This window comes from Arcanobacterium sp. S3PF19, from assembly GCF_000758825.1.
Lineage (GTDB): Bacteria > Actinomycetota > Actinomycetes > Actinomycetales > Actinomycetaceae > Arcanobacterium_A.
The window spans coordinates 285,789-343,459 of the sequence record NZ_JRMX01000013.1; the positions used below are offsets into that span (position 1 = coordinate 285,789).

Annotated in this window: 48 protein-coding genes (2 of these 48 cut by a window edge); 32 read left to right on the forward strand and 16 right to left on the reverse strand. The window is 56.7% G+C overall.

Annotated features, from left to right (window positions below):
- A protein-coding gene (pta, locus tag HMPREF1631_RS03960) for a phosphate acetyltransferase (RefSeq protein ID WP_034232847.1) crosses the window boundary here: on the reverse strand, positions 1-756 show its 5' end (the start). The gene continues 873 nt to the left of window position 1, outside the view; the window shows 756 of its 1,629 coding nt (coding positions 1-756); the start codon lies at positions 754-756; the stop codon falls past the left edge of the window.
- A 195-nt stretch (positions 757-951) separates the two neighbouring features.
- Here pta and HMPREF1631_RS03965 point away from each other — a divergent pair, with 195 nt between their 5' ends.
- On the forward strand, positions 952-1,923 hold the full coding sequence (locus HMPREF1631_RS03965; RefSeq protein WP_156956220.1) for a pseudouridine synthase: 972 nt from the start codon (positions 952-954) through the stop codon (positions 1,921-1,923).
- Between the two features lie 126 nt (positions 1,924-2,049).
- Positions 2,050-3,606: a glutamine-hydrolyzing GMP synthase gene (gene guaA / locus HMPREF1631_RS03970; protein WP_232215427.1), complete on the forward strand. Its 1,557-nt coding sequence runs from the start codon at positions 2,050-2,052 to the stop codon at positions 3,604-3,606.
- Between the two features lie 184 nt (positions 3,607-3,790).
- Here guaA and HMPREF1631_RS03975 read toward each other — a convergent pair whose 3' ends face one another.
- From HMPREF1631_RS03975 to HMPREF1631_RS04000, 4 genes are all read right to left on the reverse strand, one after another.
- Entirely contained in the window at positions 3,791-5,116 is a 1,326-nt protein-coding gene (locus HMPREF1631_RS03975) for an amidohydrolase (RefSeq protein WP_052047051.1), read from the reverse strand.
- Positions 5,117-5,194: 78 nt separating this feature from the next.
- Positions 5,195-6,658 (reverse strand): C4-dicarboxylate transporter DcuC, encoded by a 1,464-nt coding sequence (dcuC, locus tag HMPREF1631_RS03980; RefSeq protein WP_034232616.1) that lies wholly within the window; start codon positions 6,656-6,658, stop codon positions 5,195-5,197.
- 573 nt (positions 6,659-7,231) lie between these two features.
- Positions 7,232-8,341, reverse strand: a complete 1,110-nt coding sequence (locus HMPREF1631_RS03990; protein ID WP_034232854.1) for a zinc-binding dehydrogenase — start codon at positions 8,339-8,341, stop codon at positions 7,232-7,234.
- 490 nt (positions 8,342-8,831) lie between these two features.
- On the reverse strand, positions 8,832-9,098 hold the full coding sequence (locus tag HMPREF1631_RS04000) for a hypothetical protein (protein WP_034232622.1): 267 nt from the start codon (positions 9,096-9,098) through the stop codon (positions 8,832-8,834).
- A 319-nt stretch (positions 9,099-9,417) separates the two neighbouring features.
- Between HMPREF1631_RS04000 and HMPREF1631_RS04005 the strand changes: the two genes are divergently transcribed.
- The 5 genes from HMPREF1631_RS04005 to HMPREF1631_RS04025 all read left to right on the forward strand — a co-directional run bounded on the left by HMPREF1631_RS04005 (position 9,418) and on the right by HMPREF1631_RS04025 (position 15,280).
- The gene (locus tag HMPREF1631_RS04005) at positions 9,418-10,611 is read left to right on the forward strand and encodes a Gfo/Idh/MocA family protein (RefSeq protein WP_156956221.1); all 1,194 of its coding nucleotides are present in this window, start codon (positions 9,418-9,420) and stop codon (positions 10,609-10,611) included.
- Positions 10,612-10,624: 13 nt separating this feature from the next.
- Positions 10,625-12,244, forward strand: a complete 1,620-nt coding sequence (locus HMPREF1631_RS04010) for an MFS transporter (RefSeq protein ID WP_034232625.1) — start codon at positions 10,625-10,627, stop codon at positions 12,242-12,244.
- A 310-nt stretch (positions 12,245-12,554) separates the two neighbouring features.
- A complete protein-coding gene (gene iolG, locus HMPREF1631_RS04015; RefSeq protein ID WP_034232627.1) occupies positions 12,555-13,541 on the forward strand; it encodes an inositol 2-dehydrogenase in 987 nt (328 codons plus the stop codon).
- A gap of 31 nt (positions 13,542-13,572) precedes the next feature.
- Entirely contained in the window at positions 13,573-14,436 is an 864-nt protein-coding gene (locus HMPREF1631_RS04020; RefSeq protein WP_034232629.1) for a sugar phosphate isomerase/epimerase, read from the forward strand.
- 70 nt (positions 14,437-14,506) lie between these two features.
- Positions 14,507-15,280, forward strand: a complete 774-nt coding sequence (locus HMPREF1631_RS04025) for a sulfite exporter TauE/SafE family protein (RefSeq protein ID WP_034232631.1) — start codon at positions 14,507-14,509, stop codon at positions 15,278-15,280.
- Between the two features lie 126 nt (positions 15,281-15,406).
- Here HMPREF1631_RS04025 and HMPREF1631_RS04030 read toward each other — a convergent pair whose 3' ends face one another.
- Positions 15,407-16,192, reverse strand: coding sequence for a GntR family transcriptional regulator (locus tag HMPREF1631_RS04030; RefSeq protein WP_034232633.1), 786 nt, complete (start codon positions 16,190-16,192; stop codon positions 15,407-15,409).
- 444 nt (positions 16,193-16,636) lie between these two features.
- On the opposite strand from HMPREF1631_RS04030, the gene iolC reads away from it, so the two are divergent.
- The 10 genes from iolC (at position 16,637) to HMPREF1631_RS04090 (ending at position 29,725) form a co-directional block, all read left to right on the forward strand.
- Entirely contained in the window at positions 16,637-17,617 is a 981-nt protein-coding gene (gene iolC / locus HMPREF1631_RS04040) for a 5-dehydro-2-deoxygluconokinase (protein WP_034232856.1), read from the forward strand.
- Complete coding sequence (locus HMPREF1631_RS04045) at positions 17,614-18,483, forward strand: hypothetical protein (protein ID WP_034232858.1); 870 nt, start codon at positions 17,614-17,616, stop codon at positions 18,481-18,483. Before iolC ends, HMPREF1631_RS04045 begins: the two co-directional genes overlap by 4 nt.
- Before the next feature lie 9 nt (positions 18,484-18,492).
- A complete protein-coding gene (gene iolB, locus HMPREF1631_RS04050) occupies positions 18,493-19,392 on the forward strand; it encodes a 5-deoxy-glucuronate isomerase (protein ID WP_034232637.1) in 900 nt (299 codons plus the stop codon).
- Between the two features lie 35 nt (positions 19,393-19,427).
- Positions 19,428-21,320, forward strand: coding sequence for a 3D-(3,5/4)-trihydroxycyclohexane-1,2-dione acylhydrolase (decyclizing) (gene iolD / locus HMPREF1631_RS04055; RefSeq protein WP_198017365.1), 1,893 nt, complete (start codon positions 19,428-19,430; stop codon positions 21,318-21,320).
- A gap of 316 nt (positions 21,321-21,636) precedes the next feature.
- On the forward strand, positions 21,637-22,260 hold the full coding sequence (locus HMPREF1631_RS04065; RefSeq protein WP_034232643.1) for a thiamine diphosphokinase: 624 nt from the start codon (positions 21,637-21,639) through the stop codon (positions 22,258-22,260).
- Positions 22,261-22,430: 170 nt separating this feature from the next.
- A complete protein-coding gene (locus HMPREF1631_RS04070) occupies positions 22,431-25,034 on the forward strand; it encodes an ATP-dependent helicase (protein ID WP_034232645.1) in 2,604 nt (867 codons plus the stop codon).
- 15 nt (positions 25,035-25,049) lie between these two features.
- Complete coding sequence (locus HMPREF1631_RS04075) at positions 25,050-26,879, forward strand: acyltransferase family protein (protein WP_052047055.1); 1,830 nt, start codon at positions 25,050-25,052, stop codon at positions 26,877-26,879.
- Between the two features lie 55 nt (positions 26,880-26,934).
- Positions 26,935-28,167, forward strand: coding sequence for a DUF6350 family protein (locus HMPREF1631_RS04080; RefSeq protein ID WP_034232646.1), 1,233 nt, complete (start codon positions 26,935-26,937; stop codon positions 28,165-28,167).
- Positions 28,164-28,421, forward strand: coding sequence for a hypothetical protein (locus HMPREF1631_RS04085; protein ID WP_034232648.1), 258 nt, complete (start codon positions 28,164-28,166; stop codon positions 28,419-28,421). The genes HMPREF1631_RS04080 and HMPREF1631_RS04085 overlap by 4 nt, the downstream gene beginning before the upstream one ends.
- 20 nt (positions 28,422-28,441) lie before the next feature.
- Positions 28,442-29,725: a hemolysin family protein gene (locus HMPREF1631_RS04090; RefSeq protein ID WP_034232861.1), complete on the forward strand. Its 1,284-nt coding sequence runs from the start codon at positions 28,442-28,444 to the stop codon at positions 29,723-29,725.
- Between the two features lie 16 nt (positions 29,726-29,741).
- Here HMPREF1631_RS04090 and HMPREF1631_RS04095 read toward each other — a convergent pair whose 3' ends face one another.
- Positions 29,742-32,063 carry a 6-phosphofructokinase gene (locus HMPREF1631_RS04095; RefSeq protein WP_052047076.1) on the reverse strand — a complete coding sequence of 774 codons (2,322 nt, stop codon included), beginning with the start codon at positions 32,061-32,063 and terminating at the stop codon, positions 29,742-29,744.
- Between the two features lie 214 nt (positions 32,064-32,277).
- Between HMPREF1631_RS04095 and pgi the strand changes: the two genes are divergently transcribed.
- A complete protein-coding gene (gene pgi / locus HMPREF1631_RS04100; RefSeq protein WP_034232650.1) occupies positions 32,278-33,939 on the forward strand; it encodes a glucose-6-phosphate isomerase in 1,662 nt (553 codons plus the stop codon).
- Between the two features lie 129 nt (positions 33,940-34,068).
- Entirely contained in the window at positions 34,069-35,067 is a 999-nt protein-coding gene (locus HMPREF1631_RS04105; protein ID WP_198017366.1) for a malate dehydrogenase, read from the forward strand.
- A 150-nt stretch (positions 35,068-35,217) separates the two neighbouring features.
- Here the strand turns inward: HMPREF1631_RS04105 and purU are convergent, their stop codons facing one another.
- Complete coding sequence (gene purU / locus HMPREF1631_RS04110) at positions 35,218-36,063, reverse strand: formyltetrahydrofolate deformylase (protein ID WP_034232652.1); 846 nt, start codon at positions 36,061-36,063, stop codon at positions 35,218-35,220.
- A gap of 81 nt (positions 36,064-36,144) precedes the next feature.
- On the opposite strand from purU, the gene glyA reads away from it, so the two are divergent.
- From glyA to deoC, 11 genes are all read left to right on the forward strand, one after another.
- Positions 36,145-37,431: a serine hydroxymethyltransferase gene (gene glyA / locus HMPREF1631_RS04115; RefSeq protein ID WP_034232654.1), complete on the forward strand. Its 1,287-nt coding sequence runs from the start codon at positions 36,145-36,147 to the stop codon at positions 37,429-37,431.
- A gap of 26 nt (positions 37,432-37,457) precedes the next feature.
- The gene (locus HMPREF1631_RS04120) at positions 37,458-38,372 is read left to right on the forward strand and encodes a bifunctional methylenetetrahydrofolate dehydrogenase/methenyltetrahydrofolate cyclohydrolase (protein WP_052047056.1); all 915 of its coding nucleotides are present in this window, start codon (positions 37,458-37,460) and stop codon (positions 38,370-38,372) included.
- A gap of 43 nt (positions 38,373-38,415) precedes the next feature.
- Positions 38,416-39,234 carry an exodeoxyribonuclease III gene (locus HMPREF1631_RS04125; protein WP_034232655.1) on the forward strand — a complete coding sequence of 273 codons (819 nt, stop codon included), beginning with the start codon at positions 38,416-38,418 and terminating at the stop codon, positions 39,232-39,234.
- A gap of 62 nt (positions 39,235-39,296) precedes the next feature.
- Entirely contained in the window at positions 39,297-40,394 is a 1,098-nt protein-coding gene (locus tag HMPREF1631_RS04130; protein ID WP_034232657.1) for a mannose-1-phosphate guanylyltransferase, read from the forward strand.
- Positions 40,395-40,515: 121 nt separating this feature from the next.
- Complete coding sequence (locus tag HMPREF1631_RS04135; RefSeq protein WP_034232659.1) at positions 40,516-41,607, forward strand: BMP family protein; 1,092 nt, start codon at positions 40,516-40,518, stop codon at positions 41,605-41,607.
- A gap of 110 nt (positions 41,608-41,717) precedes the next feature.
- A complete protein-coding gene (locus tag HMPREF1631_RS04140; protein ID WP_034232660.1) occupies positions 41,718-43,262 on the forward strand; it encodes an ABC transporter ATP-binding protein in 1,545 nt (514 codons plus the stop codon).
- Complete coding sequence (locus tag HMPREF1631_RS04145; protein ID WP_232215424.1) at positions 43,249-44,412, forward strand: ABC transporter permease; 1,164 nt, start codon at positions 43,249-43,251, stop codon at positions 44,410-44,412. The genes HMPREF1631_RS04140 and HMPREF1631_RS04145 overlap by 14 nt, the downstream gene beginning before the upstream one ends.
- 3 nt (positions 44,413-44,415) lie before the next feature.
- On the forward strand, positions 44,416-45,711 hold the full coding sequence (locus HMPREF1631_RS04150; RefSeq protein WP_052047057.1) for an ABC transporter permease: 1,296 nt from the start codon (positions 44,416-44,418) through the stop codon (positions 45,709-45,711).
- Between the two features lie 39 nt (positions 45,712-45,750).
- A complete protein-coding gene (locus tag HMPREF1631_RS04155; protein WP_034232662.1) occupies positions 45,751-46,173 on the forward strand; it encodes a cytidine deaminase in 423 nt (140 codons plus the stop codon).
- A 56-nt stretch (positions 46,174-46,229) separates the two neighbouring features.
- Entirely contained in the window at positions 46,230-47,519 is a 1,290-nt protein-coding gene (locus tag HMPREF1631_RS04160) for a thymidine phosphorylase (protein ID WP_034232664.1), read from the forward strand.
- Between the two features lie 74 nt (positions 47,520-47,593).
- The gene (gene deoC / locus HMPREF1631_RS04165) at positions 47,594-48,250 is read left to right on the forward strand and encodes a deoxyribose-phosphate aldolase (protein WP_034232666.1); all 657 of its coding nucleotides are present in this window, start codon (positions 47,594-47,596) and stop codon (positions 48,248-48,250) included.
- An 86-nt stretch (positions 48,251-48,336) separates the two neighbouring features.
- On the opposite strand, the gene HMPREF1631_RS04170 is transcribed toward deoC, so the two are convergent.
- Together HMPREF1631_RS04170 and HMPREF1631_RS04175 are read right to left on the reverse strand one after the other, a co-directional pair.
- Positions 48,337-49,368, reverse strand: a complete 1,032-nt coding sequence (locus HMPREF1631_RS04170; RefSeq protein WP_034232668.1) for a GNAT family N-acetyltransferase — start codon at positions 49,366-49,368, stop codon at positions 48,337-48,339.
- A 2-nt stretch (positions 49,369-49,370) separates the two neighbouring features.
- Complete coding sequence (locus tag HMPREF1631_RS04175) at positions 49,371-50,639, reverse strand: DegT/DnrJ/EryC1/StrS family aminotransferase (protein WP_156956222.1); 1,269 nt, start codon at positions 50,637-50,639, stop codon at positions 49,371-49,373.
- 45 nt (positions 50,640-50,684) lie between these two features.
- On the opposite strand from HMPREF1631_RS04175, the gene HMPREF1631_RS04180 reads away from it, so the two are divergent.
- A complete protein-coding gene (locus HMPREF1631_RS04180; RefSeq protein WP_156956223.1) occupies positions 50,685-50,888 on the forward strand; it encodes a LapA family protein in 204 nt (67 codons plus the stop codon).
- Positions 50,889-51,043: 155 nt separating this feature from the next.
- Here the strand turns inward: HMPREF1631_RS04180 and HMPREF1631_RS04185 are convergent, their stop codons facing one another.
- On the reverse strand, positions 51,044-52,735 hold the full coding sequence (locus HMPREF1631_RS04185) for a phospho-sugar mutase (RefSeq protein ID WP_034232673.1): 1,692 nt from the start codon (positions 52,733-52,735) through the stop codon (positions 51,044-51,046).
- A gap of 27 nt (positions 52,736-52,762) precedes the next feature.
- Positions 52,763-53,587 carry a purine-nucleoside phosphorylase gene (locus HMPREF1631_RS04190; protein ID WP_034232675.1) on the reverse strand — a complete coding sequence of 275 codons (825 nt, stop codon included), beginning with the start codon at positions 53,585-53,587 and terminating at the stop codon, positions 52,763-52,765.
- 102 nt (positions 53,588-53,689) lie between these two features.
- On the opposite strand from HMPREF1631_RS04190, the gene HMPREF1631_RS04195 reads away from it, so the two are divergent.
- Positions 53,690-54,397 carry a TIGR00730 family Rossman fold protein gene (locus tag HMPREF1631_RS04195; protein WP_052047058.1) on the forward strand — a complete coding sequence of 236 codons (708 nt, stop codon included), beginning with the start codon at positions 53,690-53,692 and terminating at the stop codon, positions 54,395-54,397.
- 41 nt (positions 54,398-54,438) lie between these two features.
- On the opposite strand, the gene HMPREF1631_RS04200 is transcribed toward HMPREF1631_RS04195, so the two are convergent.
- From HMPREF1631_RS04200 to HMPREF1631_RS04215, 4 genes are all read right to left on the reverse strand, one after another.
- Positions 54,439-55,071 carry an O-methyltransferase gene (locus HMPREF1631_RS04200; protein WP_232215425.1) on the reverse strand — a complete coding sequence of 211 codons (633 nt, stop codon included), beginning with the start codon at positions 55,069-55,071 and terminating at the stop codon, positions 54,439-54,441.
- A 64-nt stretch (positions 55,072-55,135) separates the two neighbouring features.
- Complete coding sequence (locus HMPREF1631_RS04205; protein WP_034232679.1) at positions 55,136-56,254, reverse strand: Mrp/NBP35 family ATP-binding protein; 1,119 nt, start codon at positions 56,252-56,254, stop codon at positions 55,136-55,138.
- A gap of 54 nt (positions 56,255-56,308) precedes the next feature.
- Positions 56,309-56,839, reverse strand: a complete 531-nt coding sequence (locus HMPREF1631_RS04210; RefSeq protein ID WP_034232681.1) for a DUF1003 domain-containing protein — start codon at positions 56,837-56,839, stop codon at positions 56,309-56,311.
- Positions 56,840-56,841: 2 nt separating this feature from the next.
- On the reverse strand, positions 56,842-57,671 hold the 3' portion of the coding sequence (locus HMPREF1631_RS04215) for a magnesium transporter MgtE N-terminal domain-containing protein (protein ID WP_052047059.1). Its footprint extends 508 nt past the window's final position; the window shows 830 of its 1,338 coding nt (coding positions 509-1,338); its start codon lies beyond the right edge, outside the window; it ends in the stop codon at positions 56,842-56,844.

Consider the following 57,671-nt stretch of genomic DNA (forward strand, 5'->3'; position numbering starts at 1 on the left):
CTCGGCAGCTGCCTTCAGCACGCGGTCGTCTTCGGACTCGGGCAGCACGATCCGCTTTCGGTCGGCTTTGGCGCGTGCCGTCAGAGACGCGGTGAAACGCACGGGTGTCATCACGGCGGATTCATATTCCATGGCCGCTTTCAGAATTTCGCTGTCTGCGGCGGAAAGATCCGGCTTTTCCGCACAGCAGGTGATGATCTGCCCGTGTGTGCAGTTTTCCGGCAGCTCGGGAGCGAAATCCGCGGGCGGGTTCAGCACGGCGGCACCGGTAACCGGGGCGTGTGCGGCGCTAAGTTCGCGCGTTACGATGTGCGAAACGGTTTTGATTTCCTCAGTGCCGCGCAGCGTGCCGGAGAAAATCGGCATGACCGTGGTGCCCAGATTGGCTGCCGTGCGTCCGATACGCGCAACGAGCCCCGGATAGACCGGATCTCCGTCCGCGTGCCCCAGGATCAGCACGGCATCGTCTTTTCCGACGTACTCAAAATATCGTTTCACCAGTGTATCCATTGCCGCTTCCTCATCCGCGAGCAATTCGCCGTAGGTGGTGCCCCACGCGCGGTCGAGGTCGGCTTCTTTGCCAAGTTTGGCCAAAAGGGCCCTAAATGCGCAGTCGTCTTCGATTCTGCCGGGTGTAAAAGGACGGAAAGCGGTTAAATTGGGATAATTTTGCTTTAATTGTTCTGCCATTGCGAGAGTGATCGGGGCCGTTCCCACATTTCCCTCGATGGCCGTTAAACAGAGGCTCTTAGTCAAAATAAGTCCTTCCATAGAGCATCGATGCGAACGCTCTAATTCTGGCACGCCCGGGTGCATTTTTCTTTGCAGAACGGGAAAATCGGCGGTATTTCACTTTGCCGCGGGCAATACGGTCCGAAATTCGGGCCCGCGCACTGTAAAATACCGACCGGGGGAAGAGAAACAGAAACGGGATCCGGGGAGGCGAACCGCGTGAAACGTACACCGCGCAGCCGGCGCAGGGCCCTGCGCCGGCGGGAGATGCAGCCGCCGCTGCGCAATGGGATCAATGCCGCCCGGGTTAAACTTCCCGCCGGTTCCTGGCAGACTTTGGCGCAGTGGGCGACAGACAGCTTCGGGCAGGAAGCGCGGTCGGCTTTTGCGCGCGGGGATTTTACCGCCGACTGCGGCGCGGTTCTCTCGGGCAGAGAGCCTTATCGGGCGGGAGCGCGGATCTGGGTGTTTCGGCCGGTAAAAGACGAGCCGCCCGAGCCGCTTACGCTGCCTGTGGTGTTTGAAAACGAACGGATCGCGGTGATAGACAAACCGCATGGGATGGCAACAATTCCCCGCGGTTCGCACGTGGCGCAGACCGTGACCGTTGCCGCGCGGCGCCAGTTCGGTAACGACGATATTGTCTGTGCCCACCGTCTTGACCTGGAAACGGCGGGTCTCGTGCTGCTGATTAAAAAATATGAATGCCGGCGCGCCTACCAGCAGTTATTCGACCGGCGTCAAGTTTCGAAAACGTATCTGGCGGCCGCTGCGCCTCACGGGGATTTCCCGCCCGGTGTGCGGGGCAGATATATTCTGAATCTGTACCGTCCCTCCGGGCAGCCAAACGTGGAGGTATGGGAAGAGGGAACGCCGCTGCCTGCCGGAATATCGGTTTCCCGGTCCGTTACCGATATCACTTTTAAAACGGCAGCCGGCGGGATCGGACTTTACGAGCTTCATCCGCACACGGGATATCTTCACCAGCTGCGGGCGGTGATGAACCACCTTGGTGTGCCGATCTGCGGCGATCCTCTGTATCCGCGGGCAATGACGCTTGGCGAACAGGCCTCCCGCCCCTACCGGCTGCAGCTTCTGGCACAGGAACTGTCTTTCTCAGATCCGTATACGGGCAGGGAGATGAATTTCCGTTCCCGGCGCGGACTTGCCTGTATATCCGCCCCCGGATGACGGGCGGAATCGGATGCGGGGTCTTTGATGCCCCGGTCCGCGCAGGGTCCGGCCTGCGCCTCGCGCCGGCGGCGGTTGTCTCCGGAGGAAAATTTTCGCTACTCTGTAAGGGTGAATAAAAATGAGATTCGCCCGGTAGTGGTTGTGGATAATGGTGCGCAATATGCGCAGTTAATTGCGCGGCGTGTGCGTGATGTCGGTTTTTATTCGGAATTGGTGCCCCATTCTCGGCCGGCGGAGGAAATTCTGGCGAAAAATCCGGCTGCGATTATTCTTTCCGGCGGTCCGGCGTCGGTGTATGCCCCCGGGTCGCCCAAACTGGATCCGGCGCTGCTGTCGGCGGGCGTGCCCGTACTCGGCATATGCTACGGTTTTCAGCAGATGGCGCAGGCATTGGGAGGCACGGTAGCGCATACCGGGAAACGCGAATACGGCGCAACGCAGGCAGACATTGTGGCCGACGGGATTTTATGCGGCGCGGCCAAAGGGACGGATGAAGTCTGGATGAGTCACGGAGACGCGGTATCGAAGGCTCCGTGCGGGTTCACCGTGACGGCGACGACGCCGGGCGCGCAGGTGGCGGCGTTTGAAGATCCGCAGAGGGGATTTTACGGTGTGCAGTGGCATCCGGAGGTCGTACATTCCAAAAACGGCAGTGCGCTGCTGGAAAACTTTCTGCGCAGGGGTGCGCATCTGCAGCCGAACTGGGATTCTTCGGGAATTATTGAAGACCAGATTGCAAAAATCCGTGCCCGGGTGGGCAGCGCCCACGTGATCTGTGCCCTTTCCGGGGGCGTGGATTCCTCCGTTGCCGCCGCGCTGGTGCATCGGGCGATCGGAGACCAGCTTACGTGTGTGTTTGTGGATCACGGACTGCTGAGAAAAGGTGAAGCCGAACAGGTAATCAAAGACTATGCCGGCGCCCGGGGCATGAAAATCCTTGCGGTTGACGAGTCCCGGCGGTTTCTGGAGGCACTTCGCGGCGTGAGCGACCCGGAGCAGAAACGCAAAATTATCGGCAGGGAGTTTATCCGTTCTTTTGAAGCCGCGCAGCGGCGTCTGGTGGCGGAAGCCGGGGCGAACGGAGCGGAAATTAAATTCCTGGTGCAGGGCACGCTCTATCCCGATGTGGTCGAATCGGGCGGCGGAGACGGAACGGCGAATATCAAAAGCCACCACAACGTGGGCGGGCTGCCCGAAGATTTGGAATTTGCGCTGATTGAGCCGCTGCGTGACCTGTTCAAGGACGAAGTGCGCGCGATCGGACTGGAACTCGGGCTGCCTGAAAAACTGGTTTGGCGTCAGCCTTTCCCGGGACCGGGGCTGGGGATCCGGATCGTCGGGGAAGTGACTCGCGAACGTCTGGATATTTTGCGGGAAGCCGATGCCATTGTGCGCGAGGAACTGACTGCCGCGGGTCTGGACCGTGAAATCTGGCAGTGCCCGGTGGTGCTGCTGGCGGATGTGCGTTCCGTGGGCGTTCAGGGCGACGGACGCACCTACGGGCATCCGATAGTGATCCGTCCCGTTTCCTCGGAAGATGCAATGAGTGCGGACTGGACGCACGTGCCCTATGAACTGCTGGCAAAAATTTCAAACAGAATCACAAACACAGTGCCGCAGATTAACAGGGTCGTTTTGGACTGCACGTCAAAGCCGCCGGCCACGATCGAGTGGGAGTAGGCGGAAAAACACCGGGTCTGCGGTTTTAGTGCCGCGCAGTGCCCGCCGCGGGCGGCACTGTCCCCTTATGCCGGGATAGATTTTTATATGTATTTCGGGATCGGTTTATACTTCTTTGCAAACGGCTGCCCGGACGAAACGGTTTCCCGCTTCGTCCGGGCAGAAAGCAGACAAAATTGTTTTGTTACCGCGCCGGCATCTGCGCAACCGCGGATGCCACGATTGCCTTCACGCCTTTCGTCAGCACGGATTCATCCACGCTGAACTCCACGGAGTGCAGACCGCCTTTGGACGGAGTGAAAATCAGGAGCAGCGAAGCTTTTCCGCCGTTGTCCTGCACGCGCTTCATCATGAAGGCATAGTCTTCCGATGCGGTCATTTCCACCCAGTGCGGATCGTTTGCCCGCACGCCGACGGTATCTGCCGCGTCGGCAATCTGCTGCATCAGATCGGGATCGGAGTCCAGGGAAATTGCCTCGCCCATTCTGATAATCTCGTAGTCGCATTCATACATTTTTGCCGCTGCGTCAATGATGGTTTTTGCCCTGCGCTCCATATATTCATTGAGTTCCGTGGTCAGCCCGCGTACTTCCATTTCGAAGTGTGCGTGCTCGGCAACGATGTTGCGGGTGTCTCCGGCTTCGATTTTTCCTACGGATACCCGGGTCGAACCGCCCGAATGACGGGAGATGGCATACAGATTCAGTACGGCCGTGCACGCGGCAAGCAGCGCATTCTTCCCCTTCTGGGGTGCGCCGGATGCGTGTGCGGCAAGGCCCTTCATATTTACGTCGTATTTGGTGGTGGCAAGTGCGCCGCCGGAGCCGGGCGCGTAGTCGGCGGTATCAAACTCGTGCGGCCATACGTGCTGGGCGAGCATAATATCCACGTCGTCCACGTGACCTGCCTTAACCATCGATTTCGCTCCGCGTACCCCTTCTTCGGCAGGCTGGAAGAGAATCTTCAGAGTTCCGGACCACCGATCCTTCAGTTCGGCCATAACGCGGGCAACACCCAATCCCATGGTGATATGGGAATCGTGTCCGCAGGCGTGCATGGTGGAGGGATGCTTGGAGTTGAATCCTTTGTCGGCGGGGAAGTATCCGCTGTCGCTGAATTCCTGCAGCGGCAGGGCGTCGATGTCGAAACGCATTCCGATCACCGGTCCGTCGCCGTTCTTCAAAATGGCAACGGCTCCCGTGTGTCCGCCTTTTATTTCTTTGAGCAGCTCGGGGTCCGCGCCTTCTTTCAGGGCACGGGCAACGGCTTCTTCGTCTTCCTGCGCGCAGGGCAGTCCCATGCGCTCGTCTTCTTTGCAGGCGTCTTTGCCGTAGAGGACGTCATAGCCCATTTTTTTCAGTTCGTTGATAATAATCGAGGTAGTGCGGTATTCCATCCATCCCAGTTCGGGATAGGCGTGGAAATCGCGCCGCCATTCAATCAGGCGGTCGGCGAGGCCGTCCGTCTTTTCGGTGATTAACTGTGCAGTATCCGCAGATAATGCTGACATTTTTACCTCCAGTTTTAACTTCTTCGGTTGGGGAAAAGGTTATTGCCCCGGAAAGCAGCTTCCGGGGCAAATTGCGGGTCAGAACATAAGTTTCAGGGCGTAATCCCATACGATCGAGGCAATGAGCATAATGAAATATGCGGGAATCATTACCGGAACCGTACGTTTTACCAGGTCTACGGGCGAAACGTTGCCCAGACCCGCCACGGCGATTACCACGCCGGCGATGGGCGACATAGACCGTCCGATGCCCGAGGCCAGCTCCATCGGCTGGGCAAGAAATACCGTATCGACTCCCAGCGGCTTGGCGATTCCCGGCGTAAGTTCGGAGAATGCAAACCAGGGGGCATTTCCCGAGCCCGTAAGCACGGCGGCAAGGAAAATAATCAGTGTCATAACGATGGTTACGGGGATCGCGCCTGTGTTCAGCTTCTGTGTGCCGTTCACGATAAACGAGATAAAGCCGAGCTGTGTCAGGCCGGCGGCAAACATCTGCCCGCCGACGATCAGGGTTACGATATTTACGAACTGGTGTCCCATGCCCTCAAAGAATATGCCCAGGGCTTTTGAGCCGCGGTCGAAGGAGCGGTAGCGGATCATTTCGCAGATCACGGCAAGCAGACCGGAGAGGATCATGGCGGTGGCAACGTTCATCTTGATTGTGGTCACTACGAACGGGGAGAAGACGATCAGCAGAACGAGAGGCGTGAAGGGCAAAAGTGCGTAGAGTTTGGGCACGGAATGTTCTTTTTTCACAGCCGTAGCAGCGGTTTCTTTCTGTGCCTGCGAAGCGGTTTCCCCGCCCTTTTTGTCCATGCCCGCCAGTTCGGCGTGGATTTCGTCCCAGTCGGCTCTGTCCGGGGTGGTGCCTTCCTTACGGTCGAAGTGACGCTGCACGAAATAGTGCATGATGAATACCGAGACAACCACGACCAGCGATACGGGAAGCTGATAGTTGATGAAGTATTCCTGCACGCTCATGCCGGAAATCCGGGCAGACATATTGGCGTTGGACGACGCCGGTCCGAGATCCAGACAGCTTCCCGTGGCGATCACGCCGGTTGCGGAAAGTTTTGAAATCCCCAGGGAGCGCAGCAGCGGATAAACGGTCACCATCAGCAGCATGGCCAGCCCGGCCGCGGAGGGGATAATCAGACACAGGCACTGGGCCAGAATATATGTGGAAGCAAGAACGATATAGGGTTTGTTGATTTTGGACAGAGGTTTTGTGGCGATGTTTACCAGAGCCTCGGAGGCGCCCACACGGTCCATAATCAGCGAAAATCCGCCCACGGCCATAATGATCAGTCCGAGTTCCGCTCCCAGATGTCCGAACGTGGCGCGGATTTGGTCGAAGACGTCAAGCAGGGCGCTGCCCGTGGTGGTTTTTTCGTCCATCAGGGGCTTCATCGACAGCGGGATGGAGCACAGAAGCATGAACAGGCCGGAGAAAATCAGAACGGTCTGCGGATGGTAGTGATGAAAAATAAAATAGGCGACGACGACGATCGTGGCCAGCGAAAGTAAGAAACCGATTAGCATAAATGTTCTCCTAGAACAGCAGGCACCGGTGCGGACGGAAAACTCGGATTCGCCCGTTCGCAGAAAATGCATGATACACAAATTTGGGGGTCGGACCGTTTTGCCGATTCGTTGCGAACGAATGGATTGAAGCAGTGTAACCCCAGCTCACATATTACATTAATGCCCGGCTGCTACGGAAATTCCCGTGTACCGGTATCTGAAACGGGGCGCAGCTAAGCGTTTCCGCGCGCGCAGCCGTGCCCAAAAACGCCTATTTTCCGCGGTTTTGGGCGGTGTTTCGAATGCCGGGGCAATTTGTGAAAACATTTTCACCGCAGCGTTTTATTTATCGGCAAACGTGCAGCCGGTGTGCAAAGCCGGTGCGCCGCGTTGGCAGTAAGGAAGCGCCGGCGATAAGCCTGCACTGCGATAAGGCAGTGCGGGTATAGGCAGCGCAGTGGAATTACGGATAAAACAGCGTGGAACGTGCGCCCTGCGGTACGCGCAAATACCGCAGGGGCAGAATTATCCCGGGAAGCGGATTTTGGCACATGCTTCCCGGGATAAATGCGGCAATGAAAGTTAAGAAAATCAGAGCGACATATCCACGATTGCGCGCCCGAGGATCTCACCCTTCGCCAGCTTTTGGTATCCCTCGTTCGCGTCTTCCAAACGGAAGCGCTCGGTTACGATTTCTTTGTAGTTGATGAAGCCCTTTGCCGCCATCTCCACCACTGCCGGAAGGTCGGTACGGGTGCGTGCGCCGTAGCTGCCGATAATGCGCTGTGAACGGCGAACAGTCCTGTTGATTTCCACGCCCGCTTCCTGGACTCCCGCGCCGAGGCCGATTGCCACGAGACGGCCGCCGTCGCTGAGCGCGTCGAGCGCGGATTTCCATGTGGCAGGATTGCCCAGAGCCTCAAATGCCACGTCTACGCCGCGTCCGTCGGTCATGGAGAATACCGTTTCGCGCACGTTCTCCTTCAGCGAGTTTACGGTGTGTGTGGCGCCCAACGCCTTGGCGGCTTCCAGCTTTTCGTCGGAGATATCGATGGCGATGATCTTTGCCGCTCCGAACGCCTTGGAAATCTGGATAATGTTGGATCCCACTCCACCGGTGGCAACCACTGCCACTGTCTCACCGAACTGCAGGTTTGCGCCTCTCCGTACGGCTCCGTATCCCGTGAGGGCGGCGCAGCCGAGAATGGCTCCCTTGGTGAGGTCGATTTTCTCCGATACGGGGGCAACCGAAGTGGAGGGGATTACGCAGTATTCGGCGAGTGCGCCCATCGAGTACATGGCGATTTCTTCGCCGTCCGTACCCGCAAGACGGGTTGTGCCGTCATAGAGTTTGCCCTGGATTCTGTTCAGATCGAAGAACGGTCCGCAAAGATCGTCGCGTCCGCGGGCGCACGCTTCGCATTTTCCGCACGGCATAAGGAACGCGCCGGCAACTTTCTGTCCGACGGCAAGCCCGGTGTATTCGTTGTCCGGTCCCAGTGCCACAATTTCCCCGGCTACTTCGTGCCCGAGCACGCAGGGCAGCGGGAAGGCGATTTTGCCGTGGATTACGTGCAGATCGGAATGGCACATTCCGCATGCCGCCACTTTGACCAGTACTTCTCCTGATTTCGGCGTAGGTGTTTTTATCTCTTCAACGCGCAGACCGATTTTCGGATCGCGAAGAACTGCCGCTTTCATCGTTTTGGGAATGCAGACCATCATTTCTCCTTACAGAATATGGGACGGAACGGATTTTACGGAAGTTGCACAGCCTCGTGCGAAAGCCCGGCGCTGTGGCTTTACATTACCTAACATTATACCCCCTGCTTATCATTTGTAAATTCTTATCAAATAAATGTTCTTACTTATTTTGCCCCGGACGCTCTCCGTTTTACCGCCCGCCGGGGCGCTTCGGTGTTTACGCCAAAGAGCGGGAAGTCCGCCGGCGCAGAAAAAACACTGCCGAAAAATCAGGGGGAGGGGGCGAAACTGCGGGAAGGGGGTGGGTGTAAAGGGGGTGCGGGAAATGAAACCGCGCGAAGGCGGAGGAACGGCCGGGAGAAGCCGGAGCAGCCGAAAGTATTTGGGTCAAAGACGAAGCTGTTTTGGGTAAAAAATAGCCCCAGAGCCTTATCGGTTCTGAGGGCTGCTTTGTTGGGGGCAAAGCTATGCCGTACAAACTTTCTGTTTATCGGGTGAGCTTTGCGGCCAGCACCTGAAATGCCATAAACGGCACGAGAATCACACTTCCGAGTCCTGCGGCAACGGGCAGTGCGGCAGCATTCAGCGCCACGCCCACGAATGTAACAAGCGCCATCAGCACGAGCACGGCAAGCGTAACGCAGTAGGCGAACGCAACGCGCGTGTCGGTTTCGGGCTTGGTATCCGCGCTGCACAAATCCACGAATTCAACTGCAGGTGCCGCGGTAAATGTAAGTTCTTTCCGGTTCATCATTTTGAGCTCCCTTCGGTAACGGAAGTGTCGAGCTCCAGTGCGGCGCCCGGCACCTCACTGTGTTTTAGAACCACTTACAATATACCAAGATGCTTACATGGGTTACAAAAGATATGTCAAAAAATAGACGCTAATCACTTTATTTTGGAAAAGTTAGTTTTAATCGTTTTTCCGTTTCCGCAAAACCCCTGAAATAAAGCAATTTAAAGAATGTATTATCAAAGGCTTGAAATTGTGCGGACAAGATTTTAGTATGAGGATGTGCTGTGTAATTCACGGCACATTGTAACTCGCAGCACATTGCATGATGGAGGAACTAATGTCAAAGAAGACATTAAAAGTGGGTCTAATCGGCCTGGGATGGATGGGGCGGCTTCATACGCGCAGCTATAAGCAGCTCGCGGAGCGTTTCCCGGAGCTGAATGTACAGACCGAACTTTTTACGGCCTGCGATGCGCAGGAAGAAAACCGCAGAATCGCAGTGGAAGAACTTGGCTACAAAAAAGCTGTTTCCGATTACCGGGAGGTAATGGCCGACCCGCAGGTGGACATCGTTTCCATCTGCGCCCCGAATTTTCTGCATAAAGAAATCGCCCTGGCCGCCGCTGCCGCAGGAAAACCGTTTTGGATTGAAAAGCCGATGGGTGTCTGTGCCGAAGAATCGGCGCAGATCGCCCTGGCCGCGCAGAAAGCGGGAGTTGCCACCGCAGTCGGGTTCAATTACCGGCACACTCCGGCTGTCGAAAAGGCGCGGGAGATTGTGCGTGCGGGACGCATCGGGCGGATCACGAACGTGCGTGCCTGGCTGATTGCCGACTACGCTTCAAATCCGGACGGGCCGCTCACGTGGCGTTATGATACGAAGCGCGCAGGCGCGGGCGTGATTCCCGATCTGATGTGCCACGGTGCGGATCTGATTCAGTACATCCTGGGAGACAGAATTTCCCGCCTGTGCGCATCTACCGGTATTTTCATCAATGAACGTCCGATTCCGACAAAAGAAGGAGTGGGGCATACCGGTTGGGAAGTTTCGGACCGGAAGGGGAAAGTCGACAACGAAGATTACGTGGCGGCGCTGATCGAGCTTTCCGCCGGCGCGATCGGCACGCTGGAGAGCTCGCGTGTGGCCAACGGTCCGCGTGCGGAATATATTGTGGAAATTTACGGCACGGAAGGTTCACTGCGCTGGAATTTTGAATTCCTCAACGACCTGTGGGTCTGCCTGGCGAAAGATCGGGAATTTACCGGCTACAAGCGGGTAATGGCCGGGCCGGACTTTCCGAATTTCCTCCGTTTCCAGCCGGGTGCGGGAACGTCAATGGGTTTTGACGACATGAAAGCGGTGGAGGCCGCGCAGTTTGTGTCGTCTGTTATCGACGGGGCGCAGAATGCGCCAAGCGTGGGTGACGGTTGGGCCGCTGCGGAAGTAGGGGATGCAATGGTGCGTTCCGTTTCTTCGGGAGCATGGGAAACCGTGCGGCAGGTATCGGTTCCGACCACATTTGAGAAATAAGTTAGGAGTTGGAATGAGTCACGGCGAAAAGATGACGAAAGAAAAGATCACGGATCTAACCGCCAAGACGCCGATGTCCGGCAAGCACTGCGGAATCGGTTTAATTGCGGCGGTGGCAACACTGGGGTCTTTCCTGTTCGGATATGACACGGGCGTTATATCCGGGGCACTGCCGTATATGCAGATGATTGAAAGCGGCGGAGGGCTGCACATTTCCCCCTGGGAAGAAGGTCTGGTGGGCGCCTGCCTGCTGATCGGCGCGGCTTTCGGTGCGCTCTTTGGCGGCCGGCTTTCGGACCGCTACGGCAGAAGGCATAATCTGCTTCTGCTGGCTGTTATCTTCATTATCGGTGCTTTGGGCACGGCTGCCTCGCCGAATCTGGTACTGATGTATGTGGCACGTTTTGTGCTGGGCGTGGCTGTCGGCGGTGCTTCGGCAACCGTTCCCGTCTATCTGGCGGAAGTGGCGCCCAAGCGCGTGCGCGGCACAATCGTGGCCATCGATCAGCTGATGATCGTGACCGGGCAGCTGGCGGCGTTCGCCTTCAATGCAATCATCAACGGTGTTGCGGGCGGCCCGACAGTGGAAGTCACAAAAGATCCCCAGGGTCTGATTACTGCCGGCTCCCATGCCTGGCATGAAATTGCGGTAATGGCAGACAAGATGCCCGCCGCCGATTATCAGTCCTGGATCAATTCCCTTGTGTTCTCCGGGGGCAACGGCAATATGTGGCGCTACATGCTGGTTCTGTGCACCATTCCGGCCATCTTCCTCTGGCTGGGAATGCGCCTGATGCCCGAGTCTCCGCGCTGGTACATGGCAAACAGAAAGTATGTGGAATCCATAGGCGCGCTGAAGCGTGTACGCACCCATCTCGATGATCCCGTGGAGCAGGAAATCGGCGAGATGTTTGAATTTGCGCACAGCTCCGAAAGCAGAAAGACCGGAAAATTCAGCGATATTCTTGCCACTCCCTGGCTGCGCAAACTTTTTGCCGTCGGTCTGCTTCTTGCCGCGTCCAATCAGCTCACAGGTGTGAATACGGTGATGTATTACGCGCCCAAGGTGCTGGAGTATGCGGGCATGGATACTTCGGCGGCAATCACGGCACAGGTTGCAAACGGCGTGATGTCGGTGATCGGATCGGTATTCGGTCTGTATCTGGTGTACCGCTTCCGCCGCCGTTCGATTCTGATGACGTGTATTGCGTGCGTGAGCATCTGCATGTTTGTGATTGCCGTGCTCTTCAGCTTCTTCATTCATCCGTATATGGTGGCGGGCACGGTGCCTCCCACATGGGCCGCTTTCGCCATTTTGACGATGATGGGTGTATTTATGCTCGTTGTGCAGTCTTCCAACGGACCGGTGGTATGGACCATGCTGGGGGAGATGTTCCCCTCCTCGGTGCGCGGGGTTGCAAACGGAAGTGCCGTTTTCTTCATGTGGATTGTAAATGCCGTTATCACCTGGACTTTCCCGGTAATGATGGCTCATCTCGGCGGTGGCGTGACGTATCTTGTGTACGGAATAGTGAATGTGTTCGTGTTCCTCGCGCTCTGGCGGTGGATGCCGGAAACCTCCGACCTTTCGATTGAAGAAATCGAGGCGGAAATGGAGCGTCGTTACTCCTGATTTGCTTCATTTACGCCGGGGCGCAGTCCTGAGGACTGCGCCCCTCTTTTGTGTTTTCGCGGGTGAAGCGGTATTTTGGGGAACGCGGCCGGGAAAAATTTTATCTGCGTTCCGCTTTTGTGCACAAAATGTCATCTTTTAATTAACCGTTTGTAATCAGTAAAATAATGTTGACTGAAGAATGTTAGTAGTTATAAAATAATAAGTGCTTACAAAGTAGAGTCTTACACTGTGGTAGGAAAACAAATTAAGCTCTTTTACCTTGCAGGTGTTGGGCTTTGGGCTTGACGCATTATTCAAAGGAGTGAAAATGACCAACATTGGAATAATCGGTGCCGGGCGCATCGGTCACGTACATGCAAAGACGATCGGTTCCATTGCGGACGCGAATCTGGTTCTTGTCTCGGACGTCAACGAAGACGCGGCGAAAGCTCTTGCGGAAAAATACGGCGCACGTTACACAACGCGCGCAGAGGATGTATTCGCAGACAAAGAAGTAGAGGCAATTATTATCTGCTCGCCCACGCCTCTGCACGTAGAACATATCGTAGCCGCGGCGAAAGCCGGCAAACCGGCGCTTTGCGAAAAGCCGCTGGCAATGGAAGTAGAGTCCGTGGCAAAGCTGAAGGAACAGCTTAAGGGGCTGAATCCGACTGTTATGCTCGGCTTCAACCGCCGTTTCGATCCGAACTTTGCCAAGATCAAGAAGCTGGTTGACGAAGGGAAGATCGGTCCTCTTGAGCAGCTGACCATTATTTCCCGCGATCCGGCCGCTCCGCCGAAAGAATACATTGCGGTTTCCGGCGGAATTTTCAAGGACATGACGATCCACGATTTCGATATGGCGCACTACTTCCTTGGCGATGTCGCCACCGTAACCACGATCGGACAGAATCTGGATCCGGATCTGGATGATACGGGCGATTATGACGCGGCGGTGATTCTGCTGACCAACAAGGCGGGTAAGGTGGCCACGATTATTAATTCGCGTCACTGTGCCACGGGTTACGACCAGCGGCTGGAGGCTTTCGGACCGAAGGGTTCCCTGTTTGCCGAAAATCAGCGTGAGACAACCGTGCGCGCATACACTGCGGAGTATTCGGATGCGCAGGAGCCCTTCCAGGACTTCTTCCTCACCCGTTACGCCACCGCGTACGCCGACGAACTGCGGACCTTCCTGAAGGCAGTGAAGGAAGGCAAAGAGCTGCAGCCGTCTATCGAAGCGGGCGAGGTCGCCCTGAGAATCGCGGAAGCGGCTTTGGAAAGTGCCAAGACGGGCAAGACCGTAAAACTGTAAAATATAAATCGGATAACTGAAGGAGAAATCAATGAAGATTGCCGGTGCACCTATTTCCTGGGGTGTTTGCGAAGTGCCGAACTGGGGATATCAGATGAGCCCCGATCGGGTATTGCAGGAAATGAAAGATTTGGGTCTGACTGCCACGGAATTCGGTCCGCAGGGCTGGCTTCCTCTCGACCCCGAAGGCAGAAAGAAGGCTATTTCCAAGTTCGGTCTGAAGGCTGTGGGCGCATTTTTCCTCTCCGTCATGCACGATCCCGACTATGATCCGATTCCGGCAGTGGAGAAGGAACTCGAAGCGTTTAAGGTAGCCGGCGGCGATTATCTGATTCTGGCTGCCGATTCCGGCCGTGACGGGTACGACAACCGTCCCGTACTGGATGAAACCGGTTGGAAGACGCTCTTTACCAACATGGACCGGATCGTGGAGCGCGCGGCAAAAGACGGCGTAACCGCCTGCCTGCACCCGCACTGGGGCACGATGGTGCAGACGAAGGACGAGGTGCACAAGGTGCTCGATAATTCCTCCGTCGGTCTGTGCCTCGACACGGGCCACCTGTTCTGCGGCGGTACGGATCCGGTGGAGCTGACGAAGCAGTACGCCGAGCGCGTCTCGATCGTACACGCAAAGGACGTGCACGCGGAGCTGACGAACAAGCTGCTTCCGGGAGAGATCACCTGGTCCGAAGGAATCAAAGCGGAAATGTTTGCCCCCATCGGCGAAGGCGACATTGATTTTGCCGAAATCGTAAAGACGCTCGACAGCGTCGGTTTCGACGGATACTATGTGCTGGAGCAGGACATCATGATCGACGGTGAGCCGCCTGTCGGCGCCGGCCCGATCGAGAATGCCCGCAAGTCGCTGCTGGCGCTGCAGGCACTGGCAAAGTAAACGGCTGTTTGGGCGCGGGAGCGTTGGTTATGTATATTTCCAATGCTCCCGCTCCTTTTTCTGTATTACGATGACCGGTTTGTCACTGCTTCAGTGGGCCCTGCTTGGCGCCGGGGCGTTTATGGCGGGCTTTTCCAAGATTGCCCTGCCCGGTGCCTCACTGCTCACGCCTGCTTTCTGTGCGCTTGCCCTCGATGCCCGGCAGTCTACGGCCGTTGTTCTGGGACTGTTTATTTTGGGGGATATTTTTGCCATTTCCTATTACCGGCACGCTTTCAGCCGCCGGATTGTTGCTCCCGTTATGCCGTCCCTGATTCTGGGTCTGATTCTCGGCGGGGCTTTTCTTTATTTCGTCACGGATTCGGGGCTGCGGATTCTCATTGCCCTGATCCTGCTGGCCATGACCGCATACAGTATTTGGGACCGCAGAAAAAAGAAGAAGGGAAATGCGCGCGCTGCCTCCGGCCGCACAGTGAAACAGATCGGGCAGATGGGCCCCGGCGGGCGTCTGCTGTACGGCGTTTTGGGCGGATTTGGCACGATGACGGCCAATGTCGGCGGTCCGTTTGTGTATCTGTATCTGTTTCGGATGGATCTTTCGGTAAAAGATTTTCTCAGCGCAAATGCCTGGATTTTCTTTTTCTGCAATCTGCTTAAACTGCCCGTATCTGCGGGACTGGACCTGTTTTCTCTCGACACGCTGGAGAAAGTTGCCCTGCTTGCCGTGTTTTTGGTGCCGGGTGTCGGAGCCGGAATTCTTCTCGTGAAAAAAATCAGCCGGGAACTCTTTGAATGGATCGTTTACCTGTTTACGGTAATTTCCGCGCTGTCCCTTCTGCGCTGAACGGTGCCGCTGCCCGCGCAGGGATTACGGCCTTCCCGTGCCGCGCGGATTCGCAGTCATGCTTCGTTGCCTGCCGTACCGGGTAGCCGTGCTGCGGGGCAGGACCGATTTTCGCCGGCGCGCCGGTCAGTGGATATTGGCGGTCAGCGGAACCGTAATCCGATACTGCGCGGCGTCATATACGTGGTTTCCGTATTCGATCACCTGATGCGCGGCGTCGTAGGCAACGCGTTCCATGGTTACCATCGCCGAATTGGGTGCCAGCCCGAGCAGCTTTGTTTCCTCTTCCGTGGCGTTGCGGGCGCCTATGTTCTGTACGGCGGTCGTAATGTGAATCCCTTTGTCGAGGAAACTGTCGTACAGACCTTTTTCGTTCAGCTCCGTCAGCGAGGGCGCGAACTGAATTGGGATGATATTGTGCATTATTGCCAGCGGATTTTCGTTTGCCCAGCGCAGGCGGCGGATGGAGGCAACTTCGATTCCTTCTTCGGCTCCGAGAAGACATGCCGTCTGTTCGTCGGCAAGAGTCACGTTGTACGACAGAACCTGGGTATGTGTGCTGTGACCCGAGCGGATGAGATCGCTTTTCAGGCTGGTAAGACCGATTTTCCGCTGAATATGAATCGGTGTTACACGCGTGCCCGCCCCGCGTCTGCGGACCACCAAACCCATTTGCGCCAGTTCCTGAAAGGCGCGTCTGGCGGTGGGACGCGACACCTGCAGTCTGTTTGCCAGCGACAGTTCGTCTTCCACCAGCTGTCCCGGCGCAATTTCCCCCTTGCTGATCAGGGCCGCAATAGGGGCGGAAATCTGCTGATACAGGGGTGTTGCGCTGTTTCTGTCCAGGGTAAGGTCAGCCACATACGGCGTATCGAGGTTGGAGTCCTCCGTAGTTTCGGGTTCTCTTTTCATGAAGCAGTTTCCTTTTGCGCTAAATGCAGGTTGAATATGTCAGTACATACACTTTTACCTTACCAAGTATAGCGGAAAATACATATGTTGCATTCATTTCCGGTTTTGTCCGGATATTGGTCGCAAATGCGCTGTCTGCAGCCTGTTTTTCCTCCGCTTTCGCGCGTGGCGCGGCACGGTGTGTGTGCAGGTGTGCGTATATTTTCGGTTTTGGCATGTATTTTGCCCGCGCACAAACGGGGATCTGTGCAGGTATTTTGCGCGCGGCGTGCGGAAATCTGCATTCGCGGCATACGGTTGCCGAATCCTGATAAAAAACTGCCCGATATGGGAACAATTAACTATTTTGTACATACAAACATTTGACGGCCATGACAAATAGTGCAATAATAGTGATCGGACATACATAGGCGTATCGATAACTGTGAAAAGGAGCGTGCTTTCATGTCAAGCGAAAAGTTGGAAGTTCTTACGATCGGACGCTGCGGCGTTGATGTATATCCGCTGCAGTCCGGGGTGGGTCTGGAAGATGTGCAGACCTTTAAAAAGTTTCTCGGCGGATCGCCCACAAATGTTGCCGTCGCGGCAGCCAAACTGGGGCACAGCGCCGCCACGATTACAGGCGTGGGGAACGATCCTTTCGGCCGTTATATATGCAGGGAAATGGAGCGTCTGGGCGTAAGCGCAAAGTACGTTGTGGTAAATAACGAGCTCAACACCCCCGTTACGTTCTGCGAGATTTTCCCGCCCGACGATTTCCCGCTTTACTTCTACAGGCAGCCCTCCGCTCCCGACCTGCAGATCACGGAAGACGATATGCCCATTGAGGCAATCAAATCCGCGAAAGTATTTTCCTTCTCCGGAACGGGACTGTCGGTTGAACCCTCGCGCGCCGCTCATTTCAAGGCATTGAAGGCGCGGGCAAAGAGCGGATACACGATTGCGGATTTGGACTACCGTCCGATGTTCTGGGAAAACGAGGAGACGGCCACCAGGGAAATTTCCTCCTGCCTCGAATATGCCACCATTGCCATCGGCAACAGGGAAGAATGCCGGATCGCGGTAGGGGAGACGGAACCCGACCGCGCGGCGGATGCCCTGCTGGAACGCGGCATTGAGATTGCGATTGTAAAACAGGGCCCGAAGGGCACGCTGGCAAAAACCGCCGAAGAACGGATAGAAGTTCCCGTAACTGCGGTAAATACACTGAACGGACTGGGATCCGGCGACGCTTTCGGCGGTAATTTCATCCACGGTTTGCTCTCCGGCTGGGATCTGCCCAAGTGCATTCAGGCCGCCTCCGCCGCCGGTGCCATCGTGGCCACCCGCCTTGAATGCTCCACCGCCATGCCGAGCGAAAAAGAAGTGCTGGACACAATCGCGCAGCACCCGGAAACAACTCCTATCGTGAAGGGAAACAAATAATGAAGATCGCCGATATCCCGCAGGTGCGCGCATACGCACCGGAAAAAATAACGGAAGCACTGCGCACCCGGAAGCCCGCACGGCCCCTTATGCCGGGTGAAAAGCACATGATCGTTGCCTGCGACCATCCCGCGCGCGGAGCGCTGGGCGCCGGTTCGCTGCCCTACGCAATGGCCGACCGGCAGGAAGTTCTGGCACGCTGCGTGGCGGCACTGAAGCGTCCCGGCGTAACCGGATTCCTTGGTACCGCAGATATGGTGGAAGACCTTGCGCTGCTGGGCGTGCTGGACGGAATGCACGTATTCGGGTCCATGAACCGTACGGGTCTGCAGGGAGCCCGGTTTGAAATCGACGACAGAGCCGACTGCTATTCCCCGGCCGGAATCGTGAAAGCCGGATTGGAAGGCGGAAAAACCCTTACCCGCATCTGCTACGAGGATCCTGCCACGCCCGCGGCACTGTATTCCACGGCACAGGCCGTCAATGCACTGTCTGCGGAAAAGAAGATAACCATGATTGAGCCGTTTGTCTCCTATTGGGAAGACGGCGTGATCAAAAACAATCTTTCCCCCGAAGCGGTGATTAAATCCATTACCGTTGCCTCCGGACTGGGTGAGAATACGGCATACACATGGCTGAAGCTGCCGTGCGTGGACGATATGGAACGCGTGATGGCCGCAACCACGCTGCCGAGTCTGATTCTCGGCGGGGAGGTCTCCCAGGACGCCGAAGCCGTGTTTGCCCACTGGAGCAGGGTAATGCGTCTGCCGAACATCTTCGGTCTGGTTGTCGGGCGCTCGCTGCTCTTCCCCTCGGACGGCGATGTTGAAAAAGCCGTGGATACCGCCGTGGAATTGGTGCGATAGGAAACGGAAATGACAGACAACGCAAAGTATTATATTCCGGCGGGCACAACCGCCTCGGGTGTGTACGATACCGTGATTACCCCGGAAAAAGTAGGGTGGGAATGGTCTGGCCTGAAAATCGCGAATCTGCGCGCGGGTGAAGAAACGCAAATAGCGACGGGCGAAACCGAACTGCTCGTTCTTCCGTTGGATACGGGTGCGTCGGTAACTCTCGACGGCGAAAAATATATGCTTGCCGGGCGCGAATCGGTGTTTGCCTCCGCCACGGATTACCTGTATGTTCCGCGCCATAAGTCTTTTACGCTGCGCGCGGAGAAAGCAGGGCGGATTGCCCTTCCCGCAACCAAGGCAACGTCCGACAAACCCGTGCGTTACTGCCCCGCAGGCGAGGCCGTTACCGCACTGCGCGGATCAGGGCGGAGCTCGCGGCAGGTGACGAATTATGCTCTCGGAAACGCCGTGGAGACCTCGCATCTGCTGGTTTGCGAAGTACTGACTCCGGGCGGCAACTGGTCGTCGTATCCGCCGCACAAGCATGAAGAGCACGGTGAAAACGAACGCGAACTTGAAGAGATTTACTACTTTGAAGTGCGCGGGGGAAGAAAATGCGGCTGCGGCTGCGCGGAAAAAGACAGCGGGGCATTCGGACTGCAGGAAGTATATTCCTCGCCGAAACACCAAATCGACGTTTCCGCCAGGGTCCGCTCGGGAGACGTTGTGGCCGTTCCCTTCGGCTATCACGGTCCCTCGGCCGCCGCGCCTTTCTACGACCTGTATTATCTGAACGTAATGGGCGGTCCTGCCGAAGATGCCGTGTGGAAAGCGGTGGACGATCCGTATCACGGCTGGCAGCGTGCCGAGTGGGAAAAAGAAGACGTGGATCGGCGTCTTCCTTTCTACACCATATAAATCAACAACTTTTACTGACAAAGGACTAACTGACAATGCAAGAAACAGTGCGTTTAACTGTAGGGCAGGCAACGATCCGTTTCCTGGTGAACCAGTATGTGGAGCTGGACGGCAAGGAGCAGCGTTTTATTGCCGGCGCTTTCGGTATCTTCGGACACGGAAATCTGGCGGGAATCGGGCAGGCACTCCTGCAAAACGAAATTGATTCCGAGCCGGACGGCGGAAGAATGCCGTATATTATGCCCCGAAACGAACAGGGGATGGTAAACACGGCAGCGGCGTTCGCAAAAGCGAAGAATCGGCTGCAGACCTGGATGTGCACCTCTTCGATCGGACCGGGCGCCCTGAATATGGTGACCGGTGCCGCGCTGGCCACCACAAACCGTCTGCCCGTGCTCCTTTTCCCCGCAGACTTCTTTGCCACCCGCTACCCGGATCCCGTGCTGCAGCAGATTGAGAACGAACAGAACTTCGACAGTTCGGTCAACGACGCGTTCCGTGCGGTGTCGGTTTTCTTCGATCGTATCAGCCGTCCGGAACAGCTGCTTCCCTCACTGATGCAGGCAATGCGCGCACTGACGGATCCGGCGGCCACGGGTGCGGTGACGCTCGCAATGCCGCAGGACGTGCAGGCGGAGGCATTTGACTTCCCGGTGAAGGCTTTTGCCAAGCGTGTATGGCATATTCGCCGTTCGCCTCTCGATGCGGGGGCTTTGCGCCGCGGCGCGGAAATAATCCGCAATGCGAAAAATCCGCTTGTGGTTGCGGGCGGAGGCGTGAAGTACTCGCTGGCAAGCGGGCAGCTGCGCGAATTTGCCCGCCGCACGGGGATTCCGGTCTCCGATACACAGGCAGGCAAGGGTGCAATCAACTGCGATCATCCGCAGTCCGTGGGCGGAGTGGGCGCAACGGGCTCGGATTCGGCAAATCATCTGGCGGCCCGGGCGGATGTGGTTATCGGAATCGGTACCCGCTATTCCGATTTCACCACGGCTTCGCACACGGTATTTAAGAATCCGGACGTAAAGTTTGTAAACATCAATGTCAGGCCCTTTGACGCGGTGAAGAACGCGGGGGAAATGCTGGTCGGTGATGCCCGCGAAGCGCTTTGCGCACTTACCGAAGAGCTGGCGGATTACCATGTTGACGCAGATTATGCGGAGACGGTTGCGGCCGAGAAGAAAGCATGGGAGAAGGAAACATACAGGTGCTATCATCTCGGGCACGGTCCTCTTCCGGCGCAGACCGAAGTCTTTGGCGCATTGAACGAAATGCTCGGCGACAACGATGTGGTCATTAACGCGGCCGGGTCGATGCCCGGTGATCTGCAGGCACTCTGGCAGGCAAAGACACCTACGCAGTATCACGTCGAATATGCATTCTCCACAATGGGCTATGAGATTCCCGCCGGTTTGGGCGTGAAACTGGCCATGCCGGATTCCGAGGTGGTCTCGATTGTGGGAGACGGCACCTATCAAATGCTGCCGATGGAGCTGGCAACAGTCGTGCAGGAAGGCGTAAAGGTGATTTACGTGCTGCTTGACAACCACGGATTCTCCTCAATCGGCGCGCTTTCCGAATCGCACGGTTCGCAGCGTTTTGGCACACAGTACCGCAAGGGCGGCGGCGAAAAGCACACCGATCTGAGCCTTGCCGAGCTGCCTGTGGATATTGCGCTGAATGCACAGTCTTGGGGACTGGAAGTGTTCAGGGTGCGGACAGTGAAGGAATTCAGAGAGGCTTATGCCAAGGCAAAGGAATTGGACCGGGCGAGTATGATTTATATTCAGACCGATCTGTTTGGGCCCAACCCGCCGTCTTCGGCATGGTGGGATGTGCCGGTTTCGCAGGTATCGCGGATTGAGTCGACGCAGAAGGCATACCGCGAATATCTGGAGGCCAAAGCCGAACAGCACCACTATTTCTGAGGCTCGCTGCCCGTAGCGTACGCGGTTCGGGCAGACCCGTATTGTGTCCGTTTCGGGCAATCCGGCGGGAAGATGTTGGCATAAACAGCCACATGTTTCCGTTTGATTGCCCGAAACGGACGCATTTTGCGTTGCGGGGATTTTTGGATTGCGGAAATTTTTACGCCGGGAAAAGACCTGCGGCTACCGGCGGGCGCATGGGAAACCGGCGGATCCCGCGTGGAAGGTACGCCCGGGCGTGGGACCGGGGGAGAACAATATTTCCGGAAGTGTTTTAGACTTATAGCGGATAAAGTTACCTCGGGGAGGGGATAACGTGGAAAAAAACTGTGCGGTTGTAAGCGGGGGCGCAAAAAGCACTCTTGCGGGAATTGAAAACGCGGATTTTGTGGTGGCGGTGGATCACGGCTTGGATTATCTGCTTGAAGCGGGAATCCGTCCCGATTTGGCGCTGGGCGATTTTGATTCCTGCGCGGGGAATGTGCCTTCCGGAGTGAAGTCGGTGCGTCTGCCGCGGCGAAAGGCGGATACGGATACTCTGGCGGCATTCCGGCACTGCCTGGATCTGGGATACCGTAATTTCACGGTGTATTGCGCTTTCGGCCGGAGACTGGACCATCTGCTGGCAAATATCCAGTCTTTTGCGTTTGTGGCCGGGCAGGGCGGAAATGTCCGTGTGATAGGCGACGACGACGAACTGATCCTGATTCACGATACCGAAATTATCCTTCCCGCCCGCGGCCCGGACCACTCTCTTTCCGTGCTTTCCCTTTCACAGGTCAGCCTGGGCGTAGACATTGAGGGCGCGGAATATGAAGTGCACGATTTTCGGATGGAATCCGTGTTTCCGATTGGCGTGAGCAACGAGTGGAAACACGGCGATGTGCGTATAGCGGTGAAACAGGGAACTCTGGCGGTGATTGTTTCGCGTAAACGCTGAGCGCCCCGCTCCGCATGAAACGCACTCTTATTCCGCGCCAAAGCGGCAGACAAGGGGAAACAGTGCGGACGAAACGGAGAAAGCAAAACGGATGTGAATTTTGCCGCTGTGTTCGGCACACTGTGTGAAACGGAAAATATGTGCCGCGGTACAGTATCCTTGATAATGTTATGATTTCACAGAATTCAGATGATGCTTTGCGTTCGGCGATGGACGCCCTGCGCCGGAAGATTGCCGAAGTGTCTGCCGCCTCCCCGGCATCAGGCAGCCGGGGGGAAAATACCGCAGACACGCACGCTGCGGATAATTTGGATCAGGCGTGCTTTTCCGCCTCCTGCGCTGCCGCCGACGGTCCGGTGGGTGCAAAACGGATGCGGGAGCTGCTGCAGGGACTTAATCCGGGGCAATACCGGGCGGTGACGCACGAGAAAGGCCACCTGCTTGTAATTGCGGGGGCCGGATCGGGAAAAACACGGGTGCTGACCACCCGTATCGCATATCTGACGGAAAAGGGGAAAGCGGATCCCTCCGGAATTCTGGCGATTACTTTTACCAACAAAGCCGCGAAGGAAATGCGCGAACGTCTGGAACGGATGCTGGGTCCCGTAGCCAAAACAATGTGGATTTCCACATTCCATTCCGCATGTGTGCGTATTTTGCGCGCGGAGCATGAGGACAGCGGGTACACGTCGTCTTTTACCATTTACGACGCCGCAGACGCGCAGAAACTGATGAAAACCGTGTGTGCGGAAGAAAATATCGATACGAAACGTTATTCCCCGAAGCTGCTGACAAACAGAGTCTCGGCTCTGAAAAACGAGATGACGGATCCCGATACTTTTATGCAGGGCGCCGCCGGGCAGGATGATTTGATTCTTGCCCGCGCCTACCGCGCGTATCAGCAGCGGCTGCAGGCTGCCAACGCGATGGATTTTGACGATCTGATTATGCGCACGGTTTTGCTTTTCCGCTCCCGGCCGGAAACGCTGCGCCGTTACCGGCAAAAATTCAGGCATATTTTGGTCGACGAATACCAGGATACCAATTATGCCCAGTATCGTTTGGTGCAGATTCTGGCCGGATCGGGAAATGAGGATCCGTATCCGGAACTGACGGTGGTGGGAGATGCGGATCAGTCAATTTACGCGTTCCGCGGGGCAACGATTCGCAATATCGAGAATTTTGAGGAAGATTTTCCCAATACGACGACGATTCTGCTGGAACAGAATTACCGTTCCACGCAAAATATTCTCTCGGCGGCGAACTCTCTGATTGCCAACAATCCGCAGCGGAGGGCAAAAAATCTGTGGACGGATGCCGGCGCCGGCGAGAAACTGACGGGGTATGCCGCCGATTCGGAGTCGGATGAGGCCGCGTTTGTAACGGAACGCATTGCCTGCCTATGCGCGCAGCACGGATACCGTTACCGTGATTTCGCGGTATTTTACAGGGCAAATGCCCAATCGCGCGTGCTTGAGGAAATGCTGATGCGGGCAGGAATACCGTATAAAGTTGTTGGGGGCACAAAATTTTACGACCGTAAAGAAATAAAAGATGCCATTGCCTATCTGCAGGCCGTGCAGAATCCCGATGACACGGTTTCCCTGCGCAGAATTTTTAACGAACCCAAACGCGGTCTGGGGGCGAAAGCCGAAGGTCTGATTGCGCGCCGTGCCGTGCAGTACGGAATTTCTTTCGGGCGCGCGATTTCCGACGCGCTTACTCCCTCCGCACAGCGCGGGCAGATCGAGGGACTGAGCGCGCGCGCCCTGCGCTCTCTGAAAGATTTTACGGATATGCTGAACAGCGCCCGCGATATGGCCGAATCCGGGTGCGCGCCGGAAACGGTTTTGGATTTTGTGCTTGAGGAATCCGGGTATCTGGCGGCTTTGCGGGAATCGCGTGATCCGCAGGACGAAGTTCGGGCAGACAATCTTGCGGAACTGCGTGCGGTGGCCGCAGATTTTTCGGCGCTTGACCCGCAGGGCGGGCTGGAAGGGTTTTTGGACCGGATTTCATTGGTTGCCGATTCCGATCAGATTCCCGAAAATGCAGGCGGATCGGGCGAGGTTGTGCTGATGACCGTCCACACCGCGAAAGGTCTGGAATTTCCCGTGGTGTTTGTGACCGGTTTGGAAGAGGGCACGTTTCCGCATATCCGTTCGCTGGACGACCCGGCGGAACTGGCGGAGGAACGGCGTCTTGCCTATGTGGCGCTGACCCGGGCCCGGCAGAGGCTGTTTGTATCCCGTGCTGCCTCCCGCGCCCGGTGGGGGGCTCCCCAAGATCTGCTGCCCTCAAGATTTTTGGAGGAAATCCCGGACGGCGTCATTGATTGGGAACGGCGGGAATCTGCCCGCGAAACGCTGTACGGAGGCAGGCACCGTCCCAGCCGGGCGCAGAGTGCATATTCCCGCACCGGCGATTTCTTCGCAGAAGACGGATTTGCGCCTCCCATAGGCGGGGCAAAGAAAGAATTTGTGCCCGGCAAGCTCGGCGTGGTGCGGGAAAACGTGTCCTCTGCCGCGGAGCGGAAAAACTCTTCCCCGCAGGATCCGTGTGTTGCCGTAAATTCCCCGCAGGCCGCCACCGGCGGTCTGAAAGTCGGAGATACAGTGTGTCATAAGTCGTTTGGGCGGGGGAAAATACTATCATTTGAAGGAGTGGGAAAATCCACGGTTGCGAAAGTGAAATTTGCAACCGGTGCCACCAAGCGCCTGATGCTGCGTTTTGCACCCTTGGAGAAGACGGATTCCTGGGAAGACACTCCCTAGACAGGAGGCAGGTTGATGAAACAGCATAAATACATTCCCGGTTTGGACGGTCTGCGGGCATTCGCCGTAGCCGCGGTGATACTTTATCACTTTGCCCCGAACGTCTTTCCCGGCGGATTTTTGGGCGTGGATATTTTCTTTGTGCTTTCCGGCTTTCTGATTACAACACTTTTGCTGCGCGAGTTAAAGGCAAACGGCAAAATTGATTTTTGCGGTTTCTGGATTCGCCGCCTGCGGCGTCTGGTGCCCGCTTTCACGGTGCTGATTCTGACTGTTGTGCCTTTGGCTGCGGTACTCAGCACGGATTTGCTGGTGGGAATCGGCAGGCAGGTTCTCGGTGCGCTCACGTTTTCCACAAACTGGCTGGAAATAGCGCACGGGACTTCGTATTTTGATACCACAGCCCCACTCCTCTTTAAAAATTTCTGGTCGCTTGCGATAGAAGAACAGTTTTACCTCATCTGGCCGCTGCTGCTCCTCCTGCTCCTGACTCTCGGCCTGCGGGCACGCGTGCGCATTGCCGCCGTTGCGGTATTGGCCGGTCTGTCTATGCTGGCAATGGGTTTTTTCTGGAACGGGGAAAATGCCACGCGCGTCTATTACGGCACAGACACCCATTTATTCGGTTTGGCACTCGGAGTTGTGCTTGCCTTCCTCAGTCTGCGTTCCCGCGGCGGGTTTTTCTCCGCTCTGCCTTACAGGATGTATTTTGGTTCGGCGGCACTGGCCGTAACCGCAGTGGGATTTTTGTTTCTCCCGGACCGCGGAGCATTCGCTTACCGTGGGGGAATTCAGTTTTTTACGGTGAGTGCCGCAATTTTGTTGGCTGCGGTTGCGGACGGAAATTCTTTTCTGACGAAAATCTGTGAGTCGGCTCCGCTCAGATGGGCAGGCACACGCTCTTACGGGCTGTATCTGTGGCATTGGCCGGTTCTGGTGCTTGCCGCGGCTGCTTTCCCCGTTGCCGTCGGTTCCGGCGGATATTGGGTGCGCAGTGTTTTGGCTCTTGCCCTTACGGTTCTGATTTGCGAACTGTCTTACCGGTTTGTGGAAACGCCGGTGCGCAGGCGGGGATTCAGGCAGTGCGCGGCAGTGTTTTTGAAAGAAAATCCGCTGTCTTATCCGCGCAAAATCATACTCTGTGTCTGTGTTGTTTTATTTGCGCTGACCGCAACCGCCGTTGTGTGCGCGCCTGCGAAAACAAAAACCCAGATTCTGATTGAAAAAGCAGACAAACCGGAGATCGGAAAAACGCGGAAAGCCGCGCAGCCGGCGCCGAATTACCGGCAGCTGTCGGAAAATCTGGATACTTCCGTGCCGAAAAATGAAGAAATTACGGTGATCGGGGATTCGATATACAGTGCGGGACGGACCGGTTTGGAATGGGCAATGCCGGGAGTGAAAATTATTGCGAAGCCGTGTTTGCAGTGGAAAGCGGCTCCCAAAATAGTTGCCCAAGCCCTGCGGGAAGGAAAAGTGGGGCGTGTGGCTGTGATCGGATACGGCACCAACGCGGGAATCACCGATCCGCAGGATGTGCATAAAGTTATTCGGGCACTTGGAAGAAACAGAATGATTCTGCTGCAGAATCTGTATTCCCCTTCCGGATTCGTGGACTCCTCAAACGAAAAACTGGAGGAAATTGCGCGCGGATATGCCAATGTGAGAATAATAGACTGGCATTCGGCGGCGGGTGCGAATCCCGCACTGCTGCAGGTGGACCAGACGCATACTTCCGTCAAAGGCGCAAATATGCTGGGCAGGCTGATTCACGAATCGGTGCTCGCGATGGCAAAGGAACTGACCGCGCAGAAAACAAAAGCAAAAGTCAAATCCGGAAAATGAAACATCGGACAGCGGCGCTACAGTAACAGACAGCGAAAATTGGTAGTCTATAAAAATGGCAGAAATACAGATTTTTCGGCAAAGACCCGGCCTGCGTGTGGGAATCGCAGTTGTGCAGACTCTTTTCTTTACTCTGCTCGCCGTACTGCTGGTGTCGCTGTTTGCGTATTCCCTAACCGCTTCCTCGCCTCTGCTGGGTAAAATCAAATGGGACGATGCCGCCCGGTTTGCGGTTTCTTTTTGGATGACGCTCTTTGGCGGAACAGTCCGTGTGGGGACGGGCTGTCTGTCGCTGATGCCCGGCACGCTCACTTTTCTGTTTGTCTTTTTCCTTGCCGCGAAACTGCGGAAAACGGAAATCAGATCATGGGCGGACGTTGTGTTTGCCGCCGCTGTTTCCGCTTTCTGCGTGGGTGTGGCGGGGGCTGCGTCACGCATTGGCGGACCGTGGTGGACGGCGCCCATCGGAGCCGCACTGATCGGCGCGGGTGTTGTGTTCTGCTGCGGTTGGAAAAATCTGATCGGACCGTATCTGCGTTTTTCATCTCTCCCGCGGGCGCTTTTAACCTGCCGCCGTCTGCTCCGCGGGTTTTGGATCCTGTGTCTGTTTACGCTGCTGCTTGCGCTGTTTACCCATTTTGGGGCAGTGTATGCGCTGCACGGTTTATACCGCCAGGGAATTTTCGGTTCCGTGGGACTGATATTGCTGCAGCTGCTGTATCTGCCTGATCTGCTGATATCGGCCGGAGCCTGGATTTTGGGTGCGGGAATTGCCGTCGGCGGGGCAAGCTCGTCCGTATTTGCCCAAAATATAGGTCTGCTGCCGGGGATTCCCGTTTTTGCCCTGATTCCCGCGGATCATTCAAATCTGTGGTCTTTGGTGTTTATCCCTCCCGTTTTCTTCTTCCTTCTCGGATTATTTTTCTCCTTCCGCCGCCCTTCGGCCGTATCGCTGCGCGCGGAGGCGGAATCCGCTGCGCTCGGCGGAGTGCTGTGTGCGCTTTGCGTGGGTGTTTTGGGATGTGTTGCCCGGGGTGCGATAGGTCCCGGCAGAATGGGAAATGTAGGGGTAAATTCGGCTCTGTGTGTGGGAGTATTCTTTGTGTTCGCCGTCCTTCCGTTTTTGCTCGCATCTGTGGCGGCTCATCCCGTATGCCTCAAAACTTTGGGAACGCGGTGTCCGAAGTGGCTCCGGCCGGGGAAAATAAAACCGAAATTGCCGTCTGTGCTGCGCCGCCGGCGGAAAACAGACGCGGAAAAAACCGCGGAAGAAGAAAGTGAGCCATGAAAGCGTTTCCTCCGTTTCTCTATTACGTTTTCCTTGCCGGCGTTTTGTGCGCGGCCTGCGTGCTTGGTCTGCTGACAAATGTGAAATATGCGGCGTGGTTTTTGGCCGCGGGACTGGCCGTACAGCTGATTTGCCGGATAATTCCGGGGCGGAACCTCGTCCCCCGCGTCCGTTCCCTGAAAATTGACGTTACAATATTATCGGTTTTGATTCTGCTTCTGCTCTATTTGGGGCAGTGGGGAATCCGCAGATAAAGAAAAAGGATAATGTTAAGTTGAGTCCGCTGGTGCTGAATATCTTGTGCGTAATTATTTTTACGCTGGTCGGGTCGTTTTTTGCCGCCTCGGAGATGGCGCTTGTTTCCCTGCGCGATACGCAGATTGAATCCATGGCGGAAAAATCCCGTTCGGGGCAGAAAATTCGTCTTCTTACCTCGGATTCCAACAGATTTTTATCGGCCGTGCAGGTGGGTGTGACGCTTGCGGGTTTTTTCTCCGCTTCCTTCGGTGCCGCGCAGATTGCGCCGTTGCTGGTACCCGCGCTGCACGGCGTGTTCGGGCACGGAGCGGGTGCGGCTTCTTTTATTCTTACCACGGTTGCGATTTCCTATCTGTCGGTTGTGTTCGGGGAACTGGTGCCGAAACGTCTGGCAATGCAGAGTGCGGAAAGTTTTGCCTCCGCAGTTGTCTATCCGCTCAGCGCGATTACTGCTCTGCTGCGCCCGGTTATTTGGTTCTTGGGCGCGTCCACGAATGCCGTGCTGCGGATTTTGGGACGCGATCCGCATGCCAGACGGGAAGAAATGGATACCGAGGAACTGCGCAGCTATGTTGCCGGTTATGAGGCAATTCCGGAAACGGAACGAAAGATGGTGGTCGAACTGCTCTCTGTCGGTTCGCGTTCGGTGGAAGAGGTAATGACGCCGCGTACCGAAGTGGAATTCCTGGATGCCGGAGACCTGATTTCCGATGTGCAGTCGCAGGTAAATACCATGCAGCATTCGCGCTACCCGGTGCGCGACAACTCAAACGACGACGACATTATCGGATTTATTCATATCCGCGACTTAATTATGCCCGACCCGAAACTGCGTTCCGTGCGCGAGCTGGTGCGTCCCGTTTTGTTTTTTCCCGAGGGAAAGCCCGTGCTTGCCGCGCTGAGCGAAATGCGGGCCAAAAATGCCCATATCGCGGTGGTTGTGGACGAATACGGGGGAACGGACGGCCTGATCACGATTGAAGACGTGGTGGAAGAATTTGTGGGGGAAATCCGCGACGAGTACGACCGCGAGCTTCCCGTGAAAGTGGAAATCACCACCGGGGGAGAAGTCTCCGGTCTGCTCGGCCGTGCAGAAGTACACAAGTATCTCGGAATCGATCTGCCCGACGGCCCTTTTGACACGCTGGCGGGGTTTATTATCAACGAATTGGGCAGAATGCCCAAAGTGGGAGACACGGTGGAAACCGAAGACGTGCGTTTCACCGTAAAGCTGATGGACGGACGCCGGATCGACCGCGTGTTTGTGAAGGTTGCAGGAACCGGACGCCAGCCGCTGTAACCCCGGCGGTTATTTGTTATTCACCGTCGTTGATCACAATCGGCAGAACTCCCACCTGTTTGGCAAATCCCGGATCGGAGAGCACATACAGCACATCGGTTAGGCCCATCCACCACGGATCGTAGGGGAGCCGGTTGTCCATGTCGATTAATTCCGTCATGTGCGCGAGCGGGAAAGAATCGATCTTTCCCCCGTGCTGGCCGACGTGCACAGCGGTGTTTTCCCCGCTGCGCAGGGCTTCGCGCAGACAGTCGACGGCCTTGGAAACCATGCGTACGGCCAGTGTGCGGTCAAACGGAGTGGGGTTGCCGCCCTGCTGCATATGCCCGAGGATTGAGGCGCGTACATCAAACAGCCCTCCGCTTTCCTCTTCAAAGATCCTGCGCAGGAAATCCGTGGTGTAGTACTGTGAGGCATCTTCGTTGCGGACCACCAGATAGAGATTGCGTCCCTTTTCGAATGCCTTCACCATCCGCTGCGTGTCGGCTGTCAGCTGTGCCAGCGTAATCCCTTTTTCGTACAGATATACCTGCTCCGCGCCTGCCGACAGTGCGCTCATCAGGGCCAGATAACCGTTTTTCCGTCCCATGGTTTCGGTCACGAAGCAGCGCTGCGAAGCCGAGGCACTCTGCCGGATTTTGTCCAGCACGGCAGTGTTGTTGTTGAGCGCGGTATCCGCGCCGATGGAAATCTCCGATCCCGGGAGATTGTTGTCGATCGATGCGGGAACAAGAATCATCGGAATTTTAAACGCGGGATAGCGGTCGCGCTCGCAGTAGAGTCCGTAGGCGGCCTTGTACGCCTGGAATCCGCCGATGAGCAGCAGTGCGTCCAGGTGCGCCTCCTCCATTGCCCGCGAGAGCGCATAGTAGCCGTCGACGGTGGGAATGGTGCGTCTTGTGCCCAGGCCGGCACCGCCGTCTTCCGCCCATCCTTCAACGTCTCCCCAGTGCAGTTCGCGGATTTTTCCCGCCATCAGACCGGGGAATCCGCCTTCGATGCCAAGCATCGTAAATCCGCTGTCCAATCCGAGCTTTACGGCGGCCCGTGCGGCGGGGTTCATTCCGGGGGCCAGCCCGCCGGCGTGTATAATTCCGACGCGCGGGGATTTTTCAAAAACGGAATTTTCTTTCGGCAAAGGAGCCGAAAGCGTCTCGAAGATGTCGATCATCTCCCGGTATCCCCGTCCGCGGGAAGCGGTGGCGGCATCCCAGTCGCCCGTATTCAGATATTCCTTTACCCTGCGTGTGCTCTTAATCGTTTCCATCATCGGCAGACGCACGATTCGGTTCCGTCTGGTTCCCACGATTATCGGTTCGGCTTTCTGGGAGGCGTGGATTACCTCGTGGGCCGCCGTGTAACCCAGGAGAGTGGTCATCCAGCGGTCGTAGGCCGAAGGCGTGCCGCCGCGCTGCACATGCCCCAAAGCCGTCAGACGTACGTCTTCGGCGAGCTTGTCGGACAGAACCTGCTGTACGTACTGTGCCGTAATCTTTTTCCCGTGGCGGTCGATTGCCCCCTCGGCCACGATTACGAGAGAATCGCGCCGTCCGTGTGCCCTGCCCAGACGCAGCTTTTCGCACAGGGTGTCTTCCCATCCGTCTTCGGGGGGCATTTCGGGGATAAACACATAATCGCAGCCGCCGGCAATCGCGCTCATCAAAGCCAGATAGCCGCAGCGTCTGCCCATCACCTCAATCACAAAGGTGCGCTGGTGGGAGGCCGCGGTGGACGCGATGGCGTCGATGGCTTCGATTATTCTGTGCAGTGCCGAATCGGCGCCGACCGTCATATCCGTGCCGACGAGATCGTTGTCGATGGATCCCACCACGCCGGAAATACGGAGTTTGCGGTGCTGTTTTGCGCGCGCGGGGGAGACTTCCCCTTCGTCTTCAAGTTCGGAAAGCAGTTCGGGCCACAGTTCGCGCAGTTCGTCGGCCCCGGAGAGCGTTCCGTCCCCGCCGACGATCACAAGGCGGTCTATACCTGCCGAAACCAAATTTTTCACGGCTTTTTTGATGCCCGCACGTTCCCTGAATTCACTGCACCGTGCGGTGCCGATTGCCGTTCCGCCCAGGTTCAGTATCCCGGAGACGTCGCCCCAATCCATCTTTTTGATCAGGGCGCCTCCTTCCACCGCGCCTTTCCATCCCTCGCAGATTGCGTAAGCCTGCGCCCCTTCATGCAGTGCCGTGCGTACGGCGGCGCGGACTACCGCGTTCATCCCCTGCGCGTCTCCGCCGGAAGTTATAACGCCGATCTTTATTTCGGCGTCCCGGGGTTCTTCTGATTCTTCCGGGGCGTCTTTACATACCTGCGCCGCATTGCGGGAATCGATAGTCGTCACAGTCTTTCCTAACCTGGTAACGGTGATTTGATACACATCGGTGCATCCCTATTGATTCTACGATATTTTTTCCCGAAAGTATTCATTTTCCGTTTTCTTTTGTTTTTCGGGGATTTTTCTTCGGAAAAGTTCTCTGCGTCCGCGTAAAACGGGGGAAAATTGGGTACAATGAATACCGTATTGTTCACAGATTGCAGGAGAGAAAATGATGCAGCCGGTTGATCCGACCAAAACCCGTGCCTGGTCGAAGATTTCACAGATCAGTGATTCCCTGGATGTGGATTTCCGCAGATGGTTCGCCGAAGACGCCCGGCGTGCGGAAAAGTATTCCTACACGGCCGGAGATTTGTATGCCGACCTTTCCAAAACCTATCTCACGGATTCGCTGAAAGACGAATTGGTGCGCCTTGCGGAGGAAGTCGGGGTGTTTTCCCGCCGCGACGCGATGTTTAACGGTGAGCGGATCAACGTGACGGAAAACCGCTCCGTGCTGCACACGGCTTTGCGCCGCCCGAGCACGGATGAACTGGTTGTGGACGGTGAAGACGTAGTTGCGCAGGTACACCGGGTACTGAAAAAAATGTATGCTTTCGCCGACCGCGTGCGCAGCGGACAGTGGACGGGAGTTACCGGCAGGCCGCTGACCACGATCGTGAATATCGGGATCGGCGGCTCCGATCTGGGGCCGGTGATGGCTTATGAGGCGCTGCGTCCGTATGTGCAAAAGGGTTTGGAATGCCGTTTTATTTCCAATATCGACCCGACGGATATCGGGGAAACACTGAAAGACGTGGATCCGCAGACCGTGCTGTTTATTGTGGCCTCCAAGACGTTTACGACTTTGGAAACGCTGACCAATGCGCGCGCCGCGCGCAGGTGGCTGTGCGATTCCCTCCGGGCGCAGGGGATTTCCGCAGAGGGTGCGGTGGCAAAACATTTCATCGCCGTTTCCACTGCCCTGGAGAAAGTTGCGGAGTTTGGAATTGACCCGCAAAACGCCTTCGGTTTCTGGTCCTGGGTGGGAGGCAGGTATTCCGTGGATTCGGCGGTGGGGATGTCGCTTGCGATCGCCGTCGGTCCGCGCGGTTTCTCCGATTTCCTGGCCGGGTTCCATGCGATGGATACCCATTTCAGAACCGCGCCGGCACACCGGAATCTGCCGCTGCTGATGGGAATGCTGAATGTGTTTTACCGCAATTTCCGCGGTGCCGCCACGCACGCGGTTTTGCCTTATTCGCAGTATCTGCACCGGTTCCCCGCGTATCTGCAGCAGCTGACGATGGAATCGAACGGAAAGCGTGTGCGCTGGGACGGCAGCGACGTAACCGTCGATACCGGAGAAGTGTTTTGGGGAGAGCCGGGCACAAACGGGCAGCACGCGTTTTATCAGCTGATTCATCAGGGGACGCAGCTCATTCCCGCAGACTTTATCGCTTTTGCCACGCCCGCATTCCCGCTGAAGGACGGCGGGCGCGACCAGCACGAGCTGTTCCTGGGGAATTTTTTCGGGCAGACGAAGGCTCTCGCATTCGGAAAGACGGCAGAGGAAGTACGTGCCGAAGGGACACCGGAAGAGCTGGTCAGCGCACGGGTGTTTCCGGGCAACAGGCCGACTGTTTCGATTATGGCCCCGGCCCTGACGCCGTCCGTTCTCGGGCAGCTGATTGCGCTGTATGAGCATATTACTTTTGTGCAGGGCGCGGTATGGGGTATTGATTCCTATGACCAGTGGGGTGTGGAACTGGGCAAACAGATGGCAAACCGGCTCACGGCGGCCGTGGCGGGAGACGCGGGGGAGATTGCCAAACAGGACTGCTCCACGCGCGGCCTGATTGAATATTACCGACGCTTCCGGCAGGATCTGTAGGTTTCGGAATTTGTCCCGGCCGTTTTGCGCCTTAGGTCACGCAATGCGGCAAGGGAAGACAGGTACAGTAAAAACGAAGCGCGGTGTGCGCCAGTGCATGCCGCAAAAACAACTTAGGAGTTGAAAGATATGGCAGAGTTGAAAAAGCCGGTTACCGTTACCGTGACGGGAGCTGCCGGAAACATTGGTTACGCACTTCTTTTCCGGATTGCCTCCGGTGCGCTGCTGGGAGCGGATGTTCCCGTACGGCTGAATCTGCTGGAGATTCCGCCGGCGATTGCGGCTGCCAAGGGAACGGCAATGGAGCTGAACGACTGCGCATTTCCGCTTTTGGAATCGATAAATATTTTTGATGACGCAAACCGTGCGTTCGAAGGTGCGAACGTGGCGCTGCTCGTCGGTTCCCGTCCGCGGAAGAAAGGCATGGAGCGTGCCGATCTGCTGGCGGCAAACGGGGGAATTTTCGGCCCGCAGGGAAAGGCGATCAACGATCATGCGGCGGATGACATCCGCGTGCTCGTGGTGGGAAATCCGGCCAACACAAATGCCGTGATTGCCGCCCACGCCGCGCCGGACGTACCCAAGGAGCGGTTCACGGCAATGATGCGTCTCGACCACAACCGCGCCATCTCCCAGCTTGCGGAGAAAACCGGCGCGCACGTAACGGATATCCGCAAAGCGGTGGTTTGGGGCAATCACTCCGCAGACCAGTATCCCGACATTACGTGGGCAACCGTTTCCGGGAAGCCCGCCCCGCAGCTCGTGGACGATGCCTGGCTGAACGATTATTTTGTGCCGACGGTGGCCAAGCGCGGTGCGGCCATTATTGAGGCCCGCGGCGCTTCGTCGGCCGCTTCTGCCGCTTCTGCCGCAATTGACCATGTTTACGATTGGGTAAACGGAACTCCGAAAGACGACTGGGTCACTGCCGGAGTCTGGTCGGACGGCTCGCATTATGGTGTGCCGGAAGGTCTGATTTACGGTTTCCCGTGTGTTTCCGAAGGCGGACAGTGGAAGATCGTGGACGGTCTGGAAATCTCGGCGGCAACGCGCGTGGGCATTGAGCGTAATGTGAAAGCGGCGCAGGAAGAACTGGAAGCCGTGCGTGCGCTCGGACTGATTAAGTAAACACCTGCCTGTGTTTCAAAATAGGGCGGCTGTCTGCGCAGACAGCCGCCCTATTTTATTTCCCGTGCCGCCGTTTCGGGAGGGGAAATAAACCGGAAAGCCGCCCCGGTAAACGGCGGCACAGAGGAAACAGAGCGTTTTTGCAGCGTTTCAGGAGAAAACAACCGTGCGTGACCCGTTGGGAATAATGCGGTGTTCGGCGTGCCAGCGCACGGCCCGGGAGAGTACCGTCCGTTCCACTTCGGCACCTTTGGCGGCCAGGGTATGCGGGGTGTCCGCATGCGTTACGCGGACAACGTCCTGTTCGATAATCGGTCCCTCGTCCAGGTCTGGGGTTACGTAATGGGCGGTTGCCCCGATAAGTTTTACCCCGCGTTCATATGCCTGTGTATAGGGGCGTGCCCCCTTAAACGAGGGCAGAAAAGAATGATGGATATTGATGATGTTTCCGGCCATTTTTTCGCACAGCTGCGGCGAGAGAATCTGCATATAGCGCGCAAGCACTATCAGTTCCGCTTTTCTTTCGGACACGGTTTGCAGCAGCTGTTCCTCGGCCCGGGCCTTTGTTTCGGCAGTAACCGGGATATGAATAAAGTCGGCGCCGTAAAATTCGGCAAGTTCTCTGAGCGTGCCGTGATTTCCCACGACGGCGGCAATTTCAAGGGGAAGACGGTTTTCGCGTGTTTTTGCCAGCAGATCCGAAACGCAGTGGGCCTCTTTCGAAACCATGATAACCGTGCGCATCGGCCGTGCCGGGACTCCGATGCGCAGCGTCATCCGGTAATTGCGCGCCAGCTGCGTCAAAGCGTTTTCAATCGTGCCCCGTCCGCCGGGAACATCGGCTTCGATGCGGATAAAGAAACGTTTTTCGGCGGTGTCGTTGTACTGCCGCGATTCCAGGATGTTTCCGCCGACCGATGCGAGAAGTCCGGTGACGGCATATACAATTCCCGGCCGATCCGGGCAGGACATGGTTAAAATGAGTTTTTCATTCATGGGAACAGTATAGGAGAAATGGTTGCCGGGCAGTCATTTGCGGTAGAATATGACCGGATGTGTAGATGAAAGAGGAGATCAATGGCGGATTTACTGAATCAGGCACTTGCTGACTTTGATCCTGAGGTGGCTGCGGTGCTGGATGCGGAATTGGAGCGGCAGCGCAACACTCTGGAGATGATTGCTTCGGAAAATTTTGTGCCGCGGGCCGTGCTGCAGGCGCAGGGATCGGTGCTGACGAACAAATATGCCGAGGGATACCCGGGGCGGCGCTATTACGGCGGATGCGAACATGTTGATGTGGTGGAAAATCTCGCCTGCGAACGGGCAAAGAAAGTTTTCGGCGCGGAATACGTAAATGTGCAGCCGCACTCGGGTGCGCAGGCAAATGCCGCTGTTTATCACGCGCTGATGAGTCCGGGCGACACTGTGCTCGGACTGGAACTGGCGCACGGCGGACATCTTACGCACGGGATGAAAATAAACTTTTCGGGCAGGGTTTACCATGCCGTTTCTTACGGCGTCTCACCGGAAAACTATCTGATAGATATGGACGAGGTGCGCAAAAAGGCACTGGAAACAAAACCGCGGATGATTATTGCGGGCTGGTCGGCATATCCGCGGCGGATAGATTTTGCGGCTTTCCGCGCGATTGCCGATGAGGTGGGCGCATACCTGTGGGTGGATATGGCCCATTTCGCGGGACTCGTGGCGGCCGGTCTGCATCCGAGCCCGATTCCCTATGCCGATGTGGTCACAACCACGATTCACAAAACCGTCGGCGGCCCGCGTTCGGGGATGATTCTTGCCCGTCATGAGCAGCCCCTGGGCAGGAAGCTGAATTCGGCTGTTTTCCCGGGCCAGCAGGGCGGTCCGCTGATGCACGTGATTGCGGCAAAAGCAGTGGCGATGAAAGCCGCAATGACACCGGAATTTAAAGACCGGCAGGTGCGTACGCTGCAGGGAGCGGCAATTATTGCCGACCGGCTGCAGCAGCAGGATGTGGCGCGCACCGGTCTCACGGTTGTCTCCGGCGGCACGGATGTGCATTTGGTGCTGGTGGATTTGCGCCACAGCCGGCTGGACGGAAAACAGGGCGAGGATCTGCTGCACCGGATCGGAATTACCGTCAACCGCAATGCCGTGCCTTTTGATCCGCGTCCCCCGGCAGTAACTTCCGGTCTGCGTATCGGCACACCTGCCTTGGCTACGCGCGGTTTCGGTGCCCGGCAGTTTGAGGAAGTCGCCGATATTATCGCGGTGGCACTGCGCGACGGAGACTCTGCCGATATTCCCGCCCTGCGCAGGCGTGTGGCAGGCCTTACGCAGGCTTTCCCGCTTTACCCCGGTTTGGATCAGACACACTGAATTTCAGGAAAGTACCCCGAAGCATAATGACAGCCCGGAAGTTGGACGGAAAAGCCGTTGCCGCACAGATTAAATCGGAGCTGAAAGAGCGCGTGGCGGCTTTACGCGCGCGCGGAATTACTCCCGGTTTGGGCACTGTGCTGGTGGGCGCGGATCCCGCGTCCGAGGTTTACGTGCGCGGGAAGCACCGCGACTGCCGTGAAGTGGGTATTGAGTCTTTGCAGGTGCGTCTGCCGCAGTCTTCCTCTTTGGAACAGATAACCGAAGCGGTTGCGCAGCTGAACCGCAATCCGGCCTGCACGGGGTTTATCGTGCAGCTTCCGCTGCCGGAGCACATAGACGAAGAAGCGGTTTTGTCTGCCGTCGATCCGGAAAAAGATGCGGACGGGCTGCACCCCGTGAATCTGGGGCGTCTGGTTTTGGACGTGGATCACAGGCAGGATTTTCCTGTGCCGTGCACGCCGCGCGGAATCGTGGAGCTCGCACTGCGCTGCGGACTGGACTGGAACGGAAAGAACGTGTGCGTGGTCGGACGCGGACGTACCGTGGGCCGGCCGCTGACGCTCCTGCTGCAGCGTCACGACATAAACGCAACCGTTGAATGCTGTCACAGGGGTACGCGCGATTTGGCCGCGCATACCGCACGTGCCGACGTAGTGGTTGCGGCGGCGGGTGTGCCAGGTCTGATCGGCGCGAAGATGGTTAAACCGGGTGCCGTTGTGTTTGATGTGGGCATTACGCGCAGAGAAAGTACCGCGGGCGGAAAAGCGAAGATTGCGGGGGATGTGGATCCCGGCGTATGGGAAACCGCCGGATGGCTGACTCCCAATCCGGGCGGTGTGGGCCCCATGACGCGGGCGATGCTTTTGGTAAATTTGGTTGAGGCTGCGCAGCGGCAGTGTGCCGCCCGGGAAAATCGGGATAATTCCGTTAAGCTGTAAAATAGTGTTCGGTTAAGAAAATGCCGGCCGGCGGAGGGATTTTATGCTTGTTGCCACCTGTAATGTGAACGGGATTCGGGCAGCCGTGCGCAAAGGAATGCGCCGGTGGCTTGACGGCTCCGCGCCCGATGTGCTTTTGCTGCAGGAAGTCAGGGCGCCGGAGGAATTGGTGCCGGATCTGATCGGCGCGGAATATAAAACCGTGGTGTGCGAATCCGTGCTCAAAGGCCGCGCGGGGGTGGCGGCGGCTGTGCGCAGGGATTTGGAAATAGGCGATGTACGCTACGCTCTTGCCCCGGATTCGGACGCCGGCGAGCCGGATGTAGATACGGGAAGATGGATCGAAATCGACGTTCCGGAGTATCGCACCACTTTTGTCAGTGCGTATCTTCATTCGGGCGTTGCCGACCGGCCGGAAAAAATGGCTGCGAAATACGCACATCTGGAACGGGTTTCGAAAAGGCTGGCGGAGCTGCGCGACAGCCGTCCGCTGCCGCATTTGCTGGTGTGCGGGGATTTCAACATCGTGCACACCGAACAGGATATTAAAAACTGGAAATCGAACCACAACCGTACCGCGGGGGTGCTTGATTCGGAGATCGCCTATCTGGACAGGTGGATTTCGGATTTCGGCTATGCCGACGTGCAGAGAATTTTGGCTCCGGACAGCCCGGGTCCATATACCTGGTGGTCAAATCGCGGGCAGGCTTTTGACCGGGATACGGGTTGGAGGATTGACTATCATCTGGCCGATATGCAGCTGGCTTTGCGCGCCGCGGATTTCAGGATCGACCGTGCGCAAAGTTATGGGCAGAGGTGGTCGGATCATGCCCCGCTGCTTGTGACCTACCGTGAGGAATGAAGGGACTTTTGCTGTTTTGCCGAAAGTGCCGGGGCGAATAAACGGAAGTACGGGAGAAATAAATGGAATCTGCGTTTTATGCGGTGATTCCGGCAGGGGGAGCCGGAACACGGCTGTGGCCGCTGTCGCGGGCGGCTTATCCGAAGTTTTTGACGGATCTGACGGGAAGCGGCAAGACTATGCTGCAGGAGACGGCTGCGCGGCTGCGCCCGGTGGCAGACGGCGGGATGATCGTGGTGACGGGTGCGGCCCATGCTGCCCGGGTCCGCGCCCAGCTGCCCGGTTTGGGGCAGGATTCGGTGATCGCCGAGCCGGAGGGCCGTGATTCGATGGCGGCGATCGGTTTGGCGGCGGCCGTTTTGCACAGACGTCACGGGAATGTGGCGATGGGCTCGTTTGCGGCCGATCATGTGATTCGCGACGAGTCTGCTTTCCGCAGTGCTTTGCATACCGCGGTGCGCGCCGCCCGGAGCGGATATCTGGTTACTTTGGGAATTAAACCCACCCGTGCGGCCACGGGATTCGGCTATATTCGCTGCGGTGCGCAGATTCTGCCCGAACCGGGCGCGGATTTCGGCGCTGTTTTTGCCGCGCGCAGTTTTTTGGAAAAACCGGATGCGCCCACTGCGCGCAGCTATTTCGCCTCCGGGGAGTATTACTGGAATGCGGGAATGTTTGTGGTGCTTACGGGCGTGCTTTTGGATGCGCTGCGTGAGCTGGAACCGCGGCTGTATGCGGATCTGAATGAGATTGCCGCGGCGTGGGACACTGCGCGCCGCGGGGAAGTTCAGGCCCGTATATGGCCGGATCTGAAAAAAATTGCGATTGACTATGCTCTTGCCGAGCCGCTGGCGGCGCGCGGGCGTGTTGCTGTGGTTCCCGCCGATATGGGCTGGTCGGATGTCGGAGATTATATGTCTTTGCGCGATGTGTCCGGCCGTGCGGGGGAGAGTCGTGTTTCACCCGGCGGAACGGAGCAGGTATCCATAGTTCGAGACTCTTCTTCGGCTTTTGTCTCAGCATACGGGAAACCGATTGTGGTGTTGGGCGTAGATGATGCCGTCGTGGTCGAAACAAAAGACGTAATTTTCGTCAGCACTGCCAAGGCTGCGCAAAATATCAAGGAACTCGTTGACGATCTCCCTCCCGACCTGAAATAAATTCCGTTTCCGATTCTTTTGAAAAGGTGTGCCGGGTCGCAATTTGGGGTATCTTAGAGATGACATTATTCGTGGCCTGGATAACAGTTGCGAATGGGTTTAATTCACTTAGGAGAAGCACGTGAAGAAATTTAAGTCATTTGTTGCCATTGCGGCGGTTTCCGCACTTGGACTGTCTGCCTGCGCCGGCGGAAATTCGGGTTCAAAAGACGCAAAGGAATCGAAGCATGCCGACTATAAAGCATGTCTTGTTTCCGACGCCGGCGGCTGGGACGACAAGTCCTTCAATGAATCGGCAATGGTCGGTCTGAAAGACGCCGAAAAGAAACTCGGTATCAAGACCGGCAGCGCAGAGTCGAAGTCCGTCAATGATTTCAAGAACAATATGGACGCCCAGGTGGCAGACAACTGCAATCTTGTGATCGGCGTAGGGTTCATGCTTGCCCCCGCCGCGCTGGAAGCGGCAAAAGCGAACCCCGATCTGTCGTTCGCGCTTGTGGATTCCGCGTTTTCGGATAAAGACGGCAAACCCCAGCAGCTGAAGAACGGCCGCCCGCTTACCTTCAACACCGCAGAAGCGGCATACCTGGCCGGCTACGTGGCAGCTTCCGCCACCAAGACGGGCAAGGTCGCCACATTCGGCGGAATCCAGATCCCGACCGTAACAATCTTCATGGACGGTTTTGCCGACGGTGTGAAGGCCTACAACAAGGCCAAGGGAAAGAACGTCCAGCTTCTCGGATGGGATAAGGATGCGCAGAAGGGCGCCTTCACGAATTCCTTCGACGATCAGGCACTCGGTAAGACACAGGCGCAGCAGTTCCTCGATCAGGGCGCGGACATCATCATGCCCGTTGCCGGTCCCGTGGGTCTGGGTGCGGCAGGCGCAGTGAAGGCAGACGGAAAAGCTCTGATTATCGGTGTGGACAGCGACTGGTACGAGTCCGCTCCCGACTACAAGTCAATCGTGCTCACCTCCGTGATGAAGGGAATCGGCGCTTCGGTGATGGATACGATCAAGGCCGGCGCGGAAGGCAAGTTTGACTCGAAGCCGTACGTGGGCACCTTGGAGAACGGCGGTGTGTCGATTGCTCCGTTCCACGATTTCGATTCCAAGGTTTCGGATGAAACAAAGAAGGAAGTAAAGGAACTGACCGCCAAGATCAAGTCGGGCGAGATTAAAGTGGAGACTCCCGCTGCTCCGAAGAACTGAGGGAAGTATCCGATTTTGAAAAATAATTGAGGTTCGGTTGTGCTGCAGCCGAGCCTCAATTATTCTTAAAAGCACGGTTAAATAAACCGAAATCGAAGGGAGGGCCGGCAGTGAAGCTGGAACTTAAAGGGATAACAAAGCGATTCGGTCCCTTGGTTGCCAATGATCATATTGATCTGGTCGTGGAAGAAGGCCATATTCACGCATTGCTGGGAGAAAACGGTGCCGGAAAATCAACACTGATGAATGTGCTCTACGGTCTGTACGACGCAGACGGGGGCGATATTTTTCTGGACGGCAAACCCGTGAAATTTAACGGGCCGGGAGACGCGGTTGCGGCGGGAATCGGAATGGTTCATCAGCACTTTATGCTGATCCCGGTGTTTACGGTGGCAGAATCAATCGCTTTGGGATACGAGCCCACCAAAAAAGCGGGAATGATTGATCTGCGCAAAGCGCGTGAAATTGTGCGCGACGTTTCCCGGCGTTTCGGTTTTGATCTGGATCCGGATGCCTACATTGAGGATCTTCCCGTGGGCACAAGGCAGCGTGTGGAAATCGTGAAAGCGCTGTCGCGGGAAGCGAAAGTTTTGATTCTGGATGAGCCCACAGCCGTGCTCACACCGCAGGAAACAGACGAATTAATGGAGATTATGCGGCAGTTGGCGCGCGCGGGCACGTCAATTGTATTTATTACGCACAAGCTGCGCGAAGTACGCGCAGTGGCGGACGACATTACCGTAATCCGCCGCGGGGCCGTAGTCGGCCGGGCCGACACCGAAGCCACGGAAGCCGAGCTGGCAACAATGATGGTCGGCCGTCCGGTAATCATGAAAGTAAAAAAGGAACCGGCAAAGCCCGCGCCCGGGGGTCTGAGCGTAAAAGACGTATCAATGCCCGGAGAATCCGGCAACATAATCCTGAATCATATTTCCTTTGACGTGCGCCGCGGGGAAGTGCTGGCAATTGCCGGCGTTCAGGGAAACGGGCAGTCCGAGCTGGTAGAGGTGATTCTGGGACTGCAAAAGGCAACCGAAGGCACGATATCTCTCGACGGCACCGATCTGACGGGAAAATCGGTGAAAGCAAATCTTGCCGCCGGCCTGGGATTCGTTCCCGAAGACAGATCGAAAGACGGAATGATTGCCTCCTTCTCAATTGCCGAGAATCTGGTGCTTGACCAATACCGGGACGCGCCTTTCGCTGCGGGGGGAATTCTGAAAAATAAAGTAATTGCCCAAAATGCAAAAGAAAAAGTAAAAGAATTCGACATCAGAATTACCTCGATCACCGATCCGATTTCCACTCTTTCGGGCGGAAACCAGCAAAAAGTCGTGGTTGCCAGGGAGATGAGCCGCAATCTGCGGATGCTGGTGGTGAACCAGCCCACCCGCGGCGTGGATGTCGGTTCCATCGAATTTATTCATGCCCGTATTATTCAGGAGCGGGACAGCGGCACACCGGTTTTGCTTGTTTCTTCGGAGTTGGATGAGGTGCTTGCGCTCGCCGACCGGGTAGCGGTGATTTACCGCGGCAAAATTATGGGTATTGTGCCGGCAGACACGCCGCGCAGCATAATCGGTCTGATGATGGCAGGAGTTTCCCTGGAAGAAGCAACTGCGCAGGTGGCACAGGAGGCGCATGATGGCAGATAAAAAAGCAGGTTTTGGAATTTGGGCAAAAGCCGCGCTGCACAGCGCGTTTCGTTCCGGCTGGCTGGTCTCGGTTCTCGCGGTGGTGATGGCCTTTGCGATCGGAGCGGTTTTAATCGTTATTTCCGGGGCAAGCGTGACCGACGCCTATTACGCGATGTTCAGGGGGGCCGTATTCGATCCGACCGCGCGTACGGTGGAGCGTCAGTTCGCGCCGATCACAGTTACAATGTTTAACGCCACATCGCTGATTCTCGCCGGTCTCGGACTGGGGATAGGTTTCCGTGCGGGGCTGTTTAATATCGGCGGTAACGGTCAGATCGTTTTTGGTGCGCTGGCCGCAATCTGGATCGGAGTTAATCTGAAACTTCCTTTCGGAGTCCATCTTGCGGCCGCGGTTGCCGCGGCGATGGTTGCCGGTGCCGTTTACGCGGGGATTGCCGGTTATCTGAAAGCAAAAACGGGTGCCAACGAAGTGATCGTTACGATCATGCTGAATTCAATTTCCTCTCTGGTGCTCATCTATCTTCTTTCCCAAAAAGCGTGGCAGCAGCCGGGATCGAGCAATCCCCAGACGCCGAAGGCGGCTGAGACGGCTCTGTTTCCGGCACTTTTGCCCGCGCCCTTTAAGCTGCATATCGGAATTTTGATTGCCGTTGCGGCAACTTTCGTATATTGGTGGATTTTGCGGCGTTCTACTTTCGGTTTTGAACTGCGGGCCGTGGGCGCAAATGCCCATGCGGCGCGCACGGCGGGAATGTCGGTCGGGAAAGTAACCACCCTGACGATGGCGCTCTCCGGTCTTTTCCTCGGTCTGGCGGGTGCAAACGAAGCATTGGGAACGATGGGTTACGTGACCCAGGGTGTTGCCGGAACGATCGGTTTTGACGCAATTACCGTGGCACTGCTGGGACGCAACAAACCCATCGGTATTTTTCTTGCCGGTCTGCTGTTCGGCGGATTTAAGGCAGGGGGATATATTATGCAGACCAAGGGTGTGCCGATTGATATGATTTTGATCTTACAGTCCATGATCGTACTCTTTATCGCAGCTCCGGCATTGGTGCGCTTCATTTTCAGGCTGCCGAAACCCGATCGGAAAACTTTTCGGGAATATCTTTCCGCGATCAAAGAAGAAAAGGCAGGTGCGTAGGCAATGGCTGCTCCGACACAGAAAACCCCGGCGCAGGGGGAACAGATTGTGCGCAGGGTAGAGTGGAAACTTCCCTTCGTTTACGTATTGGCCGCACTGCTGCTCTTCGCGATGGCATTTGGGTCCGGAGGAGATACCCTGATTCGTCTGAACGACAAAAGCCAGATATATACCATTCCCGACTTCACGGTTCCTGCCGCGGCCACGCTGGGCGTATTTTGCGCAATTGTGGCGCTGTGTGCCCTATGGTCGGCATATTCCGTCCGTCTGCGGGAAAAGAGCGGGGCGGTTCGCCGTTTGGACAGGGCGGTGACGGTTGCCGTCGTTGCTCTGACGATTATCGGCTTCATGATTTTCGCGGGCGCGGGATCTTCTTCCGCCGTCACCGTGACTTCCACTCTGCTGGCCACGATTGCAATTTCAACGCCGCTGATTTTCGGCGCGCTTTCCGGTGTGATCTGCGAGCACGTGGGTGTGGTAAACATCGCGATTGAAGGGCAGCTGCTGGCGGGCGCGTTCGCGGGCGCGCTGGTTGCTTCCGTAACCGGAATTTCCTTCTTCGGACTGCTTGCCGCCCCGATTGCCGGCGCTCTCGTCGGTGCGCTGCTGGCACTGTTTTCCGTGCGCTACGCCGTCGACCAGATTATTGTGGGCGTTGTGCTTAACGTGCTGGTGCTCGGCCTGACCACCTTCTTCTTCAGAACGGTGATGACCCACTCTCCGGATCTTTTCAATACCAACAGATATGCGCTGCATGCGATCAGAATCCCGGTTTTGGCCGATATCCCCGTTCTCGGACCGGCACTGTTTAAACAGACACTGCTTGTGTATGTAATGTATGTGATTGCCGTTTTGCTCACGGTTTTCCTTTACCGCTCCCGCTGGGGTCTGCGGATGCGTGCCTGCGGCGAACATCCCCGGGCGGCGGACACCGTGGGAATCAATGTAAACAGAACCCGTTTCAGAAACACCGTACTCGGCTCTGCCGTGGCCGGTTTGGGCGGAACTTTCTTCACCATCGGATCGGGGCTGGCTTTTACCGACAATATGTCGGCAGGCAACGGATATATCGCCCTCGCCGCAATGATCCTGGGCAAGTGGCATCCCGTCGGGGCAGTCGCCGCGGCCCTGATGTTTGGTTTCGCAAAGGCTTTCGCACTGCTCGTGCCGAGTCTGACGCACGCGATTCCGTCCCAGCTGATCAACATGATTCCCTACCTGGTGACCGTAATTGCCGTGGCCGGTTTTGTGGGCAGGTCGCGCCCGCCGGCTGCCGAGAATATCCCATACGTGAAGTGACACCGCGGAAAATCTGCAAATAACGGAGATAGGGGATATATGGAACAGATACCCTGGGAAGAACTATTCGATCTGGCGGCAGAGGCAATGGGCTGCGCCTATGCCCCCTATTCGGGATATCCCGTGGGCGCTGCGGCGCTCGTAGACGACGGCAGGCTGATTTCGGGGTGTAATGTGGAAAATGCTTCCACCGGAGTCGGGCTGTGCGCGGAATGCGGCATGATCGGCGAACTGATCCGCGGCGGCGGCGGGAAACTGCTCGCCTTTGTTGCCGTGAATGGAAACAGGGAAATAGTCGTACCCTGCGGACGCTGCCGGCAGCTGCTGTTTGAACACGGCGGCGGCGGGCTGCGGGTAAAAATTCCCACAGGGGAGGTTTTGAGCATGGACAGGATGATGCCTTACGGATTCGGCCCGAAAGAATTGGCGCAGGTGCCGGGGTCCGTCGGATCAAAGCGCTGAAAACAGCGGGAAACAGGCGTAATGTTTCCCGGTTTACGATTTTAACCGGAGGAAAAATGGCGGAAAAATATGATGTGGTAGATATAATCCGATGCAAACGTGACGGAGGCGTGCTGCAGCCGGAAGAAATCGCGTGGGTGATAGATGCCTATACGCGCGGTGTTGTGCGTGACGAGCAGATGTCTGCCCTGGCGATGGCCGTATTCCTGAAAGGGATGACGGGAACCGAAATTGCACTGTGGACCCGGGCAATGATTGATTCCGGGGAAACAATGGATTTCTCGCATTTGGGACGGGTTACGGCCGACAAACATTCCACCGGCGGCGTCGGAGACAAAATCACCCTGCCTCTGGCTCCGCTTGTTGCCGTATTCGGAGTTGCCGTTCCCCAGCTTTCGGGGAGGGGACTGGGCCATACCGGCGGCACGCTCGACAAGATGGAAGCGATTCGCGGTTGGCGTGCCGAGCTGAGCAATGAGGAAATTATGCGGCAGCTGGGAGTGCACGGCTGCGGTGCGGTTATCTGTGCGGCGGGTGCCGGTCTGGCTCCGGCGGACAAAAAACTGTATGCACTGCGGGATGTCACCGCAACGGTGGACTGCATCCCGCTGATTGCTTCCTCGATTATGTCCAAGAAAATTGCGGAAGGCACGCATTCCCTTGTGCTCGATGTGAAAGTCGGGTCGGGTGCTTTTATGAAGGATCTGGGACGGGCGCGTGAACTTGCCCGCACGATGGTTGATCTGGGAACCGATGCCGGCGTAAAGACCGTGGCTCTGCTGACCGATATGTCTGTGCCTCTGGGGCTGAAAGTAGGCAACGCGCCTGAGGTGGCCGAAGCCGTGGAGGTTCTGGCGGGCGGAGGCCCCCGGGACGTGGTAGACCTTACTCTCGCTTTGGCCCGTGAAATGCTGTCCGCCGCGGGGATGCCGGATGCCGATCCGCAGGCGGCGCTGAAAGACGGCCGCGCAATGGACAAATGGAAGGAAATGATCAGAGCACAGGGAGGAGATCCCGACGCGCCTTTACCGGTGGCGAAACACAGTTACGATGTGCCTGCGCCGGCCACGGGCGAGCTGACGAAACTCGATGCACTGGCCGTGGGCGTGGCTTCATGGCGTCTCGGCGCGGGCCGTGCTTTCCGGGGAGAGCCCGTGCAGGCAGGGGCGGGAATCGAGCTGTTTGCCAAGCCCGGAGACCACGTGCGCAAAGGTGAGAAGCTGATGACTCTGTTCACCGACGAAGAAGACCGCTTTGAGCGTGCTTTGGAATCCCTGGCCGGCGGTTTTGAGATTGGCGGCGGGCACGCCGTGCGTAATTCGGTAATTTTGGACCGTATTTCCTAATCCGAGAGCAAAAGAGAAAACGAAACGAAATCGGCACGGTGTGTGCCGGTACTTTAAGACACAAGGAGACAACAGTGGTAACGCGTGCGCAGGTAGCACAGATGATTGATCATACTTTACTGAAACCGGAAGCGACTTTCGCAGATGTGCGGGCGTTGGTCGAAGAAGGAAAGAAAATCGGCACGTATTCGGTGTGTATTTCCCCTTCCATGCTTCCCCTCCCCGCCGATATTGATTTGGGCGAACTGCGCCTGGCCGCAGTGGTGGGTTTTCCTTCCGGTGCGGTTGCCCCGTCGGTGAAGGCCGCGGAGGCGGCATTGGCGGTTTCTTCCGGTGCGGACGAGATTGATATGGTGATCAACATCGGTTTGGTGAAAGAGCATGACTGGGAAGGCGTGGAATTCGATATTGCTTCGGTGCGCGATGCGGTTCCCTATGCCGTGCTGAAAGTGATTATTGAATCTGCGGTGCTCACCGACGGGGAAATAGTGAAGGTGTGCGAAATTGCAAAATCGGTGGATGCCGATTTTGTGAAAACATCTACCGGCTTTCATCCCGCGGGAGGCGCTTCCGTGCATGCGGTGAAACTGATGAAACAGACCGTGGGAGATGAGATGCAGGTGAAAGCCTCAGGCGGAATCCGGGACGGGAAATTTGCCGCGGAGCTCATTGCCGCCGGGGCGACGAGACTGGGACTGTCTTCTTCGCAGAAAGTTCTTGATACGCTGTAAAAAGTGCGTATATGCCTGCCGGCGTATATGGCGCGGGTTTTGGTGCCGTGGGCGGTATTTTTGATTTTTCCGCCCACGGCCGTATTTTACCGAAGCGTGATTTTCTGTTTTAGGCTGCAGAGCGCGTTCAGCAGACGGTAGCGCCGTTTTCGGATAGGCAGATCCCTGTACGGGGGTACGGAAACGGTTTCCGTGCTGAATTTCGTTTTGAATATGTTCAGCGTATTTAAGTGCGGCGCCAGCTTCGAACCTATTCCCATCAAATCGAGTGTTTTTATGCCTTCGTCCATAAATACCGTGCAGGCGTGCCACAAAAGGCGTTCCGCAGCCAAATTTTTCTGCCCCGCACGGGCGGACGCGGCGAAGTAGTAATATGCCTGTGTGCCGTAGACGGTAAACATCGCCCATGCCTGCACTTTTCCCTCTTCGCGGTAGGTGAAAAGACGCACGGGAAGCGGATTTTCGGCATTCCGCAGTGTCTGCAGAAAACTGAAATAAAAGGTGCCGTTTTTTGCCGAAAATCCTTTTCGCTGCGCGGTGTCTTTCAGCAGGGCAACCGGTTGCGCAAAATCCCGGCAGGAGATCTGTGTTTCTTCCCGGCATTCTCCGCCGCACTCGCGCAGTGCCTTATTCACGTCCCTGCGTCCCCGGGATTTCATACGCCGTTTAACCGCTTCCGGGCCGTCTTCCAGATTGATAACCACGGTTGAATCATAGGAAAGGTGCTGGCAGTCCGGTTCCCCTATTTCACAGAAAGACTGTATTCGCAGAAAATCAATTTTTCGGTCACGCTGTTTCACGTATTTGCGCAGATCCGAAAACAGCTGCCATTCCAAAGCGGAATCCGGGCGGCGGTTCCACACCGGTCCTCCGCGCGACCAGAGAAAATTCAGGTGTTTAATCCTGTACCGCTTAAGCTGCAAAAGAGCGGAAAATCCGTCTTTTTCCCACAGCAGGGGAGAATTGCCGAACAGCTCCCTGCCGGAAGACAGAGCATCGATTTTCTCCCAGTGGGGAGTAGCTTCAAACGGAACGGGACATTCCGTGTCCCGCAGCCGGCGGGCATATTCCGCACGGCCGATAAGAGTAAAAGTGCCCTGTGTTTCACTGTGATTCATGATTACTGTTTTTCCAGCCATTCCCGGGCGGCTGCGGCCAAACGGGCAGCGTGCGCGGGTGTTTCCTGCGTACGTAGATTGATAATGCGCCGGGCGGCGGCTAAAGTCACCGGCAGGCGGGAGGACTGCGCCGGCAGATCATATATCCGGGCGTCTTTTGCTCCCGGGAAAAGGAGAGGACGGTACCAGCGCCCCGGATAAAATCCTTTTTCCCGCAGAGCGTGAAACATTTCTTCGGGATCGATATTTTTTCCCGTGCCCGTCTTTCCCGTTAAGAGCGGGAAGCGCAGCAGCGGATCCCTGCCGCAGACGGCTTTCGGAATCGTGCACAGGGATGGCGGCAGGGTTTTCAGGGCATCGTTGTATATTGCCGTGCATTTTGTAAGCTCATTTTCGTATTGCCCAAGACGTTTCAGTCCGCGGTATACGGCGGCATTGACCCGGGCGTTCGGTGCAAGGCATTTCCCGTTGCCCCGGCCGCCGCATTCGCCCGGGGCAACGGGAGGATAGAAAATATGGGCGGCACACAGCATCTCCCGCAGAAGCGGGGAAAGTCTGCCCGGCAGTCTGCCGAGAACCTTATTTTGCAGTGTGTATGTGCGAATTGCGTTTCCGCGGAGCACGGAAGGCCGGGGCAGCTTTTCCAAAGCGCGTAAAATCAGGTGTCCCGGATATCGGCCATGACGGTCGCCGGTATTGTTTTGCGGAGCGGAGATTTTCGGATTAATCCAGACTGCGGCTCCAAATTTGGTGGGGAGAACTTTTTCCGCGCCGAAAGAATGGACGGAAATATCGGCGATTGGCGTGCCGTCTTCCCGTTTCGCCATTCTTCCCGCGCAGTGGGCGCTGTCTTCAATCAGCAGTGCGCCCTGTCTGTGTGCTGCGTCGGCAGCCTGCTGCGCCGCAAAAGAATCGATGATGCCGAAAGTGTGCTGCAATACCACGGCTGCCGTATGCGGAGGAATGCTGAGCGTGTGCCCGTTCACCGACAGTGTATCTTCGCTGATGTCCGCGTAATAGGGGTGCAGACCTGCATCCAAAATCGGATTCACGGCCGTCAGGCAGGTAAATGCCTGGGTTGCGATATGCTCGGCGGCACATTCTTCTTTCAGTACGCCGAAAATCACCTGCATTGCGTGTCTGGCGCGCAATGCGAGACGCCAGTGCGCGGTATCCGTACCGGTGCGGCGGGCAAGTACTGCGCGGATTTTTTCTTCGTACGCAGTGTCTGTATCGGGTATGTGTGCGGCTCCGGATACATTTTGTTCCATAGGCACAGTATAGGGTATTTTTGTTTTGTATTGATATTTTGCGGTTTGAGGTTAGGATCTGCCATGCCTTTGGGAATGATTGTTTTACACGTTCTTGCCTGCGCGGTGGTGCTGGGAATTATCTGTCTGGCCTTTTGTCTGCACTTCCGGGTGCGGAAACTGAAGCGTGAAAATGCGGAGCTGAAAAAGCGGCTTGCGCACGCGAAGAACTCCGCGTCCTGCGGCTGCGCCGACACCCGGTCCAACTGACTGCCGGGCACACGCGGCCGTCTCAGCGTCCGGCTTCCTGCAAAACGGCCGTGCGGCATCCGTAAAAATCTGCCCGTAAGCGCGGTATCGCACGAACCGCGCCCACGGGCAGACTTTTCGTTTATCCGTAAAACTGCGATGTTTTCGGCAGTGTTTTACAGTTTAAGTGCCTCGTGCATATCCTGCTTAAAGAAGGAAAGACGTTTGGCTGCTTCGGTCTTTGCGGCCCGCAGACCGCCCTCGTCTTCCGGTTTCAGAGGCACAATTACTTCCAGATAGCATTTGACTTTCGGTTCCGTTCCCGAGGGGCGGACAATAACCCGGTCGTTTGCCTCGGTAACGATTTTAACGGCATCGGTTGGCGGAAGCTTTGCGCTTCCCTTGCTCAGATCTTCAAACCGCACCACTTTTGAACCGGCCAGCACGGTAGGCGGGCAGGTGCGGAGTTTTGCCATCGTGGCAGGGATAATAGACAGATCCTCGACCCTGACGGTGACCGGTCCGCTCAGATACACCCCGTGTCTGCGGTAAAGATCATCGAGAGCGTCGGTCATCGATCTTCCTTCGGCTTTCAGCCGGGCTGCTTCCACAGCCAATGCCAAACCTGCGGAAATACCGTCTTTGTCTTTCACGTCGGCGGGATTCACGCAAAAACCGATGGCTTCCTCATACCCGTAAACGATTTTTGGTGCCCGGGCGATCCATTTGAATCCGGTAAGAGTGGCCTGATAGTGCAGTCCGTGGTGGCGGGCTATCTGCTCAAGCAGCCGTGAGGACACGACAGACGAAGCCAAAGTGGCCTCCCGGCCTTTGCCTGCGTTGCGGCGGGCGGCAATCTCGCCGAGAACCGACCCGATTTCGTCGCCGGAGAGCTGCCTCCATCCCTCTGCCGTCGGAACCGCGGCCGAGCAGCGGTCCGCATCCGGATCGGAGGCAATCACAATATCCGCATTCTCTTTTTCGGCAAGGGCAATCGCCAGATCCAATGCCCCGGCTTCCTCCGGATTGGGGAAGGCAACGGTTGGGAAATCGGGATCCGGGGCGATCTGCTCCGGCACGCCGGTAACGTCGGTGAATCCCGCGCCGGCAAAGATCTTCATCATTGTTTCATAGCCTACGCCGTGCATGGCGGTATAAACTATTTTCAGATCCCGGGCGCCCGTCCGCCCCAATTTTTCAACCGTGTTGCGGATATAGGTTTCGATTACCGTTTCCTCGATTTCTTCCCAACCCGATTCGGCAAGGGGAATTTCGTCCGCATGCGGGGCAGCGGCAATTTTCGCCGCAATTTCCCCGTCGGTTGGGGGGATGATCTGAACGCCGTTTCCGTCTGCGTCAACGGCGCGGTTACCCACATAAACTTTGTATCCGTTATCCTGCGCCGGATTGTGGGAAGCAGTGACCATTACGCCCGCATCGGCGTGCAGATGCCGCACGGCAAAAGCCAGCAGGGGAGTGGGCAGGGTGCGGGGCATAATTTTTGCCCGCAGACCGGCGGCGGTAACGATGGCGGCGGTATCTTTGGCAAAGTCGGCAGAATTGTAGCGGGCGTCGTAACCGATGACGACGAGTGCGTCGGAGCCTATTTTTTCTTTCAGCCATGCGGTGAGTCCCGCGGCGGCCCGGCGGACCACGGCGCGGTTCATCCTAAAGGGCCCGGCTCCCATTTTTCCGCGCAGTCCGGCCGTTCCGAACTGAAGAGGACCGCGGAAACGGTCGGCAAGACTGTCTTTCGCGGCGGTGTCTCCGTCTTTGGCCCGTGCCAGCAGCGAACTCAGTTCCGCGCGCGTTTCTTCCTGCGGATCGTGCGCAATCCACTCTTCAATTTCCGTCGTATTGATTTTCATTGCTTTCTCCTGCTTTCTTCAATAATGTTATCTGCACGGTATTTCTTCGAAGATACGTCCGATAATATCTGCCAGTAGTTTTGAAATGCGCCCCCGCGCCGCTTCGCCTGCGGCAAGAACCTCGGCATGGCTGAGATTCTCCGCGGAAATTCCCGCGGCATGATTGGTCACGAGCGAGATCCCCAGTACTTCCATTCCCGCTTCGCGCGCGGCAATGGCTTCCAGGGCGGTAGACATTCCCACCAGATCCGCACCCAGAATCCGGGCCATCCGAACTTCCGCCGGTGTTTCGTAGTGCGGCCCCGGGAACTGGGCATACACACCCTCGGGCAGATCGGGATCCACGCTGTGCGCTATTTGGCGCAGCCGGGAAGTGTAGAGATCCGTCAGATCCGTGAAATTTGCTCCCTCAATCGGGGAGACGGCCGTAAGATTCAGATGGTCGCGAATCAGCACGGCCGTGCCCGGTGACCATTCGGGCACGGTTGAACCGCATCCGTTGGTTAAAATGCATATTTTTGCCCCTGCGGCAGCGGCCGTGCGCACACCGTGCACCACCGCGCGTACTCCCTTCCCTTCATAGTAATGTGTGCGCGCGCCCAAGACCAGTGCGCGGTGTCCCGAAGGAAGAAGGACGGAAGCAATTTTTCCGCCGTGTCCGGCAACCGCCGAAGCCGAGAATCCGGGTACTTCGCCGGCGGGAATTTCAGCCGTTGTTTCGCCGATCAGATTTTCGGTGCCGTTCCACCCGGAGCCCAAAGTCAGGGCGATGTCGTGCCGGGGAACACCGGTGATGTCGGCAATATACTGCGCCGCCTGCGCGGCAGACTGCCGGCCGTTATCGAAATTCATGTGTTGAACCTACTTCTGCTGTGTAACTGGTGTTACTTTATTATTATTCATTATCGGTCATATTTCTATGTGGTTTATCAGGATAGCAGGTATTGTCAAAATATGAAGCGTACAGAAAGTGAATATCAGGCAGATTTTCTTGATTCCGATCCGTGGCGCATCATGCGGATTCAGGCGGAAGTTGTGGAAGGTTTCGGGGCATTTGCCAATCTGGGACCCGCCATTTCCATTTTCGGTTCGGCGCGCACCAAACCGGGGCACAGGCACTATGAATTGGCTTCCCGGATTGCCGCCCTTGCGGCGCAAAACAATTTTGCGGTAATAACCGGCGGCGGCCCGGGAATCATGGAAGCGGCAAACAAAGGCGCTGCCCTGGCAGGCGGCGTCTCCGTCGGCCTGGGTATCGAACTGCCTTTTGAACAGTCCTTAAATGCCTATGTGAACCGGGGAATCAATTTTCGTTATTTCTTCGTCAGAAAACTGATGTTTGTAAAATACGCTCTCGGATTCGTTGTTCTTCCGGGAGGGTTCGGCACGCTTGACGAGCTCTTTGAAGCGATGACGCTGGTGCAGACCCGCAAGATTTCTTCTTTCCCGGTTGTCCTGGTCGGGGCCGATTATTGGAACGGTTTGGTGCAGTGGATCAGAAACACAATGCTGGCGGAAGGAATGATTTCCCCCGGGGACGAAAACATTCACGTGGCGGACACGGCAGAAGAGGCGATGGACATTCTTTTGCGCGGAATTTCCAGACTCGGTGCGGATTCCCGCGGTTCGTCCGCATCTGCGGCGCCGTCTGCGCCCGCGTAACGGATCCGCTGCGCGGGCGGCCCCGGGCAGCATTCGCATAATCAGCGTTTTACGGCGAAGATAAGCCCGTCTCCCACGGGAAGAACAGTGGCGGACAATTCTTCCGCCTCAAGCAGGGCGCGTCCCAGATTGCGCAGCGCAACGGTGACGTTGTCGCGTCTTGCGGGGTCGGCAACGCGATCCTGGTACAGTGCGTGATTGCACACGAGAATACCGCCCGGGCGAAGCATTCTAATCGCCTCTTTGGCGTCTCCCTCCGCTTCCAGAGGATCTCCGTCGAGGTATACCAGATCGTAGGCCGCACAAGCCAGACGGGGAAGGAGATCGCTGCTCAGACCGTTAATTATACGATAGCGCGAAGGTCGGATACCGGCAGCGGCAAAGTGCTCGCGGGCGTATCCCTGCGCCACGGATTCAATATCGATGGTTGTCAGGTTGATAGCCGGGTTCTCCAGCAGCAGCGAAAGGGAAACAACACCGGTTCCCGTGCCGATTTCGGCAACCGTGCGGATATGCGGAAGCAAAACGAGATTTTTCAGAAACTGCACACTGGCTGCACCTGTGGAGGAAATCTGCAGTTCGGCAGCTTCCTTTCTGGCCTGCGTAACCGATTCCGGTTCCGTGTGCAGCTGCTCGGTGTACACCCACGAGGCGGCTTTGTTCTGTGACATCATATCCCTATTTTAACTTCCGTAGTTTCCTGTTGTGCGCTGTTTTTAGTGGCAATCCTCCTAATGCCTATTCGGCGGGGGATGCTTTGCCCTCTTTTTGTACCCTGGCGGCGAGTATCCGCGCGGCGCGGAAAATTTCGTCTTTTGCGGGGGAATCCGTTTTTGCGGCGGCAATCGGCGTTCCGCTGTCGCCGCCTTCGCGCAGCCGCTGTTCAAGGGGAATCCGTGCCAGCAGCGGAACATCGTCTTCAAGCAGTCCGGAGAGCCGGGCCGAGAGAGTTTCTCCTCCGCCCGTGCCGAAGAGATCCATTTTTGTGCCGTCGGGCAGCTGCAGGTAGCTCATGTTTTCGATGATTCCCACAACTTTCTGCTTTGTCTGTTTTGCCATCAGCCCGGCGCGCTCGGCCACTTCGGCCGCCGCTGTCTGCGGAGTCGTAATCACCACGATTTCGGATTTCGGAATCAGCTGCGCCACGGAAATGGCCACATCGCCGGTTCCCGGGGGCAGATCGATAAGAAGGACGTCGAGATCCCCCCAGTAAACGTCGGCAAAGAACTGTTCCAAGGCTCTGTGCAGAATCGGACCGCGCCACACAACAGGCGTATTTTCCTCCATGAACATACCGATGGAAATCACTTTTATCCCGTGCGCAACCGGGGGAATAATCATTTTGTCCACCGCCTGCGGGGGAGTTGTTACGCCCATCATCTGCGGAATGGAAAAACCGTAAATATCGGCGTCCACAATCCCGACCTTCAGTCCCAGCCGGGCCAGCGAAACGGCAAGATTGGCGGTCATGGAGGATTTTCCGACTCCGCCCTTGCCCGAGGAAATGGCGTATACGTGAGTGGCATTGTCTTTTTGGGCGAAGGGAATAACGCGTTCCGGCGCGCCCCCGCGCAGCGTCTCCCGCAGCTTTTTGCGCTGTTCGTCATTCATGACGCCGATATTGATATTTACGGCAGACACGCCCTCCAGCTTAAACAGTTCTTTTTTGACTTCCGCGGTGATGGTATCGCGCAGCGGGCAGATGGAAGTGGTGAGCAGAATCGATACGGTGACGGTACCGTTTTTCGCGAGCGAGACGTTTTCCACCATTCCCAGATCGGTGATCGGACGGTGAATTTCGGGATCAATTACACCTGCAAGCGCTTCGTTAATTTTTTCTACGGAAAGAATCGTCATGCTCCTATTCTAAACTACACACACTTATAAAGGCACACCCGCTGTGAAATGCAATTATTCCCGTTCTTTTTCCAATTCGGCGATCCTGTTTTCAAGCTCTCGGACCTGCTGTGCGTGCGCGGCTAGTTCTTCGGTGAGCGCGCGCAGTTCGGAACGGATAAAATCGCGTGTGGCAACTTCGTTTAATCCCAGACGCAGGGAGGCAATTTCACGCGTAAGAAATTCGGTGTCCGCCAGATTCTGCGCCGCCACCCGCCGGTCCTGCTGCGCATTCACCCGGTCTCTGTCGTCCTGGCGGTTTTGTGCCAGCAGAATCAGAGGTGCGGCATACGACGCCTGAAGGGAGAGCATCAGAGTCAGGGCGGTAAATCCGATACTGGCCGAATCGAACTGCCATTTTTCGGGAGCCAGCGTGTTCCATCCGATCCAAATTCCCACGAATAATGTGAGGTGAACCAGAAAAGCGGGTGTGCCGGTAAACCGCGCTATCCGTTCGGCAACAACGCCGGTTACTTCGCTGTTTCGGCGGGATCTGCGGATTCTGCGGTTATGTTTGTCGAGTGGTTTGTCAAAACTGTCCGGCATTGTCACTCTTTCTGTTTCTCGTATTCACGTTTTTCTTCGGGGAGCTGTGCCGCCCGGTCTTCCAGATCTTCGGTTTCCGAATCGTAATTTTCGTTCACGGTTGCGTCGAGCAGATCTTCGTCGTAATCGCGCCAGTGTCGGGGAAGCAGGTGATCGAGAACGTCGTCTACGGATACCGCGCCCAATAAAATCCCGTCATCGACAACCGGCACGGCGGTAAGGTTGTATGTCGCCAGAATTCTGGTGACCGTGCCGATTTCGTCGGTCGGGGAGAGCGGTTCCAGATCGGTGTCGGTTAAATTGCCGATCAGTGTTGCCGGCGGCTCGCGCAGGGCCCGCTGCAGATGCACAACCCCGAGGTATTTGCCTGTCGGGGTTTCCAACGGCGGCCGGCAGACGAACACCATGCACGCCAGGGCGGGCGGGACATCGGCTCTGCGGGCATGGGCAAGGAAAGTGGCAACGGTTGCGTCCGGAGACAGGATAATCGGTTCGGTGGTCATCAGACCGCCCGCCGAGCGGTCGCCGTAGGACATAAGGCGCCGAACGTCTTCCGCTTCCCCCGGTTCCATTCGGCTGAGCAGCATATCCGCCTGCGGTTGGGGAAGAGCCCCGACCAGGTCCGCGGCATCGTCCGGCTGCATTGCGTCCAGCACATCGGCAGCGCGTTCCACATCCAGACCGGCCACAATATGCACCGCGTCTTCTTCGCCCAATTCCTCCAGCACATCCGCGAGACGTTCGTCGCCCAGCTCTTTTGCGACGGCCAGTACGCGGTCGCGGGGAAGATCGCGGAGAATGTCGGCTACGTCCGGGGCCTTCAGATCTTCCA

What these genes read in the sequence shown, in the direction of transcription:
- HMPREF1631_RS03975 (WP_052047051.1), bottom strand. Translation starts at nt 5,116, where the DNA reads ATGTCAGCATTATCTGCGGATACTGCACAGTTAATCACCGAAAAGACG.
- dcuC (WP_034232616.1), bottom strand. Translation starts at nt 6,658, where the DNA reads ATGCTAATCGGTTTCTTACTTTCGCTGGCCACGATCGTCGTCGTCGCC.
- HMPREF1631_RS03990 (WP_034232854.1), bottom strand. Translation starts at nt 8,341, where the DNA reads ATGAAAGCGGCAGTTCTTCGCGATCCGAAAATCGGTCTGCGCGTTGAA.
- HMPREF1631_RS04000 (WP_034232622.1), bottom strand. Translation starts at nt 9,098, where the DNA reads ATGATGAACCGGAAAGAACTTACATTTACCGCGGCACCTGCAGTTGAA.
- HMPREF1631_RS04005 (WP_156956221.1), top strand. Translation starts at nt 9,418, where the DNA reads ATGTCAAAGAAGACATTAAAAGTGGGTCTAATCGGCCTGGGATGGATG.
- HMPREF1631_RS04010 (WP_034232625.1), top strand. Translation starts at nt 10,625, where the DNA reads ATGAGTCACGGCGAAAAGATGACGAAAGAAAAGATCACGGATCTAACC.
- iolG (WP_034232627.1), top strand. Translation starts at nt 12,555, where the DNA reads ATGACCAACATTGGAATAATCGGTGCCGGGCGCATCGGTCACGTACAT.
- HMPREF1631_RS04020 (WP_034232629.1), top strand. Translation starts at nt 13,573, where the DNA reads ATGAAGATTGCCGGTGCACCTATTTCCTGGGGTGTTTGCGAAGTGCCG.
- HMPREF1631_RS04025 (WP_034232631.1), top strand. Translation starts at nt 14,507, where the DNA reads ATGACCGGTTTGTCACTGCTTCAGTGGGCCCTGCTTGGCGCCGGGGCG.
- HMPREF1631_RS04030 (WP_034232633.1), bottom strand. Translation starts at nt 16,192, where the DNA reads ATGAAAAGAGAACCCGAAACTACGGAGGACTCCAACCTCGATACGCCG.
- iolC (WP_034232856.1), top strand. Translation starts at nt 16,637, where the DNA reads ATGTCAAGCGAAAAGTTGGAAGTTCTTACGATCGGACGCTGCGGCGTT.
- iolB (WP_034232637.1), top strand. Translation starts at nt 18,493, where the DNA reads ATGACAGACAACGCAAAGTATTATATTCCGGCGGGCACAACCGCCTCG.
- iolD (WP_198017365.1), top strand. Translation starts at nt 19,428, where the DNA reads ATGCAAGAAACAGTGCGTTTAACTGTAGGGCAGGCAACGATCCGTTTC.
- HMPREF1631_RS04070 (WP_034232645.1), top strand. Translation starts at nt 22,431, where the DNA reads ATGATTTCACAGAATTCAGATGATGCTTTGCGTTCGGCGATGGACGCC.
- HMPREF1631_RS04075 (WP_052047055.1), top strand. Translation starts at nt 25,050, where the DNA reads ATGAAACAGCATAAATACATTCCCGGTTTGGACGGTCTGCGGGCATTC.
- HMPREF1631_RS04080 (WP_034232646.1), top strand. Translation starts at nt 26,935, where the DNA reads ATGGCAGAAATACAGATTTTTCGGCAAAGACCCGGCCTGCGTGTGGGA.
- HMPREF1631_RS04085 (WP_034232648.1), top strand. Translation starts at nt 28,164, where the DNA reads ATGAAAGCGTTTCCTCCGTTTCTCTATTACGTTTTCCTTGCCGGCGTT.
- pgi (WP_034232650.1), top strand. Translation starts at nt 32,278, where the DNA reads ATGATGCAGCCGGTTGATCCGACCAAAACCCGTGCCTGGTCGAAGATT.
- HMPREF1631_RS04105 (WP_198017366.1), top strand. Translation starts at nt 34,069, where the DNA reads ATGGCAGAGTTGAAAAAGCCGGTTACCGTTACCGTGACGGGAGCTGCC.
- purU (WP_034232652.1), bottom strand. Translation starts at nt 36,063, where the DNA reads ATGAATGAAAAACTCATTTTAACCATGTCCTGCCCGGATCGGCCGGGA.
- glyA (WP_034232654.1), top strand. Translation starts at nt 36,145, where the DNA reads ATGGCGGATTTACTGAATCAGGCACTTGCTGACTTTGATCCTGAGGTG.
- HMPREF1631_RS04120 (WP_052047056.1), top strand. Translation starts at nt 37,458, where the DNA reads ATGACAGCCCGGAAGTTGGACGGAAAAGCCGTTGCCGCACAGATTAAA.
- HMPREF1631_RS04125 (WP_034232655.1), top strand. Translation starts at nt 38,416, where the DNA reads ATGCTTGTTGCCACCTGTAATGTGAACGGGATTCGGGCAGCCGTGCGC.
- HMPREF1631_RS04130 (WP_034232657.1), top strand. Translation starts at nt 39,297, where the DNA reads ATGGAATCTGCGTTTTATGCGGTGATTCCGGCAGGGGGAGCCGGAACA.
- HMPREF1631_RS04145 (WP_232215424.1), top strand. Translation starts at nt 43,249, where the DNA reads ATGATGGCAGATAAAAAAGCAGGTTTTGGAATTTGGGCAAAAGCCGCG.
- HMPREF1631_RS04150 (WP_052047057.1), top strand. Translation starts at nt 44,416, where the DNA reads ATGGCTGCTCCGACACAGAAAACCCCGGCGCAGGGGGAACAGATTGTG.
- HMPREF1631_RS04155 (WP_034232662.1), top strand. Translation starts at nt 45,751, where the DNA reads ATGGAACAGATACCCTGGGAAGAACTATTCGATCTGGCGGCAGAGGCA.
- HMPREF1631_RS04160 (WP_034232664.1), top strand. Translation starts at nt 46,230, where the DNA reads ATGGCGGAAAAATATGATGTGGTAGATATAATCCGATGCAAACGTGAC.
- HMPREF1631_RS04170 (WP_034232668.1), bottom strand. Translation starts at nt 49,368, where the DNA reads ATGAATCACAGTGAAACACAGGGCACTTTTACTCTTATCGGCCGTGCG.
- HMPREF1631_RS04175 (WP_156956222.1), bottom strand. Translation starts at nt 50,639, where the DNA reads ATGGAACAAAATGTATCCGGAGCCGCACACATACCCGATACAGACACT.
- HMPREF1631_RS04185 (WP_034232673.1), bottom strand. Translation starts at nt 52,735, where the DNA reads ATGAAAATCAATACGACGGAAATTGAAGAGTGGATTGCGCACGATCCG.
- HMPREF1631_RS04190 (WP_034232675.1), bottom strand. Translation starts at nt 53,587, where the DNA reads ATGAATTTCGATAACGGCCGGCAGTCTGCCGCGCAGGCGGCGCAGTAT.
- HMPREF1631_RS04195 (WP_052047058.1), top strand. Translation starts at nt 53,690, where the DNA reads ATGAAGCGTACAGAAAGTGAATATCAGGCAGATTTTCTTGATTCCGAT.
- HMPREF1631_RS04200 (WP_232215425.1), bottom strand. Translation starts at nt 55,071, where the DNA reads ATGATGTCACAGAACAAAGCCGCCTCGTGGGTGTACACCGAGCAGCTG.
- HMPREF1631_RS04205 (WP_034232679.1), bottom strand. Translation starts at nt 56,254, where the DNA reads ATGACGATTCTTTCCGTAGAAAAAATTAACGAAGCGCTTGCAGGTGTA.
- HMPREF1631_RS04210 (WP_034232681.1), bottom strand. Translation starts at nt 56,839, where the DNA reads ATGCCGGACAGTTTTGACAAACCACTCGACAAACATAACCGCAGAATC.